This window comes from Streptomyces sp. NPDC001373, from assembly GCF_042895815.1.
Classification (GTDB): Bacteria; Actinomycetota; Actinomycetes; order Streptomycetales; family Streptomycetaceae; genus Streptomyces.
The window spans coordinates 111,601-166,301 of record NZ_JBIAWQ010000011.1; the positions used below are offsets into that span (position 1 = coordinate 111,601).

The following is a 54,701-nucleotide window of genomic DNA, read 5'->3' on the forward strand; positions in this document are numbered from 1 at the left end:
GCACGATCGACTTCGACGACGAGATCGACGCGGCGGCCGTGGCGAAGGTGCTGCGCGCCAGCGGCATCGTGGACACCGAGCCGTACCGCAAGCTCGGCCGCAACCAGCTGCGCATCGCGATGTTCCCGGCGATCGACCCGGCGGACGTGCAGGCGCTGACCGCGTGCGTCGACTACGTGATCGAGCACCTCTGATCCCCGTCCCTGCCCGCTGACATGCGTGGAGCCCCCGGTGCCGTCCCGGCGCCGGGGCTCCTCGCGTTCGGCGGCCCGGGCGCCGGAACCTTGGTCCCGGAGATCCGGGCGGAGGGAGCCGGTCACGGACGCCTTGGCGGCGGGGGCGCTCCTCCGCCCTCCGGCTGTCCACCGACTTCGGCCGCCCCCGCGACGAGGTCGTCATCACCGTGAACACCGGCCGGGCCCCCGCCCGCGCCTGGGTCCGCCCCGTCGGCGTCGTCGTGTTCACCCACCTCACGGGCGAGGCCCAGGCGCCCACGCGATACCTTCACAGCAGGACGTGGAGGCAGCACAGCGTGGAGGCAGCGGCGTGAACGTGCGAGTGACGGCGGCCCAGAGCGGCATGGACCCCTTCAGTACCGCCCGGCTGCGGCGCGCGGTGCTCGACGCGTGGGCGGCCGGGCCGGCCCGGTTCCGCGAGGACGCCAACGCCGAGGAGGACCTGGCCCTCGGCGGCTACCGCGACCGGCTCGTCGTCGAGCTGGCGCAGAACGCCTCCGACGCCGCCGCCCGCGGCCGCGTGCCCGGCCGGCTGCGGCTCACGCTGCACCCCGCCGCCCCCGGCGAGGGCGGGCACGGCGTACTGGCCGTCGCCAACACCGGCGCCCCGCTGGACGCGACGGGCGTGGAGTCGCTCAGCACCCTGCGCGCCTCCGCCAAGCGCGAGGGCGCCTCCTCCGCCGACACCGTCGGCCGATTCGGCGTCGGCTTCGCGGCCGTCCTGGCCGTCTCGGACGAGCCTGCGGTGCTCGGCCGGCACGGCGGCGTCCGCTGGTCCCTCGCCGAGGCCCGCGAAATGGCCCGGGAAGCCGCCCACTTCAGCCCCGGCCTCGGCGACGAACTGCGCCGCCGCGACGGCCACGTGCCACTGCTGCGCCTGCCCCTGCCCGCCGAGGGCACCGCCCCCGACGGCTACGACACTGTCGTCGTCCTCCCACTGCGCGACGCCGCCGCCGAGGACCTCGCCGAACGCCTCCTGCACGGCGTCGACGACGCCCTCCTGCTCACCCTCCCCGGGCTGACCGAGGTCGTCGTGGACACCCCGTCCAGCGGCACCCGCACCCTCTACCGGCACACCGACGGCCCGTACACCGTCATCGAGGACTCCGCCTCCGGCACCCACCGCTGGCGCACCGTCCGCCGCAACGGCCCCATCGCGCGCGAACTCCTCGCCGGCCGGCCCGTCGAGGAGCGGCTGCGGCCCACCTGGAGCGTCACCTGGGCCGCCCCCGTCGACGCCGACGGCGCCCCCGAACGCCCCCGCACCGCGCCCGTCGTCCACGCGCCGACCCCCACCGACGAGCCCCTCGGCATCCCGGCCCTGCTCATCGCCTCCCTGCCGATGGACACCTCCCGCCGCCACCACGCGCCCGGCCCGCTGGCCGACTTCCTGGTGGAGCGCGCCGCCGACGCCTACGCCGAACTCCTCGCCGCCTGGGACCCGGTGACCCCCGCCCTGGTGGACCTCGTCCCCGGCCCGCTCGGCAAGGGCGAGCTCGACGGCGCCCTGCGCGCCGCCGTCCTGCGGCGCCTCCCCCGCACCGGCTTCCTCGCCCCGGCCGTCCCCTCCGAGGAGCTGGCCCGGCTGCGCCCCTTCGAGGCCGAGGTCGTCGAGGGCGCCGGCGCCGACACCGTACAGGTCCTCGCGGAGGTCCTCCCGACCCTGCTGCCCGCCGGGCTGGAACGGCGGCCCGAACTGCGCACCCTGGGCGTGGGCCGGCTCCCGCTGGGGGAGGCCATCGAGCGGATCGCGGGCATCGAGCGCACCCCGCAGTGGTGGCACAGCCTCTACGACACCCTGGCCGGGGTGGACCCGGACCGGCTGTCGGGGCTGCCCGTGCCCCTCGCCGACGGCCGCACCGCGATCGGCCCGCGCCACATCCTGCTGCCGGGCCCGGACACCCCGGCCGACCTGGCCCGGCTGGGGCTGAAGGTGGCCCACCCGGACGCCGCGCACCCGCTGCTGGAGAAGCTGGGCGCCCTGCCCGCCACCGCCCGCGCCGTCCTGACGACCCCGCAGATCCGGGCCGCGGTGGCCGGCTCGCTGGACGCGGGCGAGGTCTGGGACGAGGACTCCGACGCCCCCGACGCCGAGGAGCTCGCCGAAATCGTGCTGACGCTGGTCCGCGACGCCGGCCTGGCCCCGGGCGACGAGCCCTGGCTGGGCGCGCTGGCGCTGCCCGACGAGGACGGCGAACCGACCCCGGCCGGGGAGCTGCTCCTCGCCGGGAGCCCCCTCGCGTCCGTGGTCCGCGAGGACGAGATCGCCTGCCTGGACGCCGAGCTGGCCGCCCGCTGGGACGCGGACACGCTGGCCGCCTGCGGGGTGCTGACGACCTTCCAGCTGGTCCGCGCCACCGACGTGGTCCTCGACCCGGACGAGCTGGAGCCCCGCGAGGGCGACTACGCCGAGCCGGACGACGCGGGGCTGCTGGACGCCGTCGACGTGTGGTGCGAGGACATCCTCGACCAGTTCCCCGACTCGCCCGTGCCGCCGGTGGCCACCGAGCTGATCGCCGTGCGGGACCTCGACCTCGTCGACGACGACCGCTGGCCCCAGGCCCTGGCGATGCTCGCGCAGCCCCCGCTGCGGGACGCGCTCACCCAGCCGGTGCGGGTGCTGCTCCCGGACGGCACGACCCGGTCGGTCCGCCCGTACACCGCGTGGTGGCTGCGCGACCACCCGGTGCTCGACGGCCGCCGCCCGGCGGGGCTGCGCGCCGCGGGCGGGGACCCGCTGCTGGCGGGGCTGTACACCCCGGCGGACGCGACGGGCTTTGAGGACGAGCAGGTCCTGCGGGCACTGGGCGTGCGCACCTCGGTGCGCGCCCTGCTGGAGGAGCCGGGCGGCGCGGCCGAGCTGCTGGGCCGCCTGGCGGACCCGGACCGCGAGGTGTCGGGCCGGCAGCTGCACGGGCTGTACGGGGCACTGGCCGACCTGGACCCGGAGCACGTGACGCTCCCGGACGAGCTGCGGGCGGTGGTGGACGGGGAGGTCGTCGTGGTGGACGCTGCCGACGCGGTCGTCTGCGACGCCCCCGACCTGCTGCCGCTGACGGAGGGCCTGCCGCTGCTGCCGGTGGCGCCGTCGCGGGCGGCGGACCTGGCGGAGCTGTTCCAGGTGCGGCGGCTGTCGGAGACGGTCCCGGCGGAGGTGACCACGCCGGGCGAGGTCCACGAGGTGCCGGAGGCCGTACGGGTGCTGCTGGGCGCCGCCACCCCGGAGACGTACGTGGAGCACGGGGACCTGGTGGCGGGCGGCACGGAGCTGGACTGGCGGCTCACCCCGGACGGCGTCCTGCACGCGGCGACGCTGGAGGGCGTGGCGGCGGGCCTGGCCTGGGCGGCGTCGCAGTGGCCGCGCCGCTTCGAGGTCGCGGCCCTCCTGGAGGACCCGTCCCGCACGGCGGAGCTCGCCCGGGACCGGTGGTTCGACTAGGGGCTGCCGTCAAAGTCCTGTCGTCGCCCGGAGGCGGCCCCGTCGCCGGCCGGGCGGTACGGTCCGGCCGGCGACGGGGCGTGGTCGCGGGTTACGCCGCCGGGGCCAGTTCGCGCGGCGGGGTCGCCGGGACGAAGGTGAGGCCGTGGCGGCCGAGGCGCAGGCGGAGGTTGCCGACGCGGCGCAGGATCAGGCCGACGGCCACCGCCGCGGCCAGGGAGACCGCACCGCCCGCGGCCATGCCGAGGCGGGCTCCGTAGGTGTCGGTGATCCAGCCGACCAGCGGGGCGCCCACGGGGGTGCCGCCGGTGAAGACCATCATGTAGAGGGCCATCACCCGGCCCCGCATCTCGGGGTCGGTGGCCATCTGCACGCTGGAGTTGGCCACGACGTTGACGGTCAGCCCAAACATGCCCACCGGCACCAGCAGGGCCGCGAACAGCCAGTAGCCGGGCGCGAACGCCGTCACCAACAGGAGGACGGAGAAGAGGACCGCCGCCGTCACCAGCAGCCGCAGACGGGTGTTGCCGCGCCGGGCGGCGAGCAGGGCGCCCGCCAGGGAGCCGGCGGCGATCAGGGTGTTGAACACGCCGTAGGTGCCCGCGTCCCCGTGGAAGACGTCGTCGACGAAGGCCGACAGCCAGATCGGGAAGTTGAAGCCGAAGGTGCCGATGAAGCCGACCAGGACGATCGGCCAGACCAGTTCGGGCCGGCCCGCGACGTAGCGCAGGCCCTCGCGCAGCTGTCCCTTGGCGCGCGGCTGCGGCTCGACCCGGTACAGCTCGCGGGTGCGCATCAGCAGCAGCGCGGCGATCGGCGCCGCGAAGGACAGCCCGTTCAGCAGGAAGGCCCAGCCGGAGCCGACGGCGGTGATCAGCACGCCGGCGATCGCCGGGCCGACCAGCCGTGCGGACTGGAAGTTCGCGGAGTTCAGGCTGACGGCGTTGGCGACCTGCGCGGGGCCGACCATCTCGGAGACGAAGGTCTGCCGGGCCGGGTTGTCCACGACGGTGACCAGGCCGAGCAGGAACGCGGCGAGGTAGACGTGCCACACCTGGACGTTCCCGGCCAGGGTGAGGGCGGCGAGCGCGACGCCGGTGAGGCCCATCGCGGCCTGTGTGGCGATCAGCAGCGGCCGCTTGGGCAGCCGGTCCGCGAGGACGCCTCCGTAGAGGCCGAACAGCAGCATCGGCAGGAACTGCAGGGCGATGGTCACGCCGACGGCCGACGCCGAGCCGGTCAGGGAGAGGACCAGCCAGTCCTGCGCGATGCGCTGCATCCAGGTGCCCGTGTTCGAGACGACCTGGCCCGCGGCGAAGAGCCGGTAGTTCCGGATCTTCAGTGAGCTGAACATCGAGTGCGAGCGGGTGCCCGGTCCTCTGTTCCCGCTCGGGGTCTGGGGGGTGGGTATGTGGCCGGGTGCGGAGTTCCCTCCGGTTCCCGTACTCAAAAGCGTTCGCCTCCTGGCGTCGTTCCTAGAGGTGCGCGAGCTTCTCCAGGACGGGAGCGGCCGCGCGGAGCTTGGCCCATTCGTCCTCGGTGAGCTCGGCGGCGAGCCCGGCCAGGAAGGCGTTGCGCTTGCGGCGGCTCTCTTCGAGCATCGCCTCGGCCTCCTCCGTCTGGCTGACCACCTTCTGGCGGCGGTCGTCGGGATGCGGTTCCAGCCTGACCAGTCCCTTGGCCTCCAGCAACGCGACGATGCGGGTCATCGACGGCGGCTGGACGTGCTCCTTGCGGGCGAGCTCACCGGGCGTGGCCTGGCCACAGCGGGCGAGGGTGCCGAGCACCGACATCTCGGTCGGGCTCAGCGATTCGTCGACGCGCTGGTGCTTCAGGCGCCGGCCCAGCCGCATCACGGCGGAGCGGAGGTCGTTCACGGCGGCAGCGTCGTCGCCATGGGAGAGGTCTGGCATGTACTTAGAATAACTCATTACTCTAGCTAACGAACGCAGGGGGTGACGGACGGGGCGGCGGAAGGGCCAGGAGAACCGATCCGGCCGGATCACTCGTACGGGTGAGTCCGGCGGGGAAAGGGGCGCACGCGCTCACCCCGTGGCCCGACCCTTTCGGCATGGGGACTCATGTGCTGAGCATGCGCATAGACGGGGAGCTGCTGGAGCGGCTGAGGCACCACGCCGCCAAACGCGGAATGAGCGTCCAGGACTATGTCGTCCGGACGCTCATTCGCGATGACTTCGACGAGCGGTTCAAGGCCGCCGTCGACGAGACGGAGAAGTTCTACGGGCTTACGTGAGGCCCAGGGCCGGCATCGCGTAGTAGAAGACGAAGACCGCCGAGACGGCGTACATGGCCGCCGGCACCTCGCGGCCCCGGCCCGTCGCCAGGCGCAGCACGCAGAAGCTGATGAAGCCGATGCCGATGCCGTTGGTGATCGAGTAGGTGAACGGCATCATCACCATGGCCATGAAGGCCGGGACGGCGACGGTGAAGTCGCTCCAGTCGATGTCCCTGACCGAGCCGGCCAGGATCAGGAAGCCGACCACCACGAGCGCGGGGGTGGCCGCCTGCGAGGGAACCATGGTGGCGAGCGGGGTCAGGAAGAGGGCGACCGCGAAGAGGCCGCCGGTGACGATGTTGGCCAGGCCCGTCCGGGCGCCCTCGCCGACGCCCGCCGTGGACTCGACGAAGCAGGTGGTGGCGGAGGACGAGGTGGCGCCGCCCGCGGCGACGGCGAGGCCGTCGACGAGCAGGACCCGGTTGATGCCGGGGAAGGTGCCGTCCGGCTTCGTCAGCTTGGCCTCGTCGCCGACGCCGAGGATGGTGCCCATCGCGTCGAAGAAGCAGGACAGCAGCACGGTGAAGACGAACAGGACGCCGGTGAGCACCCCGACCTTGCCGAAGCCGCCGAAAAGGCTGACCTGGCCGACGAGCCCGAAGTCGGGGGCGGCCACCGGGTTGCCCGGCCAGGCCGGCACGGTCAGGCCCCAGGCGGTGTCCGGCAGGTCGGTGGCGAGCTGCACCGCGACCGCGACGACGGTCATGGCCACGATGGAGATCAGGATCGCGCCGGGCACCTTGCGGATCAGCAGCACGAAGGTGAGGAGCACGCCGACGATGAAGATCAGGACCGGCCAGCCGTGCAGGTGGCCGTTGCCGCCCAGCTGGAGCGGGACCGTGGTGTGCGCGAGGTCCGGGATGCGGGTGACGAAGCCGGAGTCCACCAGGCCGATCAGCATGATGAACAGGCCGATGCCGATCGCGATGCCCTTGCGCAGGCCCAGCGGGACGGCGTTCATGACCCGCTCGCGCAGACCGGTGGCGACCAGCAGCATCACGACGAAGCCGGCCAGGACCACCATGCCCATGGCGTCGGGCCAGCTCATGCGCGGGGCAAGCTGGAGGGCGACGACGGTGTTGACGCCCAGGCCGGCGGCCAGCGCGATCGGGACGTTGCCGATGACACCCATGAGAAGGGTGGTGAAGGCCGCGGTCAGGACGGTGGCGGTGACGAGCTGGCCGCCGTTGAGCTGGTGCCCGTACATGTCCTTCGCGCTGCCGAGGATGATCGGGTTCAGCACGATGATGTAGGCCATCGCGAAGAAGGTCGCCAGGCCGCCCCGGACCTCGCGGCCCACGGTCGAGCCGCGTTCCGAGATCTTGAAGAAGCGGTCCAGGCCGCTGGTGGGGGCCGCGGCGGGTGCCGAGGTGCTCATGCGGTCCTCAAACTGGTCGATTTAGTGGTTCCTACGAAGGAATCCGGCCGTAGGCAAACCGTTTCAGTATGAACACACCAGCCGCGGGCAGTCCATCTCCGCGCGTAGACTCCGAAATCGGCCACCTAGACTGGGTCCCATGGCGAAGTGGACTCCTACGCACGAGGCGCCCGAGCCCCTGGAGGGGCCGGTTGTCGCCACCATCACCGGCGGCACGATCCTCTGGTTCGCCATGTTCCTCGTCCAGCTGCCCTTCTACGGCTGGTTCGCGGACCAGGACCTGCTGTGGTGGGTGTGGACCTGCGCGGCCGGCGGCGGACTCGGACTCATCGGCGTCTGGTACGTCCGCGGCCGGGACGCCGCCCTCAAGCGCCACGCCGCGGAGCGGGCGGAGCGGGCCGCGCGGGGCGAGCAGCCGCAGTAGCCGCCGTAGCCGCGGGGCGGCCGGACGGCGGACGGCGGACAGCGCACGGGGAGACCAGGGGACGATTCCGCTCATCCTGAAGTCGGATCTTCCCGGCGCTCGGCGGGTGAAGCGCAGGAACGCCCTTTACCGTCGAAAACATGACCCAGCGGGCGAGGATCGACCAGGACGGGCCCGAGCGGCCGGCGGCCGCCATCGACGCGGGGGCCGAGCTGGACCCCGTACACCCGGTGAAGCCCCCCGCCCCCCGCTTCAAGCCGGGCGGTCTGACCACTCCCGAGGTCGCCGAGCGGGTCGCGCGCGGCGACGTCAACGACGTGCCGCTGCGCTCCTCGCGCTCCACCGCCGAGATCGTCCGCGCCAACGTCTTCACCCGCTTCAACGCCATCATCGGCGTCCTCTGGGTGATCATGCTGATCGTCGCGCCCATCCAGGACAGCCTCTTCGGCTTCGTGATCGTCGCCAACACCGGCATCGGCATCATCCAGGAGATGCGCGCCAAGAAGACCCTCGACGGACTCGCCGTCATCGGCGAGGTCAGACCGAGCGTGCGCCGCGACGGCGCCACCGCCGAGATCTCCACCTCCGAGATCGTCCTCTCCGACGTCATCGAGCTCGGCCCCGGCGACAAGGTCGTCGTCGACGGCGTCGTCGGCGAGGCCGACGGGCTGGAGATCGACGAGTCCCTCCTGACCGGCGAGGCCGACCCGGTCCTGAAGAAGCCCGGCGACCCGGTCATGTCCGGCTCCTTCGTCGTCGCCGGCGGGGGCGCCTTCACCGCCACCAAGGTCGGCCGCGAGGCCTACGCCGCCCAGCTCGCCGAAGAGGCCTCCCGCTTCACCCTCGTCCACTCCGAGCTGCGCACCGGCATCTCCACCATCCTCAAGTACGTCACCTGGATGATGATCCCGACCTCCGTCGGCCTGATCATCAGCCAGCTCGTCGTCAAGGAGGACAACCTCAAGGACGCCATCGCCCGCACGGTCGGCGGCATCGTCCCGATGATCCCCGAGGGCCTCGTCCTCCTCACCTCCGTGGCCTTCGCCGTCGGTGTCATCCGGCTCGGCCGCAAGCAGTGCCTCGTCCAGGAGCTGCCGGCCATCGAGGGCCTCGCCCGCGTCGACGTCGTCTGCCTCGACAAGACCGGCACCCTCACCGAGGGCGGCATGGACGTCACCGAGCTCCGCCCGCTCGGCGGCGCGGACCCCGCCTACGTCGAGAAGGTCCTCGGCGCCCTCGGCGAGTCCGACCCCCGCCCCAACGCCAGCCTCCAGGCGATCGTCGACGCCTACCCCGACAGCGCCGAGTGGCGCTGCACCGAGTCGCTGCCCTTCTCCTCCGCCCGCAAGTACAGCGGCGCCAGCTTCAGCGAGGGCGACGGCGAGAACAACACCTGGCTGCTCGGCGCCCCCGACGTGCTCCTGCCCAGCGGGGACCCCGCGCTGGACGAGGTCGCCGGCCTCAATGAGGAGGGGCTGCGCGTGCTGCTGCTGGCCCGCTCGGCCCGCGAGCTCGACGACCCGGCCGTGGCCAGCGGGATCCGGCCCACCGCCCTCGTCGTCCTCGAACAGCGGCTGCGGCCCGACGCCGCCGACACCCTGCGCTACTTCGACGACCAGGAGGTCAGGGCCAAGGTCGTCTCCGGCGACAACGCCGTCTCCGTCGGCGCGGTCGCCGGCAAGCTCGGCCTGCCCGGCGCCGCCGACACCGTGGACGCCCGGCACCTGCCCGCCGAACGGGACGCGATGGCCGACGTCCTCGACGGCAACACCGTCTTCGGCCGGGTCACCCCGCAGCAGAAGCGCGACATGGTCGCCGCCCTCCAGTCCCGCGGCCACACGGTCGCCATGACCGGCGACGGCGTCAACGACGTGCTCGCCCTCAAGGACGCCGACATCGGCGTCTCCATGGGCTCGGGCTCCGAGGCCACCCGCGCCGTCGCCCAGATCGTCCTCCTCGACAACAGCTTCTCCACCCTGCCGTCGGTGGTCGCCGAGGGCCGGCGGGTCATCGGCAACATCACCCGCGTGGCGACCCTCTTCCTCGTCAAGACGGTCTACTCGGTGCTGCTGGCGATCCTGGTGGTCTGCTCCCAGGTCGAGTACCCCTTCCTCCCCCGCCACCTCACCCTCCTGTCCACGCTCACCATCGGCGTCCCGGCGTTCTTCCTGGCACTGGCCCCGAACACGGAACGGGCACGGCCGCACTTCGTGCGGCGGGTCATGCGCTACGCCATCCCCGGCGGGGCCGTCGCGGCGGTGGCCACCTTCGTCTCGTACCTGATCGCGCGCGCGTACTACACCGGCCCGGACGCCCTGACGTCCGAGACCAGCGCGGCGACGCTGACGCTGTTCCTGACCTCGCTGTGGGTACTGGCGATCATCGCCCGGCCGTACACCTGGTGGCGGCTGGCGCTCGTGGCCGCGATGGGGGCGGCGTTCCTGCTCGTCCTGGTGGTGCCCTGGCTCCAGCACTTCTTCCAGCTCAAGCTGGAAGGGGTGACGATGCCGTGGATCGCGGTCGCGATCGCGGCAGCGGCGGCGGCCCTGATCGAGATCGCCTTCCGCTGGGTGGACCACCGCTTCCCGGCGTAGGAACGGCACAGGGCGCAGGCCCGCCCAGCGGCTATCGTCGGAGCGTGAGGCTATTCGCAGCCGTCCTGCCGAGCAGTGACGCCGTCGCCGAGCTACGGGACGCGGTCCAGGCGGTGCCCGCCACCGAAGACCTCCGCTGGACCGGCGAAGCCGGCTGGCACTTCACCCTCGCCTTCATGGGCGAGGTGGCGGACCCCCTCCTCCCCGAACTGCACACCCGCCTCGCCCGGGCGGCCGCCCGCACCGCACCCTTCCCCCTCCGCCTCCACGGCGCCGGCCGCTTCGGCCGCCGCGCCCTGTGGATCGGCGCCGCCGGCGGGCTCGACGCGCTGCGCCTGCTCGCGGAGCGGGCCGACGCCGCCGCCCGCCGGGCCGGCATCCCCATGGAGCAGCACCGCCGGTACGCCCCGCACCTCACCCTCGCCCGGGCCCGCCACGACCACGCCGACCTGCGGCCCTGCCTCGACGCCCTCGCCGGCTTCGAGGGCACGCCCTGGCAGGTCGATGCCCTGCGCCTGGTCCGCAGCAATCCGCCCGTCCCCGGGGTCCCCGGCGAGCAGCCGCGCTACGAGGTCGTCGGGCAATGGCCCCTGACCGGCCATTAGCACTATTCGGGCACTCGTGCAGGGTTTTCGAAAAAGGTTTCACATACGGAAGCAAAGGATCCGCTGAACCCTTGCCCCACCGACGGCAGCCCGATGTGATGCGCGAGTCCTGTCGCTGAACCGGACGCGCCGCGCTCCCCCGCGCGGGCCGGGGGACGGCCGGGGGCACGGCCGGCCGGAACCAGCAGTGCATCCGAACAACGAGGTCGAACCACACCGTGCGTCAGATATCTCCCGTCGCCGCCCTCTTCGCCGTCGCGGTCCTTCCGCTCGCGCTCACGGCCTGCTCGGCCACCCCGAAGGCCGCCCCCAAGGCCGCCCCGACGACCGCCGCGCCGAAGGCACCCTCCGCCGCCGCCCCCGCCGCCGCGCCCGCCGTCGACGGCCCCAACAAGGGCCTCCTGACGGGTACGCAGCTCAAGGCCGCGCTGGCACCCGCCTCCTTCTTCGCCGCCGGCTTCACCGCCGACCCCGCCGACGAGCGCGACACCGGCCCCGCCTACCGGGCCCCGGCCACCGCCGAGGTCCCCACCCCCGACTGCACCAAGCTCGGCGGGACCGCCTGGACCGAGATCACCGGCATCACCGGCGTCTCGTTCGCGCAGAACGCGTACGTCAACAAGAACACCTCCGAGGAGTTCGCCCAGGAGGTCGACGTCTACCAGGGCACCACCGCCACGACCGTCCTGGGCGCGCTCGGCATGCTCTCCAAGGCCTGCCCGAGCTACCCCGACGAGCCCACCCACAGCACGGTGACCGTCACCGAGAAGCCCCTCGCCGGCGTCGGCGACGGCGCCTGGGCCATCACCGAGACCAGCCCCGCCTGGCAGGGCGGCACCACCCTCGTCGCCGCCCGGGTCGGCCACTCCGTGGTGACCGTCCTCGTCAGCAGCAGCACCGACAAGGGACTGGCGGGCGCGACCAAGCTGACGAACCAGCTGGTCGGCAACCTCAAGGGCAAGGCCTGACCCACGCACGCCCCGGTGCCGCTCCCGCCCCGCGGGGGCGGCACCGCCGCGCACTCCCTCAGGCCCCCTGGTGGGTGATGGTCACGTACAGGTACTCGTCCAGCAGCTTGGCCAGCGGCAACCCCGGCCGGCCCAGCTCCGCGGCCAGCGCGGCCTCGTCCAGGCCGCCGCTCTCCGCGAGCGCGGCACGCGCCCAGGCCCGGCCCGTCGCCAGGTGCCGGGCGAAGGCCGCCTCGTCCCGAGCGCCCCACAGCCGCTGCGCGATCGCCGCGTCCCAGGGCATCACCGTGTCGGGCCGGAGCGCGAACAGCGCCTTCGCGGCGGCCGTCGGACCGAGGGTCCGGCGCCCGACGGGCAGCGCGGCCAGCTCCCCGTACGCGGCGGCGAGCCGGGCGATCTCCCGGTCGCCCAGGTCCGCCAGCCGGGTCCCGGGCAGGTCCTCGTGCCGGGACCACCAACGGGCCAGCCCCTCCCCGAACACGTCCGGCTCGCCCTCCCGCGGATAGCGGATCCGGCAGCCCCAGGCGTTGAGCCAGCGGTGCAGGGCGGTGCGGTGCCCGGCGCCCGACAGGTCGAGCCCGGGCACGGTGTCCGCGCGCAGCGCCAGCCAGCTGCGGTCGACCCCGGGGAACGCCCCGAACACCTCGGCCGCCGCCCGCAGCCGGGCCAGCCCGGGCGCGGGCGGCAGGCCGCCCTCCAGGTACGCGCGGGCCACCCCGGCCGGCACGCACATCCGCCAGGCGTCGGTGACCAGCTCCTCCAGCTCCGCCACGTCGAGGGCGGCCATCCGCGCCTCGACCCAGTGGTAGCGCATGTCGCCCGGGCCGGGCAGGAAGAACTTCTCCGGCTCGGCGGCGACGAGCGCGGCCCGCTCCTCCTTGGGGAAGGCGAAGCCGAGCTCGGTCTCGTCCCGCGAGAGGGCGAGGTAGACGATCCGGCCTGTCCGGAACTTCACCCGGTCGCGGACGAGGTGCTCCTCGGTGCGCGGCAGCGCGAGCGCCAGCCGCCGTACGTCGTCGACTGTGACCATGACGGAAGTCTCGCAGCCCCTGGCACGGGGGCCGGGGGCTGCCGCGTTAGTCTCGACGGGTGGATCCGAAGACCAGAAACCGCGTCATGGCCGGTGTGCTCGTGCTGATGTTCGTCGTCGTCGCCGTGGCGGCCGCGGTGGGCCAGTAGCCCCGGGGCCGCCCCTCCCCTACCAGGCGAAGGCCTCCGGCGACGGCCCCGGCCCGGGGAAGATCCCGTCCAGCCCGGCCAGCACCTCCTGGGACAGCTCCAGCTCCACCGCCCTCAGCGCGGACGCGAGCTGCTCCCGCGTACGCGGGCCGACGATCGGTCCGGTGACGCCGGGCCGGGTCAGCAGCCAGGCCAGGGCCGTGTCGCCGGGCTCCAGGCCGTGCTTGTCGAGCAGGTCCTCGTACGCCTGCACCTGCGCCCGCACCGTGGTGTCGGCGAGCGCGTCCGCCGTCCGCCCGGAGGAGCTGCGCCCCGTCCCCCCGCCGGCGGCCTGCTTGCGGATCGCCCCGCCGAGCAGGCCCCCGTGCAACGGCGACCACGGGATGACACCGAGCCCGTACTCCTGCGCGGCCGGGATGACCTCCATCTCGGCGCGCCGCTCGGCGAGGTTGTACAGGCACTGCTCGCTGACGAGCCCGAGCCGGCCGCTGCGCGCGGCGGCCTCGTTGGCCTGGGCGATCTTCCAGCCGGGGAAGTTGGAGGATCCGGCGTAGAGGATCTTGCCCTGCTGGATCAGGACCTCGACGGCCTGCCAGATCTCCTCGAAGGGGGTCCGGCGGTCGACGTGGTGGAACTGGTAGACGTCGATGTGGTCGGTCTGCAGCCGCTTGAGGCTGGCGTCGACGGCGCGGCGGATGTTGAGGGCGGAGAGCCGGTCGAAGTTCGGCCAGGTCTCCCCCTCGCGGGACATCGAGCCGTAGACCTTGGTGGCGAGGACCGTCTTCTCGCGGCGGCCGCCGCCCTGGGCGAACCAGGTGCCGATGATCTCCTCGGTGCGGCCCTTGTTCTCACCCCAGCCGTAGACATTGGCAGTGTCGAAGAAATTTACGCCCGCGTCGAGCGCCGCGTCCATGAGGGCGTGGCTGGTGGGTTCGTCGGTCTGGGGGCCGAAGTTCATGGTGCCGAGTACGAGTCGGCTGACCTTGAGGCCGGTGCGTCCGAGCTGCGTGTACTTCATGGGGCCCAAGCCAACTGCCTGGAGTGGGCTCGAAGCAAGACCCCCGCGGCCGCGCCGCTTTACGCGTCGGCCGGTCGGCGGTAGGGGCCGCCGATGCCCCAGGCCTGGTGGAGGACGGCCGCGAACTCGCCGGCCAGGCGGTGTTCGCCGGAGGCGTTGGGGTGCGTGCCGTCGTAGGTGTCGCGGTGGATGTCGTACGCGTGCGGGCGCGCGGCCAGCAGGATCGGGGAGGCGGCGTCGGCGAGGTCGGCGACCGTCTTCGCGAGCAGTTCGTTGAAGCGGACGACCTCCTCGGCGAAGGGGGCGTCCTCCTCGGCGCGGACGTTGGGTATGACCGGCAGGAGGACCATCCGGATCCCGGGGCGGGCCTCGCGGGCGGCCTCGACGAAGGCGCGGGCGTTGGCGGCGGTCTGGTCGGCCTTGGTGTAGAAGCCGAGGTCGATCAGGCCGAGGGAGACGAGCAGGACGTCGGCCCGGGCCTCGCGGACGGCCGGTCCGATGAGCGGTGCCATGTGCTGCCAGCCCTCGCCCCAGCCGGCCAGGTGGCGGCGGGCGGGCCCGGGGAAGGCCGGGTCGGCGTAGGCGTCGCTGGAGGGGGCGTCGCAGGCGGTGTCGTAGAGCGCGCTGCGCGGGCCGACGACCTCGAAGGAGCCGTCGCCGAGGGTGGCGCCGAGGTGCTGCCACATCCGGTAGCGCCAGGTGTAGTCGCCGGCGCGTCCGATGGTCATGGAGTCGCCGACGAACATGAAACGCATCCGGTCATCATCGCGGATCATGCGGCGGGAGCCCCTGTGATGCCGGACACGCCGGGGTCCGGACGGGCCGTGCCGCCCGGCCGGGCCGGTCCTGGCAGGCTGGGGGGATGCGCCTGCTGACCGTGCCGACGACCGCCGTTCCCGCCGCTCTCGTCCTGGGCCTGCTGCTGCCGGGTGCCGCCGCGGCCTCCGGCGCCGCCCCGGCCACCGGGAGTCCGGCCCCCACCGCGTCCGGGTTCACGATCACCGATCCGCGGATCACGGAGTCGAGCGGGCTGGCGGCCAGCCGGATCCATCCGGGCGTGTACTGGACGCACAACGACAGCGACGACGGCCCGTACGTGTACGCGGTGGACTCGGCGACGGGCAAGACGGTGGCCCGGATCACGATGGCCGGCATCGGCACCCCGCGCGACGTGGAGGCCATCTCGCTCGGCCCGGACGGGAACCTCTACGTCGGGGACATCGGCGACAACCGGGACGGCACCTGGGACCACGTGTGGATCTACCGGTTCCCGGAGCCGAAGGAGCTGGCCGACGCCACCGTGAAGGCCGAGCAGTTCACGGCCGTGTACGCGGACGGGCCGCGCAACGCCGAGGCGCTGATGGTGCATCCGGTGACGGGCCGGGTGTACATCGCGAGCAAGAACGAGCAGGGCGGCGGCCTGTACGAGGGTCCGGAGAAGCTGTCGGCGGACGGGCGCAACGTCTTCCGGCGGGTGGCGGAGGTGCCGTGGGTGACGGACGGGGCGTTCTCCCCGGACGGCACCCGGCTGACGCTGCGCGGCTACTTCACGGCGCGGACGTATCCCTGGAAGGACGGGCGGCCGCAGGGTGAGGGTGAGCGGGTGGACGCGCCCTGGCAGGGGCAGGCGGAGTCGGTGACGTACTCCCCCGACGGGCGGACGCTGCTGTTCGGGGCGGAGGGGGCGGGCAGCCGGGTGGTGGCCGTTCCCGTGGCACCCGCCGCCTCCGCGGCCCCCTCCGATCCGGCGCACCCCGCGCCGGCGGCGGGGTCGTCCGGTGCGAAGGGCGCGGACGGGGCGCAGGGCGGCAGTTTCACGAAGGGCGCCCTGGTGCTCGCGGCGGGGACGGCCCTGGTCCTGGCGGCCAAGCGGGTGCTGCGGCGGCGCCGGCCGAGGGGCTGACGCCGCCCGCCCCCGGCCGGAACCGCCGGGGAGCGCGGAGGCGTCCCAGCCCTCGAACAGCGATATGGCATGCCCATGCAGGGCACGACACGGAGGGGCGGGGGCGGCATGGAGTACCTCGACCTGGGCCCCGTCCGGGTGTCCACGTCCCCCCGCACCGCCGACCCCGAGCGCTACCAACTGGCCCTGGTCACCGGCGACCTGGTGCTCTGCGACACGTCCCACCCGTACGAGGCGGGCGCCACCCCCGCTGCGGACCGCACGGTGGTGCTCCAGCTCCCGCGCACCTCGCTCCCGTTCCGGCCGGAGCGGGTGGACCGGCTGCTGGCCCAGCCGATCCCCGCCACGCGGGGCACGGGCGCGGCCCTGGCCCAGTTCCTCGGCAGCGTCGGCGCCCACGCCGACGGCTGCGGGGAACGGGAGCTGGCCCGGCTGGGCTCGGCCGCGCTGGGCCTGGCGACCGCCTGCCTCGCCGAACGCCTCGACGTGTACGACGACCTCTCCACCGAGGCCCGCGAGGAGGTGCTGCTGCGGCAGATCGACGCCTACATCGAGCACAACCTCGCGGATCCGGAGCTGACTCCGGGCGCGGTGGCCGCCCGCCACCACATCTCCCTGCGCCGCCTGCACCTCCTCTTCGAGGGCCGGCCCGCGGGCGTCGCCGCCACCATCCGCGGCCGTCGGCTGGCGGCCGCCCGCGCCGACCTGCTCCGGCCGGACCTGAGGCGCCGGCCGGTGCACTCGATCGCCGCCCGCTGGGGCTTCAGCAGCGCCACCGTCTTCAGCCGGGCGTTCCGCCAGGCGTACGGGACGAGCCCGACGGAACTGCGCCGCAAACGCGTTGCGCGCAAGGTCAACGATCCTTGCGCGCAACGCACGTGCACCGGAGCGGCACCGGCCTAGGATCGCCTTCCGGCCACCCGGCGGTGCCCGTCGCCGGTCAGGCGCGGTCCCCGTCGATCGGGACCTGCGTCCCGCCGGGGCCTCTGCCGTTCACGGGGGTGACGGCAGGGGCCGGTCCCTCCCCCTTCTGCTGGGCGGCCATCGACGCCAGCAGCTGACGGGCCACGCCGAGCCCCGTACCGCCCATCGTCAGGGCCTTGGCGAACATCTCCGACATCCCCTCGGCCCCGTTGAGCAGCACCATGTGCTCGACGCTGCCGAAGGCGCCCGCGCCCGCCTGGACGATCGCCGGCCAGTTCTCGGCGAGCTGCTGGGCGACCACGGCCTCCTGGTTCTCGGCGAGGGCCGCGGCCCGCGCCTTGATCGCCTCGGCCTCGGCCAGGCCCCTGGCCTTCGCCGCCTCCGCCTCGGCGAGGCCGTTCGCCCGCGCCGACTCGGCCGCCGCGAGGCCCTTGGCCTGGGTGGCGGCCGCCTCGGCCTCACCGCTGACCCGGGTCGCGGTGGCCGCCGCGTGTCCGCGCGCCTCGGTGGCCTGGGCCTCGGCCGCCGCGGCCGTCCTGACCCGCGTCGCCTCGGCGGCCGCCGCCAGCTCGGTCTCCTTCGCCTTCGCCTGCGCGGCCGAGATGCGGGCGTCGCGCTCCGCCTCGGCGAGCGTCCTCGTCTGGTACGCGGCCGCGTCCGCGGGCTTGCGCACGTCGGCCTGGAGCTGCTGCTCCCTGCGGTGCGCCTCCAGCTCGGCGACCCGGGTCTCCTGGACGACGACCTCCTGGCGGGCGGCGGCCTCGGACAGCGGGCCCGCCTGCCGGGCGGTGGCCGCGGCCTTGTCCCGTTCGGCCTGGTAGCCGGCCTGGAGGATCTCGCTGTCCCGGGTGGCCTCGGCCATCCGGGCGAAGGCGGTCTGCTCCGCCTCGGTCGCGAGCCGGTTCGCCTCGGCCTGCGCGATGCGGGCGTCGCGCTGGACGGCGGCGGCGTGCGGCATCGCGAGGTTCTTGATGTACCCGGTCGGGTCCTCGATCTCGTGGATCTGGAGCGAGTCCACGATGAGCCCGAGCTTCTCCATCTCGGTCCCGCAGGCCGCCCGGGTCTGGCCGGTCAGCTTCTCCCGGTCGCGGATCATGTCCTCGACCGTCAGACCGCCGACGATGGAACGCAGATGGCCGGCGAAGACGATGTGCACCCGCTCGGGCATCATCTTCTGCTGGTCGAGGAAGCGGCGGGCGGCATTGGCGATGGACACGTAGTCATCGCCGATCTTGAAGATCACGACCCCCTTGACCCGCAGCGGGATCCCCTGGTGGGTCACGCAGTCCACGTTCAGCTGCGTCTCGTTGAGGTCCAGCGAGAGCTTGCGGACCGCCTGTACGCCGGGCAGGACGAGCGTGCCGCGGCCGGTGACGATCCGGAAGCCCATGCCCTCGCCGATGCCCTCGGTCTTGTGCGTGGAGCCCGAGATGACGAGCGCCTCGTTCGGTTCGGCCACCCGCCACATGAGCTTGAACAGGCCGATCAAGGCAATGATTGCGGCGAGAACGACTCCCGCCACGACGCCGACAGCCATCGGCAACGCCCCCTTAGAACGGTGCCGTTCGGCACCGACGGGGTGAGTCTGCGCCCGTGAGGCGGTGGTGGAGAAGTGGCGGGATCGTTCTTGTCGCCATCTTGATACGCGGTCGGGTGTCAGCCCTCGTAGACGGGCATCACGTACACGGTGCGCGGGGGTTGGTACTCGACGACGGCGACCACGGTCCCGACGGCGATCCGGGTGCTCTCGCCGGGGGCGGGGTACGCGAGGAAGTGCTCGGCGCCGCCGCGGACACGGACGATGACCTCGCCCACCAGCCCCGGCCCCACCGTCCCGGTCACCCGCCCGGTCATCCCCACCATGTCCATGCCGCCGAGCGTACGGCGCCGCCGCCCTGCGGGGCAGGCCCCGGCCGGCGGCGGCACCCCGGCACCGGCGGACGGCGGGCCCGGCGGACGGCGGCGGCTACGCGTGCCCGAGGTCCTCGGACGGGACGTCCGCCGCCGGAACCGAGCCCGTGTCGGCGGCCGGCCGCAGCGGGAACTCGTCCAGGGCCATGGAGTCCAGCACCGGCTCCGCCGGCCTCGGCGGCTTCGGCATCACCGCGGCCTCCGAATGGCCGCCGCACCCGTACGAGAGCGACACCAGCCGCCCGTCGGCCGGGCCGAACTCGTTCGCGCACACCCCGAAGGCCTGTCCCAGCGAGCCGCCGATGGCCACCAGGAAGCCGCAGGACACGCACGAGGCCGGCGCGGCCTGCGCCATCGGGGTCTTCGCCCCGAAGGACTCGTCCCAGCGATCGGCGGCCGTGTGCAGCCCGTACCGGGACAGCACCCGCGCACGCCGCATGCCCAGCTCTTCCGCCACGGCCGTGATCGAGCCGCGCGCCGGGACGACCACCCGGTCGGTGACGTCGGCGTCCTCCGCCTCCACCAGCGCGGCCATCTCCGCCGAGACCACCGAGTTCGGCGGGGCCGCGTCCTCGCCGCTGTACCCGGGCTCCAGCCTCAGGTCGTCCGCGTCCGTCGGGAGCAGGTCGCCCGGGCCCATGTCGCCCGGCCGCAGCCGCTCGCTCCACGGCACCCACTCCGGCGCGAGCAGCGCGTCGTCACCCGGCAGCAGCACCGTTTCGTCCAGGGTGACGTTCTTGGCGCGCGACGCGCGGGTGACGGTGACGGCCCAGCGCCAGCCGCGGTATCCGGCTTCCTCGCACTCGAAGAAGTGAGTGACGACCCGGTCACCCTCCGCCACGGCCGAGACGTGCTCGCCCACCACACCGGGGTAGGCGGCCTCCTCGGCCGCCTCGCGGGCGAACTCCACGGCCTCGACGCACAGGCGGTCGGGGGCGGGGGTACGCGGGGTACGGCTTCGCGTCGTCGCAGCACTCACAGGTCTCGTTCTCTCCTACGCCGTCTCACGAGTGCGCCGTCCGTACTGTCGTCCACAACGACCCGTCGGTCTCGTCCGTACGTAGCGCGGGCGGAGCGGACCAGAGGGCCGCGTCGACGTCCGCGCCCCGATCGGCCTCGGGCGCACCCCATGTGATCCATTCTGCGGGATCGCGAAGAGGCGCGCGGCCAAGAGCAACCGCCGGTGGCGCGCTACGCACGCTACCTCCTCTGAAGCCTTCGGCCCACATGCGAGGTCCGATTCGCGGACATCGGAGGCACCCGGACCACCCCCCGGCGGCGGCCCGACGCGCCGGGACGGCTCCCGGCGGGCCGTCTGGGGCACTATGGCACGGTGGCTCCCGCACGGTCGTCCGCAGACGGCTCGGGACCGGCCAGGCGGGCCGGCCGGGCGGTCGGGCGCGCCCTGCACCTCCCGTTCACCGGTACGGCGCGCGGGATCCGGCGCGTCACGCATGCCCACGGGGCGGGCGAATCGGGGCTCGGGCGGCTGATCGAACTGCACGCCATCAACGGCGCCGGCGACGTCATGATCACCGTCGCGCTCGCCTCGACGGTGTTCTTCTCCGTTCCCACGGACGAGGCACGCGGAAGGGTGGCCCTGTACCTCGCCATCACCATGGCCCCCTTCACTCTCCTGGCCCCCGTGATCGGCCCCCTGCTGGACCGGCTGCCGCACGGACGGCGGGCGGCGATGGCGTGCGCGATGCTGGCGCGGGCGCTGCTGGCGGTGCTGATGTCGGGCATGGTCGCGACGGGCGGGCTGGCGCTCTACCCGGCGGCGCTGGGCGTCCTGGTCGCCTCCAAGGCGTACGGCGTCGTCCGCAGCGCCGTGGTCCCGCGCCTGCTGCCGCCGGCGTTCTCGCTCGTCAAGGCGAACTCCCGGGTCACGCTGGCGGGCCTCCTCGCGACGGGCGCGGCGGCGCCGGTGGCGGCCGGCCTGCACTCGATCGGGCCGCCGTGGCCGCTGTACGGGGCCTGCGCGATCTTCGTGTGCGGGACCTTCGCGGCGTTCCAGCTGCCGCACAAGGTGGACGAGGCCAGGGGCGAGCGCCGGGCCCGCCTGTCCACACACGAGGCGCACTCGAAGCGGCCCGGGCTGCGGACGGTCAGCCGTCCGGTGCTGTGCGGGCTGCTGGCGAACGCGTCGATGCGGGCCCTGTCCGGGTTCCTGATCTTCTTCCTGGCGTTCCTGCTGCGCGAGCACCCGCTGGGCGGCCGGAGCGCGGCGGTGTCCCTCGGCATCGTGGGCGTCGCGGCGGGCGTGGGCAACGCGTGCGGCACGGCGGTGGGGGCGTGGCTGCGGACGCGGGCCCCGGAGGCCATCATTGCCGCGGTGCTGTCCGCCACCCTGGCGGTGGCGATCCTGGCCGCGGTCTTCTTCAGCGGCCCGCTCGTGGCCGTCCTGGCCTGCACGGCCGGCTTCTGCCAGGCCCTGGCGAAGCTGTCGCTGGACGCGATGATCCAGCGCGACGTCCCGGAGGCCGTCCGCACCTCGGCCTTCGCCCGTTCGGAGACCCTCCTCCAGATGGCGTGGGTCCTGGGCGGCGGCATAGGCATCGCCCTGCCGCTGAACGGCGTCCTGGGCATGGCGGTGGCTGCCGGGCTGGTGGCCCTGGGCACCGTGATGGCCCTCCGGGGCCTCCTCACCGCCCCCCACCGCCACCGCAGCGCCCCCCACCCCCGCGTGGCCTGAGACCCCCGCCGGCGCAGGGGCGCGCCGCCGTGGGACCCCCGTGCGGCGGCGCAGCCCGGCGGCCCGATAGCCTTCGGCTCATGACCGCACCGCTTTTCCCGGGTAGGGCCCGCCGCAGCGTCGCGGCCCTCGGAGCCGTGTCCGCCGGCCTCCTCCTCCTGTCCGCCTGCGACAAGCCGACGCCGCTCGCGACCGTGACCGTCGGCAGCTCGTCGGTGTCCGCCGAGTCCGAGTGCCGCGCCGACAACGGCGAGAACGGCAAGGAGCTCTCCATGGACAAGGTCCAGGAGTGCCTCACCGCCCGCAAGGACGCCAAGACCATCGAGTACGGCCGCGGTGACACGCTGCGCCTCGGCGTCGAGCCGGCGGTCGTCGAGGACGGCAAGAAGTGGCAGGCGGTCCTCGACGGCCAGCCGATCACCGAGCCGTCCTCGAACACCTACCGCAGCTTCGCCGGCGCCGACGTCTTCGCGACCGGCGGCCAGGGCGAGGCGCCCCAGTCGAAGATGCTGAGCTTCGTCCAGGTCGGCGAGGACGGCAAGCCCCTCGCCGTCTGGTCCTTCAAGCTCAAGCTGAAGAACAGCTAGTCGGCGGCGCGGCGTGCGCGTGCTGATCGTGACCGCCGTGGCCGCGGAGGCAGACTCCGCGGCCGCCGGTCTCACCCCTCATCAGGATCCGGTCACGCCCGAGCCGCGCACCCTGCCCGGCAACTACTCCGTCACCCGCCGGGACCTGCCCGGCCTCGCCGCCGACGTGCTCGTCGGCGGTGTCGGCCCGGCCTCCGCCGCGGCCGCGACGGCCACCGCGCTCGCGCTGGCCGAGTACTCCCTCGTCATCTCCGCCGGCATCGGCGGCGGGTTCGCCCCCGCCGCCCCGCTCGGCTCGCTCGTGGTCGCCGACGCGCTCGTCGCCGCCGACCTGGGCGCGGAGACCCCCGAGGGCTTCGTCCCCGTGCAGGAGCTCGGCTTCGGCCGCAGCGTGCACCTTCCGCCCGCCGACCTGGCCGCCCGGGCCGCGGAGGCCACCGGGGCGCTCCTCGCGCCCGTCCTGACCGTCTCCACCGTCACCGGCAGCGCCGCCCGCGCCGCCGAGCTCGCCGCCCGGCACCCGCTCGCCGGGGCCGAGGCGATGGAGGGCTTCGGGGTCGCGGAGGCGGCCGCCGCGCACGGGCTGCCGGTGCTGGAGATCCGCGCCGTGTCCAACGCCGTCGGCCCGCGCGACCGGGCCGCCTGGCGGATCGGGGACGCCCTGGCCGCCCTCGCGGACGGGTTCCGCGCGCTGGGCCCCGTACTCGTCACCTGGGGAGAACGCCATGACCGCGACCGCTGACCGCACCCCGCCGATCACGCTGGACATCGCCTACTCGCCCTGCCCGAACGACACCTTCGTCTTCGACGCGTGGGCGCACGGCCGCGTCCCGGGCGCGCCCGCCCTCGACGTGACCTTCGCCGACATCGACGTCACCAACGGCATGGCCGAGCGCGGCGAGCTGGACGTGCTGAAGGTGTCGTACGCCGTGCTGCCGTGGGTGCTGGAGGAGTACGCGCTGCTGCCCTGCGGCGGGGCGCTGGGGCGCGGCTGCGGCCCGCTCGTGCTCACCCGCGAGCCTGGGCTGGACCTGACCGGCAGGACGGTCGCGGTGCCGAGCGAACGTTCCACCGCCTACCTGCTGTTCCGGCTGTGGGCGGCGGACGTGCTCCCCGGCGGGGTCGGCGAGGTGGTCGTCCTCCCGTTCCACGAGATCATGCCGGCGGTGCGCGACGGGCGCGTGGACGCCGGACTGGTCATCCACGAGGCCCGGTTCACCTATCAGGAGTACGGGCTGCACTGCCTGGCCGACATGGGCGAGCACTGGGAGTCCACCACCGGCCTGCCGATCCCGCTCGGCGCGATCATCGCCAAGCGCTCGCTGGGCGCGGACACGCTGCGGGCGCTCGCCGAGGCGGCCCGCACGTCGGTGCGGATGGCCTGGGACGACCCCGGGGCCTCCCGGCCCTACGTCCGGGCGCACGCGCAGGAGCTGGACCCGAAGGTCGCCGACCAGCACATCGGGCTGTACGTCAACGAGTTCACCGCCGACCTGGGCGACGCCGGCTACGCGGCCGTCCGCGGGCTGCTGACCCGGGCCGCCGCCGAGGGCCTGGTTCCGGCCATCGGGCCGGACGCGCTGGCCTTCCCGTAGCCGCACCCCGCACGCGCCGGTGCCCCGCCGCTCGGAGGAGCGGCGGGGCACCGGCGTACGCGCGTGGGAACGCTCAGACGTCGAGCTGGTCGGCCACCGCGCGCAGCAGGCCGGCGATCTTCGCGCCGTGCGCCTTGTCGGGGTAGCGGCCGCGTTCGAGCATCGGGGTGATGTTCTCCAGCAGGGTCGTCAGGTCCTGCACGATCGAGGCGAGCTCGTCGGGCTTGCGCCGCTGGGCGGCGGCCACCGACGGCGTCGGCTCCAGCACGACTACCGAAAGCGCCTGGTCACCGCGCTGCCCCGCGACGACGCCGAACTCGACGCGCTGCCCGGGCTTGAGCGCGTCGACCCCATCGGGGAGCACCGACGAGTGCACGAAGACGTCGCCGCCGTCGTCACGGGAGAGAAAGCCGAAGCCCTTCTCGCTGTTGAACCACTTGACCTTGCCGGTAGGCACGTCCGTCCTCTGTCCTTGTGCTCGTCGGGTCCGGTTTGCCGAGGTGAACGGCTCCGGATAGCAGTACAGCGGGTCCAGCGACCCGCCTCCTCCAGGCTAATGGTCCTGATACGGGTGACAAGACGTTCCCCGGTCCTTCCCGCTTCACCGCTTCGGCCAGGGAACTACCCTGGTGGGGTGACTGTTACTCCTCACCCCGACGAACCCCGGCCCGGCGACGGACTGGTCAAGGCCGGCGGCATCGTGTTCATCGTCGGCGCCGTGGCGACGCTCGTGACGATGGCGCCGCTGTTCCTGGGCACCGACCCGTTCCCGTCGTACGCGTGGGCGGTGTGCATGCTGATGGGCGTGGGCTTCGCGATCTCGGCGGCGGGCGTGTTCCGCTCGGCCGCGGCACAGCGCAGGGCGGCCCGGGAGTCCCAGGCCGCCTGACGCGCGCAGCGGTTCGTTCCGGCGGTTCGTTCCGGCGGTTCCTTCTCAGGCCGCGCGGGCGCGGACGAAGGCCTCCAGCCACTCCGGCAGAGCGGTGAGGTCGTCCAGCACCACGTCGGCGCCGGCCTCGCGCAGTTCGGACGCCGCGCACGGGCCGGTCGTCACCGCCACCGACAGGGCGCCGGCCGTCCGGGCACCGCGCACGTCGCCGATGTGGTCGCCGACGTACACCTGCGCCCCGTACTCGCGCAGCGCCTTGGCCTTGCCCTCGGCCCAGAGCCAGCCGATGACGGCGTCGGCCCCTATCCCGAGGTGGTCGAGGTGCCGGCGGGCGTCGGGCTCGTTCTTCGCCGTGACCACGATCGCCCGGCCGCCGAGCGCCTGGACGGCCCTGACCGCCTCGCGGGCGCCGGGCAGGGCCGGCGTCGGCTCGATGGCACAGCTCGGGTACATCTCCCGGTAGAGGTCCCGCATCTCGGGGATCCGCTCCTCCGGGAACCAGTAGGCGAGCTCCTCCTCGAGCGGGGGTCCGAGGCGGGTGACGGCCAGGTCGGCGTCGATGTGCGCCCCGGTCTTCGCCGAGAGCGCCTGCCAGGCGGCCCTGATGCCGGGGCGGGAGTCGATGAGCGTCATGTCGAGGTCGAATCCGACGGTGAGCTGTGGGGGGGTGGAGGTCATAGCGCCATTGTGCCGAGACTCCAGCGGCCCGCGGGAAGCTAAGCGGAGGTTGGCTTATCGGATAGCGGTATTTGGCGAGATGTCAGCTCTTGCACCTTTTGGGGGCACTTCCATGCCTTTTTCGCCCCGGGCATCCCGCCCCGGCTACCTCCGACGGCTGCGCCAGGCCAGGTAGGCCGCCAGGACGGCGCCCGCCGCGCGGGCCAGAGTGGGCCACATCGACTGGAAGGCCGGCCCGAGCTGCGCGTTGGGCAGGGGCTCGCCCCACCGTCCCGTGGTCCGGCCCCACAGCCACAGCACCGCCACCGTGAACACCCCCGCGGGCACGCCCAGGACCACCCACTTGCGCTCCAGCGGCCCCAGCACCCGGGAGGCGTACGCCACCAGCGCGCCCGCGCCGAGCAGCAGCCAGTACCCCGTGACCGCCCCGACGGCCAGCAGCACCGCCGCCAGCAGGAGGAAGCCGTGCGGACGGGGGCGCGGCGCCTTGGCGGCCCCCGCCTCCCCGGGGGCCTGCGCCGACGCCTCCTCCCGCCGCTCGCGGCGCTGCCGCAGGTAGCGCCGCAGCCCGCCGCCGGCCGGCGGCGGCGCGGGCGGCGCGGCGGGCGCGGCCTCCTCCTCCGGCGGCCCGAACAGCTCGGGGATCTCGATGCCGCCCGCGAACCCCTCGACCTGCGGCCCCCGCCCGGCGGCCGGCAGCCGCCACCAGTCGGGCTCGCCGCCGTCCGACGACGACGCGCCGAGCTCGTCCAGCCCGGCCAGATGCGGCGGCACGTTCCGCGGCTCCGGGGCCGCGGCCTGCTTCGCGCCCGCGCGGCGCCCGTTCCCGCGCTGCTCCGGCACCGAGACCGGCGGCACGGCGCCCGCGGCCGTCGGCCGGCCCACCGCGTCCAGGACCTCCTCCGGCGTGCCGAGCCGCTCCAGGACGGCCCGTACCGCCTCCGGCGTCTCCGGCTCGAACCGCGCGCGCCGCCGGTCGATCTCGTCGCGCAGCCCCGACACGAGCCGCATCCGGTCCGCCGACGACAACTGCCGCTGCTGCGCCAAGTCCCCGACCCGGCTCAGGTATTCGTAGACCAGATGGTCGCTCTCGATCCCCACGCCCCAGAAGGTAGCGCGTGCGGGCGTGGAGCGGCCGTCGGCGCAACGGATACCGTTGCCCGGATGGGGACCGGCCGACGACCGGCCGACGTGACCAGGAGGCGACCACCGTGCCCGAGGGAAGTCCGAAGGGAAGCACTCCGGGAAGCGCAGCAGGACGTACGCCCGCGAGCACCGGGAGCGGCTCCGCAAGCAGCGCCGCGGGCGCCGGCTCACCCGCCCCGCGCTCCCTCGCCGAGGCCCTGCGCGCCCGCGACGACGCGGCGCTCGCCGCGCTGCTGCACGCCCGCCCCGACCTGCTGAACCCGGTGCCCGCCGACATCACCCAACTGGCCACCCGCGCCGGCACCCGGGCCTCGGTGGTGCGCGCCCTGGACCGTCTGGACCGGTTCGCGCTCCAGACGGCCGAGGCCCTCGCGGTGGCCCCGGACCCCTGCCCGTACGCCGTGCTGGAGGAGCTGCTCACCGGCAGCGGCGGCGAGGACACGAGGGACGCCGCGGCCCGGGACGCCCTCCCCCGGGCCCTGGGGACGCTGCGCGACCAGGCCCTGGTGTGGGGGGACGACGACCGGCTGCGCCTGGTCCGCACCGCGCGGGAACTGCTCGCCCCCTCCGCGCAGCGGCCCTCACCGACCGGGCTCGGCCCCACCGTCGCCGAGGCCACGTCCGGGATGTCGCCGACCCGGGTCCAGGAGATCGTCGCGGCCGCCGGGCTGCCCGCCACCCACGACCCGGTGTCGGCGGTGGCCGCCCTGACGGGGCTGTTCACCGACCCGGAGCGGATGTCGGCGCTGCTGGACCAGGCCCCGGCGGAGGCGCACCAGGTGCTGGGGCGGCTCGTGTGGGGGCCGCCGTACGGGGAGGTGACCCCGGATCCGACGCCGCCGGTGCGCTGGCTGCGCGACCGGGGGCTGCTGCTGCCGGCCTCGGCGCGCACCGTCGTCCTGCCCCGCGAGGTGGCCCTGCACCTGCGCGGCGGGCTCGCACACCGGGCGACGGCGCCGGTCGCGCCGCCGGTGGGCGCGCACCGCGAGCACCGTCCCCAGCTTGTGGACGCCAACGCCGCCGGGCAGGCACTGGCCGCGCTGTCCACCGTCGAGGAACTGGTGAAGTCCTGGGAGCACACCGGGCCGCTGGTGCTGCGGGCGGGCGGGCTCGCCGTGCGCGACCTGAAGCGGACGGCCTCCGCCCTGGACACCACCGAGCAGGCGGCCGCGTTCTGGATCGAACTCGCCTACGCGGCCGGGCTGCTGGCCAGCGACGGCGAGGCCGACGAACGGTACGCGCCCACCCCGGCCTTCGACGACTGGTGCGAACGGCCGCCCGCCGAGCGGTGGTCGGCGCTGGCCTCGGCCTGGCTGGCGGCGACCCGCACCGCCGGGCTGGTCGGCGAGCAGGACGCCAAGGGCCGCACCCTCGCGGCACTCGGCCCCGAACTGGACCGCTCGCCCGCGCCGGAGGTGCGCCGCCGGGTCCTCGAACTCCTCGCCGCCCTGCCCGAGGGCGGCGCGCCCGACCCCGACACGCTCCTCGAACGGCTCGCGTGGGAGCGCCCGGAGCGCGGTACGAGCGACCTGCGCGCCCGCCTCGCGCACTGGACCCTGCACGACGCCGAGGTGCTGGGCGTCACCGGCCGGGGCGCGCTCAGCGCCTTCGGGCGGGCCCTGCTGGAGGGCCGCGACCCGGCGGCGGCGCTGGCCCCGCTGCTGCCGGAGCCGGTGGACCACGTGCTGCTCCAGGCCGACCTGACGGCGGTGGCCCCGGGGCCGCTGCGCCGCCCGCTCGGTGACGTGCTGGCCGTGCTCGCGGACGTGGAGTCCAAGGGCGGGGCGACCGTGTACCGGTTCACTCCGGGCTCGGTGCGCCGGGCGCTGGACTCCGGGCAGACCGCCTCCGACCTGCACGCCTTCCTCGCCGAGCACAGCCGCACCCCGGTGCCGCAGCCGCTGGCGTACCTGATCGACGACGTGGCGCGGCGGCACGGCCACCTGCGCGTCGGGGTGGCCTCCTCGTACGTGCGGTGCGACGACGACGCCATGCTGGGCGAGATCCTGGCCGACAGACGCTCGGCGGGCCTGGGGCTGCGCAGGCTCGCGCCGACGGTGCTGGCGGCGCAGGCGGAGCCGGGCGCACTGCTCGACGGGCTGCGGGCGATGGGCTACGCCCCGGCCGCGGAGTCCCGTACGGGCGACGTGCTGGTGGCGCGGGCCGCCGCGCACCGCACCCCGGCCCGTTCGGCGCCGGTGCCGGTCCCGGACGGGCCGCCGGTGCCGGACGCGACGCTGCTGGGCGCGGCGGTACGGGCGGTGCGCGCGGGCGACCTGGCGGCGACGGCCGTCCGCAAGGAGCCGGCCGGGCCGTCGGCCGCCCCGGCGCCGGGCGAGCTGCCGCGCACCAGCGCGGCGGAGACCCTGGCCACGGTGCAGGCGGCGGCGCTGACCGGGTCGGCGGTGTGGATCGGGTACGTCAACGCGGAGGGGGCGGCGAGCCAGCGGGTCATCGCCCCGGTGCGGGTGGAGGGCGGCTTCGTCACCGGCTACGACCACACGGCGGACGAGGTGCGCACGTACGCCCTGCACCGGATCACGGGAGTGGCGGAACTGGAGGAGGACCAGGTCTGAAGACCGGGTCTGAGGACCGGGCCCGAGGACCGGGTCCAGGGCCGCTCGGGGAGGGAAATCCGCTGGCGGGAAGGGGTGCGGGGCCCGCACCCTGACCCCATGTCGGAAACACCCCAGCAGATCCCCCAGCACCGGATCCCCCCGCACCGGATCCCCGAGCGTCAGGTCCGCGCCGCCCACACCGCCGCCACCGTGACGGTGTACCAGGCGTACTCCCCCGCCCTCGGCCTGCCGGCGGCCCGCGACGGCCGCTTCCCGGCGGCGTGGAAGCGGGAGCGGATGACGTGGATCAAGCCGTCGTTCCTGTGGATGATGTACCGCTGCGGCTGGGCCACGAAGGCCGACCAGGAGACCGTGCTGGCCGTCGAGATCAGCCGCAAGGGCTTCGACGGGGCCCTCGCGGAGGCCTGCCTGTCCCACTACGTGCCGGAGGTGCACGGGGACCGCGAGGCCTGGAAGGCGGCCCTGTCCCGCTCCCCGGTCCGTGTCCAGTGGGACCCCGAGCGCGACCCGCACCTGAACCCGCTGCCCCACCGGTCCCTCCAGCTGGGCCTGTCGGGCCCGGCGTCGCGGGCCTACGCCGACGCGTGGACGGTCTCCATCCGCGACGTCACCCCGCTGGCCCGCGAGATCCACGGCCTGCTCCGCGCCGGCGACACCGCCGCGGCCCGCGCCCTCCTGCCGGTGGAGACCCCCTACCCGACGGGCCCGCTGCCCCACCTCGGCGCGTAGGCGCCCGCGCGGGACCCGCGAACCCCCGGCGGTACGGCAGACTGGAGGTTTGGCCGCCCGCGCCCGGGCGGCCGCCACCCCGCCGGAAAGGGACATGCGTGAACGGGCCCCTCATCGTTCAAAGCGACAAAACCCTCCTTCTGGAGGTCGACCACGAGCTCGCCGGAGCCGCGCGCCGGGCCATCGCCCCCTTCGCCGAGCTGGAGCGGGCACCCGAGCACATCCACACCTACCGGATCACCCCGCTGGGCCTGTGGAACGCGCGAGCCGCCGGGCACGACGCCGAGCAGGTCGTCGACGCCCTCGTGGAGTTCTCCCGCTATCCCGTCCCGCACGCGCTGCTCGTCGACGTGGCCGAGACGATGGCCCGCTACGGGCGGCTCACCCTCTCCAAGCACCCCGTCCACGGGCTGGTGCTGACCAGCACGGACCGGCCCGTGCTGGAGGAGATCCTGCGGTCGAAGCGGATCGTCCCGCTGGTCGGGGCCCGGATCGACGCCGACACGGTGGCCGTGCACCCCTCGGAGCGGGGGCAGATCAAGCAGACGCTGCTCAAGCTGGGCTGGCCGGCCGAGGACCTCGCCGGATACGTGGACGGTGAGGCGCACCCGATCGAGCTGGAGGAGAACGGCTGGGCGCTGCGGCCGTACCAGGCGCAGGCCGTCGAGGGGTTCTGGCACGGCGGGTCGGGCGTGGTCGTGCTGCCCTGCGGCGCGGGCAAGACGCTGGTCGGCGCCGGGGCGATGGCGAAGGCCAAGGCGACGACGCTGATCCTGGTGACGAACACGGTCTCCGCGCGGCAGTGGAAGCACGAGCTGGTGAAGCGGACCTCGCTGACGGAGGAGGAGATCGGCGAGTACTCGGGTACGCGCAAGGAGATCCGGCCCGTCACGATCGCCACCTACCAGGTCCTCACCACCAAGCGGAAGGGCGTCTACCCGCACCTGGAGCTGTTCGACTCGCGTGACTGGGGGCTGATCCTCTACGACGAGGTGCACCTGCTGCCGGCGCCCGTCTTCAAGTTCACCGCGGACCTCCAGGCCCGCCGCCGCCTGGGTCTGACGGCGACTCTGGTGCGCGAGGACGGCCGGGAGTCGGACGTGTTCTCGCTGATCGGGCCGAAGCGCTTCGACGCCCCGTGGAAGGAGATCGAGGCGCAGGGCTACATCGCGCCCGCGGACTGCGTCGAGGTCCGGGTCAACCTCACCGAGTCCGAGCGGCTGGCGTACGCGACGGCCGAGACGGAGGAGAAGTACCGCTTCTGCGCGACGACCGCGACGAAGCGGAAGGTCACCGAGGCGCTGGTGCGCAAGCACCAGGGCGAGCAGACCCTGGTCATCGGGCAGTACATCGACCAGCTGGACGAGCTGGGCGAGCACCTGGACGCGCCCGTCATCAAGGGCGAGACGTCCAACGCGCAGCGCGAGAAGCTCTTCGACGCCTTCCGCGAGGGCGAGATCAGCGTGCTGGTCGTGTCGAAGGTCGCGAACTTCTCCATCGACCTGCCCGAGGCCACGGTCGCCATCCAGGTGTCGGGCACCTTCGGCTCGCGGCAGGAGGAGGCGCAGCGCCTGGGCCGGGTGCTGCGGCCGAAGGCGGACGGGCACGAGGCGCGGTTCTACTCGGTCGTGGCGCGCGACACGATCGACCAGGACTTCGCCGCCCACCGCCAGCGCTTCCTGGCGGAGCAGGGCTACGCGTACCGGATCATGGACGCCGACGAGCTGCTGGCGGGCGACTGACCCGCGCGGCTTCCTCCCTTCCCAGGGGTGGCCTCGGGGCGGGGATGCGGGCCGCCGCCGGGCGGTGGGGGCGGCAGCGGCGGAGGGCTCCCGCCGCTCTCGTTGCCAGGAGGGTGAGCGGGGGCACGGCCCACACCCACAGGTGCTGCCAGTGCAGCAGCGGGGCCCCGCCGGCCGCCGGCGGGTGGTGGGTCCAGAAGTCGGCGGAGGCCTCGGGGAGGACCAGGGCGCCGAGCAGGGCGGTACCGGCGAAGCCGGCCAGGGCGGTCAGGGCGGCCCGGACCTGTCCGGTGAGCAGCAGGTACGGGATGAACACCGCCGGGGTCAGGGTGATCCCGGCGGCGGTGCCCAGGGCGAAGCCCCGGCCGAGCGCGGCGCGCGGTCGGCCGAGGTCCCACAGGGTCAGGCAGGCCAGGGCGAGGTTGATCTGTCCGGGCAGCGGACTCTGGAACAGCGGCTCCAGCCACAGCCCGGCGATGGTGGCGGCCAGGACGGGGCCCGGCCGGGCCCGTACGCCCGCGAGGCGGCAGGAGAGCAGGATCAGCAGGGCGAGCAGGCCGCCGTTCCCGAGGACGAGGACGGCCTTGAGCACGCCGGTGGGCAGCCAGGCGGCGGGGGTGAGGAGGATCGCGGCGAACGGCGGGTAGCCGGCGGGCGGGTGCCAGTCGGCGGGGCAGAAGCCGCTGAGCAGGGCGTCGGCGGTCGGGACGCGCAGGGCGATGCAGAGGACGCCGAGGGTGAGGAGCGCCCCGGTGACCAGCATGCCGGCGAGGGGCGACGGCGAGCGGTCGGGATCGGGGCTGCGGGTCACGCGCGTGACCCTAGTGGATCGTCGGGGGGCCTCCGCCGGGATCAGGCCACCTGCCGCGTCCGCAGGTCAGCGCCGTGCGCGTCCGCCGATCGGCGGTGGCCGCCCCGGCGGGCCGGCGGCCTGCGCGGCGCCCCGACGGCCTGCGCGGCGGGGTGGTCAGCGGCGTATGACGCCCGCGTCGGAGGAGTACTCGCCGAGGACGACGACCCGTATGGCGGCCGTCACGTAGACCTTGACGGCGCGCAGCGCGTCGCCGACGCGGTGGCGGGAGTGGTGGGAGGAGGTGGCGGTGGCGCCGCTGGGGCGGCCGCCCCGGGCCGGGGTGAAGGTTGCGGTGCTCATGTCTCCATGGTGCGCGTCCGGCGCGTTCCGCACATCGGTCCGGAGAGCCAATCTCAGGGGCCTCCGGCTCCTCCTCACGTCCCATGGCTTCCCCTAGGGCTCTGCCGAAGGTCTGACACTCCCGGGTATGACGCCCGTCCGGAGGTACGGGCCGTCGGGAACCCGCCTCCCGTAAACCCGTTCGCGCCGGTCCCGTCCGCTGACTACAATCTCCGCTCTTGCCGCCTCCCGCCGCCGTACCGGGGAGAGCCGCCTGCCGGACGGCAACCGGTGGGTTTCTGTTCCGCACCGAGCCGCTGGAGGCAGTCCCGTGCCCGCGCACGCCCCCGACACCACGCCCGAAGACACCGCGCCCGGCACGGCCGCCGCATCCGACTCCGCCGGTCTCCTCGGCCGCGAGCGGGCCCACCTGGCCGCCTCCCGGGCCGCGCTGCGCGCGATGCGCGAGGACGTGGAGGCGCTCGACATCCGCGACGTCACCGCGAACTGGGTCAACGCCGTCGTCCTCCAGGCGCAGATCGACGACCGCATCAAGGCCCTGGCCGACCTCGCCCACACCCCGCTGTTCTTCGGCCGCCTCGACTACCTCCACGCCCCGGGCGCCGACCTCGCCGAGGGCGCGGGCGGCGAGCAGTTCTACATCGGCCGCCGTCACGTCCACGACGCCGACGGCGACCCGATGGTGATCGACTGGCGTGCGCCCGTCTCCCAGCCGTTCTACCGCGCCTCCAAGGCCGACCCGCAGGACGTCGGACTGCGCCGCCGCTTCGGCTACACCGGCGGCGACCTCACCGCGTACGAGGACGAGCACCTCTCCGACCCCGCCGAGGCGGCGGCCGTCAGCAAGCTGCTCCAGCAGGAGATCGAGCGCCCCCGCGTCGGCCCGATGCGCGACATCGTCGCCACGATCCAGCCCGAGCAGGACGAGATCGTCCGCTCCGGCCTGTCCGGCTCGGTCTGCGTACAGGGCGGCCCCGGCACCGGGAAGACGGCCGTCGGCCTGCACCGGGTCGCGTACCTGCTGTACGCGCACCGCGAGCGGCTCGCCCGCACCGGCACGCTCGTCATCGGGCCGAACCGTTCCTTCCTCCACTACATCGAGCAGGTCCTGCCGGCCCTGGGCGAGCTGGAGGTCCAGCAGGCCACCGTCGACGACCTCGTCGCCCGCCCGGGCCTGGAGGTCCGCGGCGCCGACGCCGCCGCGACCGCCGTGGTCAAGGGCGACGCCCGGATGGCGGAGGTGCTGCGCCGCGCGGTCCGCTCGCACGTCACCGCGCCCGCCGAGCCGCTGATGGTGGTCCGCGGCTCGCGTCGCTGGCGGGTTCCGGCGTACGAGCTGGAGGAGATCGTGGGCGAGCTCCAGAACCGCGACATCCGCTACGGCGCGGCGCGCGACGCGCTGCCGCAGCGCATCGCCCACGCCGTCCTCGTCCGCATGGAGCAGGCGGGCGAGGCACCGGACGACCGGGTGCAGGACGCGGTGGCCCGCAGCGCGGCGGTGAAGGCGGCGGTCAAGGCGGTCTGGCCGCAGGTGGAGCCGGCGAAGCTGGTGCTGCGGCTGCTGTCGGACCCGGAGTTCCTGGCGCTGCACGCCGAGGGGGTGCTCACGGAGGAGGAGCAGAAGCTGCTGCTGTGGCCGAAGCCGTTCCGCAGCGTGAAGTCGGCGAAGTGGTCGGCGGCGGACCTGGTGCTGATCGACGAGGCCGCGGACCTGGTGGAGCGGACGCACTCGCTCGGGCACGTCGTCGTCGACGAGGCGCAGGACCTGTCCCCGATGCAGTACCGGGCCGTGGGGCGGCGCTGCACGACGGGTTCGGCGACGGTCCTGGGCGATCTGGCGCAGGGCACCACCCCGTGGGCGACGCGCAGTTGGGCCGAGGCGCTGGCGCACCTGGGGAAGCCGGAGGCGGTGCTGGAGGAGCTGACGGCGGGCTTCCGCGTGCCGCGCGAGGTGATCGCGTACGCGTCGCGGCTGCTGCCGGAGATCTCGCCGGGGCTGGCCGCGGTGTCGTCGGTGCGTGAGGCGCCGGGGTCGCTGACGGTGTCCGCGTCGTCCCCGGACGGGCTGGTGGCGGACGTGATCGGCGCGTGCCGTGCCTTCCTCGCGCACGAGGGGTCGATCGGGCTGATCGCGGCCGACGCCCGGATCCCGGTGCTGGCGGAGGCGCTGCTGGCGCAGGGGCTGCCGTATCTGTCGCCGGGCGAGGAGACGACCGCCGAGTCCCGGCTGACGCTGGTGCCGGCGTCGCTCGCGAAGGGTCTGGAGTACGACTACGTGGTGCTGGACGAGCCGGCGGCGATCGTGGACGGCGAGCCGGACGAGCGGACGGGGCTGCGCCGCCTGTACGTCTGCCTCACCCGAGCCGTCTCGGGCCTCGCGGCCCACCACGCCGCCCCGCTCCCGGCGGCCCTGGCGTAGCGGAGCCCGCCGGCTGCGCGGGGCTCCCTGGGGCTCCGCCCCGGACCCCGCGCCTCGATCGCCGGCGGGACTGGAATTCCGCTGTGCGAAATCCAGCCCGCGCGGCGTTCGAGCGCACGGGCGCGCAGCGCACGTACGGGGTCAGGGGCGGAGCCCCTGGGAACGGGCGAAGGGTGGGTGGGGGACCTCGCCCCGCGCAGCGGCCCCCGCACCGGCACCCGGCCCCGCGGGCTAGGCCAGCGCCGCCCGCCACTGTGCGACCGCCGCCGCGGACACCGGCCCGTCCCACCCGGAGGGACGGGCCGCGCCTCCGATGTGGAAGCCGTCGATGCCGGCCTGCCTCAGCACCGGCACGTGCGTCAGCGTCAGCCCGCCGCCGACCAGGATCCGCGGCCCGTACCCCGGCTCGCCGCTGCGCGCGGCCTCCGCCAGCAGGACCGGGAGCCCCTCGGGGACCCCGGCCGCGGAGCCCGCCGTCAGGTACGTGTCCAGCCCGGGCAGGTCGGCCAGCGCCTTGCGCAGCCCGTCCCGGTCGGCCGCGCGGTCGATCGCGCGGTGGAAGGTCCAGCGGCAGCCGTCCAGCTCCGCCAGGACCGCCTCGACCGCCGTCAGGTCGGGGCTGCCGTCCGGGTGCAGGAACCCGAGGACGAACTCCTGCGCTCCCTCGGCCCGCAGCTCCCGCGCCGCCCCGGCCAGCGCGGCGACGTCGCCCGCCGCGAATCCGTCCGTCCCGCGGAGCATCACGCGCAGCGGGATGTCGACCGAGGACCGGATCGCCGCGAAGGTCTCACGCGAGGGGGTGAGCCCGTCGGCGGCCATGTCGGTGACCAGTTCGAGTCGGTCCGCCCCACCCGCCTGGGCGGCGACCGCGTCCTCCACGTCGAGGGCGATCACCTCCAGGAGCGCACGGTTGCTCATGTGATCCCATCCTTCGGAACATAGGGAAAATAGGTCTAGTCCAATATCCAGGGTACGGGCCCCGGCCCGCGCTCCACCAGCACCATCACGCCACCCGCACAATGTCCGCATGGAGACCGACAAGGGCACGGACGCAGGCACGGGCACGGACGCGGGAACGGACGCAGGCACGGGCACGGACGCGGGAACGGACGCAGGCACGGGCACGGACGCAGGCACGGGCGCGGGAACGCACACGGACGCCGCGCTGCGCCGCCGCTGGGCGGTCACCGCCGCGGCCGCGGGCGCCGACCGCGACCCGGCCCCCTACGCCGACCGCCTCCTCGCCGCCTGGGCCGAGCCCCAGCGCCGGTACCACACCACCGCCCACCTGGCCGACGTCCTCACCCGCGTCGACGTCCTCGCCGCGCACGCCGCCGACCCCGCCGCCGTCGAGCTCGCCGCCTGGTTCCACGACGCCGTCTACCGCCCCGACCGCTCCGAGAACGAGGAGCGCAGCGCCGCCCTCGCCGAGCGGGCCCTCCCCGAGCTCGGCATCGACGCCGCCCGCACCGCCGAGGTCGCCCGCCTCGTCCGGCTGACCGTCACCCACGACCCCGCCGCCGGGGACACCAACGGCGAGGCCCTCTGCGACGCCGACCTCGCCGTCCTCGCGGGCCGCCCCGACGATCCCGGCGCGTACGCCGCCTACGCCGCCGCCGTCCGCGCGGAGTACGCCTTCGTCCCCGACGAGGCGTTCCGCACCGGCCGCGCCGCCGTCCTGCGCCGGCTCCTCGGCCTGCCCCACCTCTTCCGCACCCCGTACGGCACCGCCCACTGGGAGGCCCCCGCCCGCCGCAACCTCGCCGCCGAGCTGGCCGCCCTGACCTGACACACACGCGCGGCACCACCGGGAATGCGGCCGCCTCCCGTCCGGTTCGTGAGAAGCATGCCCCCAGCCTCAGCGAACACCCGTTCCCGCATGCCCGTCGCCGTCTACGTCCTCGGCCTGTCCGTCTTCGCGCTCGGCACCAGCGAATTCATGCTGTCCGGGCTTCTGCCGCCCATCGCCGAGGACATGGGCGTCTCCATCCCGCGGGCGGGCCTGCTCATATCCGCCTTCGCGATCGGCATGGTCGTCGGAGCGCCGCTGCTGGCCGTCGCCACCCTGCGCCTCCCCCGCCGCACCACCCTCGTCGCCCTCATCAGCCTCTTCGGGCTCGGCCAGGTCGCGGGCGCGCTGGCCCCCTCGTACGGCTTCCTCTTCGCCTCCCGCGTGGTCTCCGCCTTCGCCTGCGCCGGCTTCTGGGCCGTCGGCGCGGCCGTCGCCATCGCCATGGTCGGCAAGGACCAGCGCGCCCGCGCCATGTCCGTCATGATCGGCGGCCTCTCCATCGCCAACGTCCTCGGCGTGCCCGCGGGCGCCTTCCTCGGCGAGCAGTTCGGCTGGCGCTCCGCGTTCTGGTCGGTCGGCGCGGCCTCGGCCGTCGCCCTCGCCGGCATCCTGGCGCTCATCCCGAAGATCCCGCTGCCCGCCGAGAAGCCCCGCCTGCGCCGCGAGCTCTCCATCTACGGCGACCGCCAGGTGTGGCTCGCCGTCGCCGTCACCGCCCTCGCCGCGGGCGGCGTGTTCTGCGCCTTCAGCTACCTGTCGCCGCTGCTCACGGACGTGGCCGGACTGGACTCGGCCTGGGTCCCGTGGGTCCTCGCCCTCTTCGGAGTCGGCGCGCTCGCCGGCACCACCGTGGGCGGCCGGATCGCCGACGGCCGCCTCTTCGCGGTCATGACCGGCGGCATCACCGCCTCCACCGTCTTCCTCGCCGCCCTGGCCCTGCTGGCCTCCGTCCAGGCGGCGGCCGTCGCGCTCGCCTTCCTGCTCGGCGTCTCGGCGTTCTTCACCGCCCCGGCCCTCAACGCCCGTGCCTTCAACGTCGCCGGCGCCGCCCCCACCCTCGCCGGCGCCACCACCACCGCCGCCTTCAACCTCGGCAACACCGGAGGCCCCTGGCTCGGCGGCGCCGTCATCGACGCCGGCCACGGCTACGCCGCCACCGCCTGGGCCGGCGCCGCCATGACCGTCACCGCGATCGCCCTGACCCTCCTGGCCCTGCGCATCGACCGCCGCACGGGAACGGGTACGACCCGCGTCGTCGCCGCGTCGGCGGACACCCCGGCGGAACGGACCCCCGCCCGCGCGTAGGAGGCCGCCGGGCCTACGCCGCCGGGGCCGGACGCCCCTTCGGGCGGCGCAGGCCCGCCTGCGTCAGCCGGCGGACCAGTTCCTTGCTGCCGATCTCCACCGCCCCCGCGCCGACCGCGTCCGCGTACCGGTGCGACGGAACGTCGTAGTGGTCCCGTTCGAAGGCCCGCGGCGGGCAGCCGATGCCCGCCGCGAAGGCGTGCAGCTCCTCGTACGAGACGTCGCTGACCATGTGCGACCACATGCGGCCGTGCCCCGGCCAGACCGGCGGATCGATGTACACCGTCACCGGCGGCTCACCCGCCCGGGTGGAAGACGGGGCCGAGACCGCCCACCGCCGCCACCTTCACACCGGCCTCCGAGCACACCCAGTGCGGATCGGGGCCCAGCTCCGGCTCCACGTCCAGCGCGTGCGGCTCCCCGTGCCCGCACACCGGGCACAGCGGCCAGCGCCCGTACTTCTCCAGCAGGGCGTCCTTCACGTCCTGGGCGACGAGTCCGGCGAGGTAGCCGACCCCCTCCGGCCACTGCTCCACCCACCACCTGCGGTGCGTGACCGAGTCCTCGACGAGAGACACGACATCGGCGTCGGCGACCTCACCTGCGGCAAGGTCGGCGAGAACCAGAGCACGGGCGACATGCAGGGCCTGTTCCAGGGGGGTCGCGTGGTCCATGGGCTCATTCTGACCCCTCACCGCCCGAAAAGGGGAGGCCGTGCCCCCGCCTGCGGCCCGGTGCACCGCCCCCCGGCCGCCACCGGTGCACCATGGCTCCCACACGGGGAAGCCCCGGCGCCCGCCGAGCCACCGCCCGCAGGAGCCCGCCATGACCGCGCACGCCGACCTCCGCGCCCAGCTCGACACCCTCACCACCGAGGCCTTCCGCCCCGAGCTGGCCGAGATCGACCGGCTACCCACCCTGGAGATCACCCGGCTGATGAACGCCGAGGACGCCACCGTCCCGGCCGCCGTCGCCGCACAGCTGGAGCGGATCGCCGCCGCCGTCGACGCCATCGCCGAGCGGATGGCCCGCGGCGGCCGCCTCGTCTACGCGGGCGCGGGCACCGCCGGCCGGCTCGGCGTCCTGGACGCCAGCGAGTGCCCGCCCACCTTCAACACCGACCCCGCCCAGGTCGTCGGCCTGATCGCGGGCGGCCCCGGCGCCCTCGTCACGGCCGTCGAGGGCGCCGAGGACTCCCGGGAACTGGCCGCCGAGGACCTCACCGCCCTCGCCCTGACCGCCGACGACACCGTCATCGGCGTCTCCGCCTCCGGCCGCACCCCCTACGCGATCGGCGCCGTCGAGTTCGCCCGCTCCCGCGGCGCCCTGACCGTCGGACTGTCCTGCAACGCCGGCTCCGCCCTCGCCGCCGCCGCCGACCACGGCATCGAGGTGGTCGTCGGCCCCGAGCTGCTCACCGGATCCACCCGGCTGAAGGCCGGCACCGCCCAGAAGCTCGTCCTGAACCTCATCTCCACGGTGACGATGATCCGCCTCGGCAAGACGTACGGGAACCTCATGGTCGACGTACGCGCCACCAACGAGAAGCTGCGCGCCCGCTCGCGCCGCATCGTCGCCCTGGCCACCGGCGCACCCGACGCGGAGATCGAGGCCGCGCTCACCGCCACCGGAGGCGAGGTCAAGGACGCGGTCCTCGTCCTCCTCGGCGGAGTCGACGGCCCCACCGCCGCCCGCCTGCTCACCGCCTCCCGGGGCCACCTCCGCGAGGCCCTCGCCGTCGTCCGCTGACCTCCGCCCGCGCAGCTCCCGCAGCTCCCGCACGCACAGCAAGGCCACCGCATGTCCACTGACACGAACCGCGCCACCGCCGCCGCGATCCTGCCCCTGGTCGGCGGCCCGGACAACATCGGCTCCGTCGCGCACTGCATGACCCGCCTGCGGATCGGCCTGCACGACCGCTCCCTCGCCGACGCCGCCGGGCTCAGGGCCCTGCCCGGCGTCCTCGGCGTGGTGGAGGACGACACCTGCCAGATCGTGCTGGGGCCCGGCGCCGTCGCCCGCGTCACCACCGCCTTCGAGGCCCTGCTCGCCGAGGCGCGTACGGCGGCGCCCGCGCGGCCCGTCACGGCGCAGGAGCTGGCCGCCCGCGGCGCGGCCCTGAAGGACGCCCGCACCGCCCGCAACGCCACCCCGTTCAAGCGGTTCCTGCGCCGGATCGCGGCGGTCTTCGTCCCGCTGATCCCCGCCCTCATCGGCTGCGGGATCATCGCGGGCCTGGGCGGCCTGCTCGCCAACCTCGGCTGGGTCCCGGCCCTGGTCCCGGCGCTGACCGCGATCGGCTCGGCGTTCATGGCCCTGATCGCCGTGTTCGTCGGGCACAACACCGCCAAGGAGTTCGGCGGCACCCCCGTCCTCGGCGGGGCGGTCGCGGCCGTCGTCGTCTTCCCCGGCGTCGCGAAGATCGAGGTCTTCGGGCGGCACCTCTCCCCCGGCCAGGGCGGGGTCCTCGGCGCCCTCGCCGCCGCCCTGCTCGCCGTCCACGTCGAACGGTGGTGCCGCCGACGGGTCCCGCAGGCCCTGGACGTGCTGGTCACCCCCACCCTCACCGTGCTGGTCCCCGGCCTGGTCACCCTCTACGGCCTGATGTTCCTCGCGGGTGCCGTCTCCGCCGGCATCGGCACCTTCGCCGACCGGCTGCTCGCCACCGGCGGCGCCGTCGCCGGGCTGGTCCTGGGCGGGCTCTTCCTCCCCCTGGTGATGCTCGGCCTGCACCAGGCCCTGATCCCCATCCACACCACCCTCATCGAACGGTCCGGCTACACCGTCCTGCTGCCCATCCTCGCCATGGCGGGCGCGGGCCAGGTCGGCGCGGCCCTCGCCGTCTACTGCCGCCTCCCGGGCAACCCCTCCCTGCGCGCCACGATCCGCTCCGCGCTCCCGGCCGGCCTCCTCGGCGTCGGCGAGCCGCTGATCTACGGCGTCTCGCTGCCGCTGGGCCGCCCGTTCGTCACCGCCTGCGTCGGCGGCGCGGCGGGCGGGGCGTTCATCGGCCTGTTCAACCAGCTGGGCGTGGCCTTCGGCTCCACCGCCATCGGCCCCTCGGGCTGGGCCCTGTTCCCCCTGCTGGAGGGCACCCGGGGCATGGCCGCGGCCCTCGCGGTCTACGCGGGCGGCCTGGCGGTCGGCTACGTGACGGGCTTCGCGGCCACGTACTTCTTCGGCTTCACCCGCCGCATGCTGGACGAACTGAACACCGCCCCGCCGGAGCCGGCGGGTCCCCCCGGCCAGACCACCGGGCAACCGGCCCTGGCCTGACCCGGCCGACTGACGGGAGGCGCGGCTACGGTACGGAGCCCTGCTCCACCACCCACTCGACCGGCTGTCCCGTGACCTGGGCGATGCCGTCGTAATCCGCGTCGTAGTGCAGGACCACCGCGCCGTGACGCTCGGCCGTGGCCGCGATCAGCAGGTACGCCAGTGAGGCCCGGCGATGGTCCCCGCTCTGCGCGAGCAGCCCCTGCACCTCGATGGCCCGCTCCCCGACCTCGTCGGTCAGGGGGAGCCAGTCGAAACCCCGGCGCACGGAACGTGCCCGCGCATGGTCCTCGGCGTTGCGCGTGCTGTAGAGGATCTCCAGGTCGACGACCGCGCACGTGGCGAGCACACCACGCTCCAGCAACGGCATCAGCCTGTCCCTGACGGGGGACAGGTGCATCCGGGCCCACGCGCTCTTGTCGACCAGGTACCTCACCGCCATGCGTCCCCCATCACCTCGGGGTCGCGCAGGTCGTCGAAGACGCCCTGGTCCATCAGTTCCACGAAGCGCCGCCGCCGCGCCGCCGCCACGAACTCCGCCAGCGCTCCGTTGATCGTCGCCCGCTTGGTCGTGGTCCCCAGTATCTCCGCCGCCTCGGCGAGCAGTGCATCATCCAGGTCCACCATGGTGCGTGACATCGCGCCCGCCAGGCATACGGATCGGGCAGATCCGTATGCCATGCTACGCCCGGACGTGTCCACCGGGCCCGCTCACTTCCGCACCGGGTCGGCGGGCACGGCCCCTGCGCCGAGGGCCCGCAGGAACCCGGCCAGGTCCTCCACCGAGTACCCCAGCCGCGGCCCCCGCTCCGCCGCCATCAGCAGCAACTGGCCCACGGATTCCGCACCCCATCCGTCACTCCCGTCCGCCGACCACTCCTCCGGCCGCGCGAGGGCCAGGTCCGCCATCAGCAGCCCGTACCCGTCCCGGATCTCCGCGCAGGTAGCGGCGACCGCGTCCAGCAGCCGCGCCCCCGGCCGCTCGCACCGCAGCGCGAAGCACCCATCGACCTCCTCCGGCACGCACCCCCCGGGCGGCCGCGCCCGCAGCGCCGCGTAGCACGGGTCGTCCGGCGCCGGCCAGTCGTCCACAGGCCTGTGGACCAGCGTGAACCGGTGCCACCCCGACGGCGGGGGCGGCTGCGGCCGCCAGGCCGTGAGCCCGAAGGCCTCGTGCACGAGCGCGGTCGCCTCGTCCGCCGACCCGGCCGTCCGCGCCTCGCGCCGCTCTCCGTCGTCCCCGACGGCGGTCCACAGGCCGGCATCCGGGTCGAGCCACGCCCGTACGGAGAGCCCCGCGCCCTTGCGCCGCCTGCCGCCCCCGCCCACGGCCGCGTCCAGCCCGCGCAGCCGCCACCCGAGCTCGAACGCGAACTGCGCCGCGTCCACCACCGGCTCGCTCACGCGCCCGCCCGCTCGTGCAGCACGGCCGCCAGCCGCAGGGCGGTGTCCAGGTTGCAGCGGCCGAGGTCCACGAGGGGCAGGCCATAGGTGCCGGCGGCGGAGACCCCGTCCACGTCGAGGGAGGGGAAGGTCACCCCGACCCCCTCCAGGGACTCCCTCAACTGCCGCACGGCCTCCTCGGCCGCCCGCATCCGCTCCTGGGGCGTGAGCACCACGACATTCCACCTTTCCACTCTGAGTATTCAGTTCTCTACACAGAGTGGCCGCACCCTCGATAGCCTTCAAGAAGGTCAACCACAGCAACCGCAGCTGTTGGAGCAGGAGTTGCCATGCCAGGAAAGCCCCTCGACCCCTCCTCACCCCGCGCCCTCCTCGGCGCCGAACTCCGCGTGGCCCGCGAACGCGCCAGCTTGAGCCAGGCCGCCCTCGGCGAGAAGCTCTTCGTCAGCGGTTCGTACGTCGGCCAGATGGAGGCGGGCACTCGGCGGATCACGCTGGAACTCGCCACGGCCATAGACCAGGTGCTGGGCACGGACGGGTTCTTCACCCGCAACTGCGGAAAGCAGGGGAAGTCCAAGTACCCGGAGCACTTCGTGGAGGCGGCTGAGGCGGAGGCGGAAGCCCGAGCCATCCGGGAGTACGCACCACTCGTCGTCCCAGGCCTCCTCCAAACGGAGGCATACGCGCGGGAAATCTTCCATGCGTACCAGCCGACTGCACCGCAGGCCGTCATCGACCAGCTGACCGAGGCTCGGCTCGACCGAGCGAAGCTTCTCTCTGACCCAACAACGCCTCTGTTTTGGTGTGTCTTCGACGAAGCGGCGCTCCGACGAGTCGTGGGAAGCCCTGCGGTGATGGCCGAGGCTATGCGTCACATCGCAGACTTCATCCGCGCGCGACGAATCATCGTGCAGGCGCTCCCGTTCAGTGCCGGTGCCCACGCCTCGGTGAGTGGCTCCCTCAAGCTTATGGACTTTGAGGACGCACCCCCACTCGCCTACATCGAAGGCAACGGAACCGGGATGCTGTTGGACGATCCGTCCCAGGTCGCGCACCACTCACTGACCTACGATCTCCTCACAGCCAGCGCGCTCTCACCGCGCGAATCCCTGGCCCTGATCGAATCCATGGCGGAGGATTACGCACATGATCAGCACGCCTGAGTACGACCTGTCCACGGCCACCTGGCACAAGTCGAGTTACAGCGACGGCAGCGGCGGCAACTGCCTGGAGATGGCCACCTGGCGCAAGTCCACCCACAGCGACGGCAGCGGCGGAAGCTGCGTCGAGGTCTGCGACGCGCACCTCGACCTCGTCCCCGTCCGGGACTCCAAGGTCCCGGACGGTCCTCACCTCGCGTTCCGCGCACCGGCCTGGGCCACCTTCGTCGCGGCGCTCTGACGGCCGGGGCCCCGCGCGCTACTGCGGGGCCGCACTGTTCGGCGGGGCGATGTTGAACGAACCGTGCCCGGCCCACGCACCACCCGCACCGCCGCCGTCCCACCACTGCGACCGCACCGACCCGTCGGAGCCGATCCAGAACACGTCCAGGTGACCGTTGTGCTGGGAGACGGCGGCAATCCCCGAACTCACGGCCGCGGCGCCGGGCGAGGCGATGTTGAACGCACCATGCGCGGCCCACGCACCACTCGCACCGCCGCCGTCCCACCACTGCGACCGCACCGAACCATCGGGCCCGACCCAGAACACGTCCAGGTGACCGTTCTGCTGGGACACGGCGGCTACGGCGGAGCCCTGTGCGGCGATCCCGGGAGGTGCGATGTTGAACGAGCCGTGCGCAGCCCACGCACCACCCGCCCCGCCGCCGTCCCACCACTGCGACCGCACCGAACCATCAGGCCCGGTCCAGAACACGTCCAGGTGACCGTTGTGCTGGGACACGGCCGCGATCCCCGAACCGAGCGCCGCCGCACCGGGCGAGGCGATGTTGAACGCACCGTGCGCGGCCCACGCACCACCCGCGCCACCGCCGTCCCACCACTGCGACCGCACCGAACCATCGGGCCCGACCCAGAACACGTCCAGGTGACCGTCCTGCTGGGACACGGCGGCTACGGCGGAGCCCTGTGCGGCGATCCCGGGAGGTGCGATGTTGAACGAGCCGTGCGCAGCCCACGCACCACCCGCCCCGCCACCGTCCCACCACTGCGACCGCACCGAACCATCAGGCCCGGTCCAGAACACGTCCAGGTGACCGTTGTGCTGGGACACGGCCGCGATCCCCGAACCGAGCGCCGCCGCACCGGGCGAGGCGATGTTGAAGGAGCTGTGCGCGGCCCACGCACCACTCGCACTACCGCCGTCCCACCACTGCGACCGCACGGACCCGTCCGGTCCGATCCAGAACACGTCGAGATGGCCGTCCCGCTGGGAGACCGCCGTGATGGCCGAGCTGACGACGGCACTGCCCGGAGCGGCGATGTTGAAGGAGCTGTGCGCGGCCCACGCACCACCCGCGCCACCGCCGTCCCACCACTGCGACCGCACCGAACCATCGGGCCCGACCCAGAACACGTCCAGGTGGCCGTTGTGCTGGACGACGGCACTGGTGCCCCGGAAGGGCTGGGTGGGCGCCGGGGGCGGTGGGACCGGGGGAACCGGGCTGCCGGACGGGATCGCCCGCTGCCCCTGGATGTTGCCCGCAGCCGCGTACCGGCAGACCAGGATCCACCCGGTGCCGCCGCCCACCGGCACGCCCTCCTTCACGCCGCAGCCGATCTGGGTGGTGGGCGACTGGGGGGACATCCACACGATCTGGGAATAGTGGCCCCAGACCTTGTAGTTGCTGCTGTCGACGACGGCGTTCTTGTCGGTGTCGAACGCGGTCTTCTCGGCCATCCAGCTGTAGCTCACCGAGGGGTCCATCGCCAGCATCGGGCGCGCCGGCCCGGGCGAGGAGTTGAGGAGGTTCTCGCCCTCGTTGCCGTTCGTGGCACGGCTGCTGTGGTGGAGCCCGCCGCCCTGGCTGGACGCCGGGTCGTCCGCCCAGGCCTGCGCGTCACAGGCGAGCTTGGGGCTCCAGGTGACGGAGGTCGGGGCGAGGCCGGGGTTGTACTTCTGGACGGCGGCCAGGCGCGCGTCGTTGTGGGCACGGACGAGGGCGTCGGCGTCGGCCGCGCCGACCTGCGAGCCCGTACCGGGCGGCGGGTCGGTCGTGGGGCAGACGGCGGACTTCGCCACGGCCGCGGGGGTGAGCGCGAAGGCGGCCGGAGTCGAGCCCATCATGACGAGGCCGCACAGCAGGGCGGCGGCCTTGGTGAAAGGTTTCGGCTTCATCGGAATACCTCGATGGGATGTCATCGAAGGCGGGATTGCCGGGCCGGGATGCCGCGCATCAACCGGAGTTGGCGATGGGACCATCATCACCCATCCGGACCGGCTCCGCCCGTCCGGCCGCCGCCGGGAGGTCCGCGCACAGGGCGGGACCCGGACGGACTACGTCCCCGGCGGGAGCAGCGCCAGCAACGCCGCACGGGCCACGGCGCCGCCCGACAGGATGCCCGTGTAGCGGCCCGCGTCGGTGAAGGCGATGAAGTCGCCCTCGTCGAGGAGGGCCGCCCGGAGCCAGGCCGCGTCGTCGTCGGTGTGCTCCAGCGCCCGCGTGTGCAGCACCGGGGTGAACAGCGCCAGCAGCCGCGGGACGTCGATCTCCTCGGGCGCGGTGTCGAACCGGTCCAGGCCGCGGGCCAGCAGCTGTTCCTCCAGGAACGGGTTGAGGGCGTCGCGCGGCGGCGGATGGGTCAGGCGGCGCATGCCCTCCAGACCGAGCTCCTTCATCAGCCGTGCCGACGGCGCCGGCCCCGACGCCTCGGCGAGCCGCACCCCGGCGGCCTGGCCGGAGGCTTCCAGGTACGCCTTGCGCAGGTCCGGGTCGCCGTCCTGGAGGCGCTGGAGGAGGTCGGCCGGGCTCGCCCAGCCGACGAACTGGCCGGGCCTGCCCTGCCGCTGGGCGGTGAAGACGACCACCGCGGGCCGGCCGAGCCGGGCGGCGGCGGCGCACAGGAGCAGCAGCCGGTGCTCCCACCAGGCGTGGCCGTCCTCCAGGTCGACGATGACGACCTCGGTGCCGCGCAGGCCGCGCAGCGAGGTGACGGCCTCGGCCCCGCCGGAGCCGGCCAGGGAGACGCCCCGCTCGGGGACCACGTTCCGGGGGACGGCCAGGCCCCTCCGGGACCCGGCCGCCGCCGTGAGGGCGATCTTGACGGTGCCCGGGTCGACGGTCCCCCCGCCGGAGGCGACCCCGCTGAGCACCACCAGCAGGACGGGCAGCAGGCTCAGGGCGACGATGGCCAGCAGCACCCACCCGGGCGACACGGACTCCATGCCCAGCCAGGTCCGCGCGGCGCCCCAGGCGACGGCCAGGACGACCAGCAGGACGGGGACCAGGAGCACGGCCGCCCGTACGCCGAACGGCCAGAACGCCAGGCCTGACCCCTTGGGCCGGGCCGTGGCCTTCGCCCGGGTCGCGCTGCGCGGGGAGTCCACGGCACCCATTATCGGCGGGCCGGCACACCGCCGCCCGGGGAGCGGGGAAGGGCCCGGCGGGACGGCGCTAGCTCCGGTACACCCGCAGCGCGGACACCTCGTACGACATCTCGGTCTGGCCCGGGCCGGGCGCCGGGTGGTAGCGGCCCGCGGAGACCGACAGGTTGACGATGAGGTACGCGCGCCAGCCGCGCGCCACACCCCGCCCGTCGGAGAAGACACGGGCACCGTTGACCCACCAGACGACCGACCACCTCCCGAACTCGGTCCTCAGGTCGACCCAGGCACCGGGCCGGATCGCCGGGTCGCGGTAGTAGCGGTGGGCGTCGCGGACGTGGTTGGAGAGTTCCAGGAGGTCGGGGTTGTCGGGGTGGTACTCGAAGACGTCGATCTCCTGGCCGCCGTCGCGCCAGGTCCAGATCGCGGGCCAGGCGCCCGTCGCCGTCGGCAGTTTGACCCGGGCCTCCAGGACGTCACCGGTGCGGACCATGAAGTCCTGGTCGCTGCCCTCGGTGGTGAGCAGCCCGGTGTCCCAGTTGCCGTCGGGGCGGCGGGTCGCCCGGAAGGTGCCGCTACGGCTGTAGGCGGGGTCGGCGGTGAGGTGGTCGAGCTTGTTGTCGCCCGGGTTGACCGGGCCGCCGTTCGGATAGGCCCAGGATCGGCCGGCGACCCATTGGGCGGGGGAGGTGAAGTCGGCGGTGAAGACGGGGGCGCTGCGCGGCGTGAACACCGGCAGGCCCCCGCCGCCTGCGGCGGGGAGGAGGCGGCCGGTCAGGCGGCGCAGCCATCCGGAGTTGTCCGATTCCATACGGATGTCCTCCCCGCCGGGCAGCCGAACACTCCAATGTTCTCACACAGAGTAATACTATGATTTCGCAGCGTTGACGAAGGCGCGGATCAGCTCGGGCGACTTCACCCCGCGCTCCCGCTCCACCCCGCTGGAGACGTCCACTCCCCAGGCGCCGGTGGTCCGGACGGCCTCGCGGACGTTGGCCGGACCGAGCCCGCCGGCGAGCAGCCAGCGGCCCTCGGGCGCCGTGAAATCCGCGGAACCCCAGTTCCAGGGCTTGCCGGAGCCGGGGTCGGGGGCGTCGATCAGCAGCAGGTCCTCGCCGTACTCCCCGCAGCGCGCGACGTGCTCGGCGGTGGCCCGCAGCAGGGTCCGGCCCGGGGCTCGGAGCCCTTCGTAGTACTCGATGCCCTCGTCCCCGTGCAGCTGCACCCCGCGTACGCCGCTCTCCTGCGCGAGCCGGCGCACCTCCTCCAGCGGCTGTCCGCGGAACACGCCGACGGTGAGCACCCCGGACGGCACCCGCGCGGCCAGCTCCCACGCCAGGTCGGCCCCGATGGTACGAGGGCTCCCAGGCGCGAGCACGAACCCGACGGCGTCGGCCCCGGCGGCCACGGCCACGTCGACGTCCTCGGGCGTCTTGAGCCCGCAGATCTTGATGAACACGCTCTTCCCGTCGCTCATGCCGGCAAGTCAACCAAACGCCGCCCTGCCGCGCCGTTTCGTCCCACCCCGCGGGCGGCCGTCGGCGCCCGGGGCTCAAGCAGCGGGAGTCCGAGCGCCCTGTCTGTGGAATGGGTGGTGGGCGGAGCCCACCACCACCCACCACCCTCCCCGACCCGCGGCCATACCAGGCGAGATGACGATCTGTGACGGGTTTGCCACCCAGGGCCATCAGGCCCTACCTTGCGGCTGGAAAAGAAATCGGCCCCCGCTGGTGCGCCAACACCACACGAGGGCCTGACCAACGAGATCGAACCCAAGAAAAGCGATCCCATGGATGACAGCCAGCTTAGTGCCGCCCCGCACCCCCTCGCCAAGCCCGGCTACGGCAAAATCGCCGCACCGGAGCAAGCGCCCCGCACCGCCCGCGACTTCGCGCACCTCCCGGCCCGGGAGGCGGCCGTCGCCGGGTACCTCGACCGCCTGCCGGACGGCGCGGACATCAGCGTGAAGACCCTCGCCGCCGTCCTGCCCCTGTGGGGCCAGTGCGCCCTGCGCACCGCCCTCAGCCGACTGGCCACCGCCGGACACCTGCACCGGGTACGGCAGCGGCTGCCGGGGGCGGAGACCCGCTGGGTGACCCGTACGTACTTCTCCCGCACCCCACGGGACGGCGTCTGGTGGGCCCGGTTCACCCGGAGGGATTCCCCCGCACCGGCCGCCCCGCCACCACCCTCACCGGCCCCGCCCCCGGCTTCGGCTTCGGCCCCAGCCCTCGTACCGGCCCTGCCGCCCCGGGCACCGGCTTCGGTCCCGGTACCGGCTCCGCCCCCGGTCCCGCACCCGGCACCAGCCGGAGGCGTGGCCCCCGCCCCGCGGCCGTCCGCGGCGCTCCCCGCACCCCCGCCACCACCCCCGGTACCGGCCCTGCCCGCCGCCGACGCGTACGGCATCCTCGCCTCGCTCGGCCGCTCCGCCCCCGCCCTCGCGCTCTCCAAGGCCGACTGCGCGGCCCTCGCCCCGCTCCTCGTGCCCTGGCTGGCCCGGGGCGTCAGCCCCGACCGCATCCGGCTCGCCCTCACCGCCGGTCTGCCCTCCCCGGTCCACCACCCGGCGGCCCTGGTCCGCAAGCGCCTGGAGTCCAAACTCCCCGCCGCACCGCCCGCCCCGGCCCCGGCAGCGGCACCCCCGGTCCGCGTCGAGTGCACCGAATGCCGCGCGCCCGGCCCGCCCGCCGCCTTCGCCGAAGGCCGCTGCCGCGCCTGCCGCCCCGGAGGCACCCGGCCGCCGGTCTTCACCCCGACCCTCACCCCGGCCGAGGTCCGCGCCCACGCGGCCCGCATCCGCGAAGGGAACCGCCGATGACCAGTCCCCCGCTCCACCGGCGCCGAACCCGGGCACCATGGTGTCGAGGAGGCGACCCCATGACCCCCAGCACCGCCGCACACGCCCAGATGTCCCTGGAGGACTTCGAGACGCTGGCCCGCCGCGCGCCCGAGACGGTCACGCTCGAATTCATCAACGGAAAGCTCGGAGTCAAGCCGTTGCCCGATCAGCGCCACGGCGCCATCGTGATGTGGCTGCTGCGCCAGTGCATGCGGCAGCGCCCGGAGCTCGCCCTCTACCCCGAGCAGGGGCTGAAGGTGGAGAGCTACCGCACCGGGCGGGCCCGCGCGGACGGCGCGCTCGCGCCGTACGACCACTACGCCGCGCAGGAAGGCGAGTGGGCGGATCCGGCCGGGACGCTGATGGTCGTGGAGGTCACGTCCTTCGACCCTGATACCGACCGGCGCGACCGGCGCGAGAAGCGCACCGCGTACGCCCAGGCGGGCATCCCGGTGTTCCTCCTCGTCGACCGGGACGAGGACGTGCTCACCGTCCACAGCGACCCCGAGGACGGGATGTACCGGCGGTCCGTCTCGTACGCCTACGGGAAGACGGTCACGCTGCCCGCCCCCGTGGGGATCACGCTGGACACCGAGAAGCTCAAGGACTACGCCCGCTGAGTCCGCCCCGGAAACGCCCGAGGGCGGCACCCCCTCCGCCGGGAAGGGGTGCCGCCCTCGTTCGAGAACAGCCGATCAGCCGGGGGCCGATCAGAAGTCCATGTCACCGCCCGGCATGCCGCCCGGAGCGGCGGCGGCCTTCTCCGGCTTGTCGGCGATGACGGCCTCGGTGGTCAGGAAGAGCGCGGCGATGGACGCGGCGTTCTGCAGCGCGGAGCGCGTCACCTTCGCCGGGTCGATGATGCCCTCGGCGATCATGTCGACGTACTCGCCCGTGGCGGCGTTCAGACCGTGGCCGACGGCCAGGTTGCGCACCTTCTCCACGACGACGCCGCCCTCGAGACCACCGTTGACGGCGATCTGCTTCAGCGGGGCCTCCAGCGCGAGCTTCACGGCGTTGGCGCCGGTCGCCTCGTCACCCGAGAGCTCCAGCTTCTCGAAGACCGAGGAGGCCTGGAGCAGGGCCACGCCACCGCCGGCGACGATGCCCTCCTCGACGGCCGCCTTCGCGTTGCGGACGGCGTCCTCGATGCGGTGCTTGCGCTCCTTGAGCTCGACCTCGGTCGCGGCACCGGCCTTGATGACGGCCACGCCGCCGGCCAGCTTCGCGAGGCGCTCCTGGAGCTTCTCGCGGTCGTAGTCCGAGTCGGAGTTCTCGATCTCGGCGCGGATCTGGTTGACGCGGCCCTGGACCTGGTCGCTGTCACCGGCACCGTCGACGATGGTGGTCTCGTCCTTGGTGATGACGACCTTGCGGGCGCGGCCGAGCAGGTCGAGACCGGCGTTCTCCAGCTTGAGGCCGACCTCCTCGGAGATGACCGTGCCGCCCGTGAGGATGGCGATGTCACCGAGCATGGCCTTGCGGCGGTCGCCGAAGCCCGGGGCCTTGACGGCGACGGACTTGAAGGTGCCGCGGATCTTGTTGACGACCAGGGTCGACAGGGCCTCGCCCTCGACGTCCTCGGCGATGATCAGCAGCGGCTTGCCGGACTGCATGACCTTCTCCAGGAGCGGCAGCAGGTCCTTGACCGAGCCGATCTTGGAGTTGACGATCAGGATGTACGGGTCGTCGAGCGACGCCTCCATACGCTCCATGTCGGTGGCGAAGTACGCCGAGATGTAGCCCTTGTCGAAGCGCATGCCCTCGGTGAGCTCCAGCTCCAGACCGAAGGTCTGGGACTCCTCGACGGTGATGACGCCTTCCTTGCCGACCTTGTCCATGGCCTCGGCGATGAGCTCGCCGATCTGGGTGTCGGCGGCGGAGATGGAGGCCGTGGAAGCGATCTGCTCCTTGGTCTCGACATCCTTGGCCTGGGCGAGCAGGGCGGCGGAGACGGCCTCGACGGCCTTCTCGATACCACGCTTGAGGGCCATCGGGTTGGCGCCGGCGGCCACGTTGCGCAGACCCTCGCGGACGAGCGCCTGAGCGAGGACGGTGGCGGTGGTCGTACCGTCGCCGGCGACGTCGTCCGTCTTCTTGGCGACTTCCTTGACCAGCTCGGCGCCGATCTTCTCGTAGGGGTCCTCGAGCTCGATCTCCTTGGCGATGGAGACGCCGTCGTTGGTGATCGTGGGCGCACCCCACTTCTTCTCAAGGACGACGTTGCGACCCTTGGGGCCAAGGGTGACCTTGACGGCGTCGGCGAGCTGGTTCATGCCACGCTCGAGACCGCGCCGGGCCTCCTCGTTGAACGAAATGATCTTGGCCATCTGAAGTGGTCCTCCAGGACTGGGGTTCCCCCCGCGCCGCCAGGCACCAGGGGAGGGTGGATTGCTCCGGACCGCGCCCGCGCCCGCGACGGACGGCCTGCCGACCCGGCGGTTCCTTCCCGCCGGACCCTGCGGGCCTCACCGGCCCGGTCCTCGTCTTGTAGCACTCTCACCCGGAGAGTGCTAACGCCAATGATTAGCACTCGGCCCCCACGAGTGCAAGCGGCTTCGAGCCATGCCGGGCCGGGACCTACGAACCCGGACATACGTGAGGGGCCCGCATCCCGTCCGGGATGTGGGCCCCTCACGTGTTGGTGCGTGCGTCGGTGGCCGATCGCGCTTCGACTCAGCCGGCCGCGAGCTTGACCATGTCCGCCTGCGGACCCTTCTGGCCCTGCGAGATCTCGAACTCGACACGCTGACCCTCTTCAAGGGTGCGGTACCCGTCCATCTGGATGGCGCTGTAGTGGACGAACACATCCGCACCACCGTCGACCGCGATGAAGCCGTAGCCCTTCTCCGCGTTGAACCACTTGACGGTGCCCTGAGCCATGCCTAACTCCCCTATTACTGGCCCTTGCGCAGGTCCGCACTTCGCGGACCCGGGTCAGAACTTGCGCCGGAACGCCTCGACCGGGGCTGAATGTATCTGCACCGCTGCTGTCTGCAACAGGTCATTCCGACGAGAAATCTGGACACGCGCAAAAGGGGAAATGGGCTGAAAATTTGGCCTATTCCTGGGCAAGTCGGGCCAGACAACCCTCACCAACGCCCCAAAAGGCACACGCATGTTGACTCAATGTCAACCCTCCCGCAGCCCGTTCATATGCGGCGGGCAAGAACAGCGGAGGGGACTTCCCCAACTCTACCGCGCCCAACCAAGCAGAATTGCCCCCTCCACTTTTAGCGGAGGGGGCAATTCAGATTCCCGGGATCAGCAGCCGCCCGCCACGGCGGGGATGATCGAGACGCCGGCGCCGTCCGGCGTCGCCGCCTGCAGGCCGCCCTCGAAGCGCACGTCGTCGTCGTTGACGTAGACGTTCACGAAGCGGCGCAGCCTGCCCTGGTCGTCCAGGACGCGCGCGGCGATCCCCGGGTGGTTCGCCTCCAGGGAGTCGATGACCTCGGCGAGGGTTGCCCCCTCGGCCGGGACCTCGGCGGCGCCGCCGGTGTAGGTGCGCAGGATGGTGGGGATGCGGACGTTGACGCTCATGGCGCTACCGCCTTTCCGTGGAGTGCTGGGGAAGGGTCAGGCCAGGCCGGCGGCGCGGAACGCGTCCAGGCTCGGGCGGATGGTGGCGGTCTGGCCGGTGCCGGACACCGCTTCCAGGGTCTTGAGGCCGTCACCGGTGTTGAGGACCACGGTGGTCAGCGAGGGGTCGAGCTGCCCGTTCTCGATGAGCTTCTTCGTCACGCCGACGGTCACGCCGCCCGCGGTCTCGGCGAAGATGCCCTCGGTCCGCGCCAGGATCCTGATGGCCTCGACGACCTGCTCGTCGGTGACGTCCTCGACGAAACCGCCGGTGCGGCGCGCGATGTCGAGCACGTACGGGCCGTCCGCCGGGTTGCCGATGGCCAGGGACTTGGCGATCGTGTTCGGCTTCTGCGGGCGGACCACGTCGTGGCCGGCCTTGAAGGCGGTCGACACCGGGGAGCAGCCCTCGGCCTGGGCGCCGAAGATCTTGTAGGGCCTGTCCTCGACCAGACCGAGCCTGATCAGCTCCTGCAGACCCTTGTCGATCTTGGTGAGCTGCGAGCCGGAGGCGATCGGGATGACGATCTGGTCGGGCAGCTGCCAGCCGAGCTGCTCGCAGATCTCGTAGGCGAGGGTCTTGGAGCCCTCGCCGTAGTAAGGGCGCAGGTTGACGTTGACGAAGCCCCAGCCCTCGCCCAGCGGGTCGCCGATGAGCTCGGAGCAGAAGCGGTTGACGTCGTCGTAGTTGCCCTCGATGCCGACCAGGTCGCCACCGTAGACACCGGCCATGACGACCTTGCCCTGCTCCAGGTCGTGCGGGATGAACACGCAGGAGCGGAAGCCGGCGCGGGCGGCCGCGGCGCCGACGGCTCCGGCCAGGTTGCCGGTGGAGGAGCAGGAGAGGGTGGTGTAGCCGAAGGCGCGGGCTGCCTCGACGGCGATCGCGACGACGCGGTCCTTGAAGGAG

At 73.8% G+C, this 54,701-nt stretch carries 55 protein-coding genes (2 of these 55 only partly in view); 26 read left to right on the forward strand and 29 right to left on the reverse strand.

Translation table 11 applies throughout. From position 1 onward, the window contains the following. Together serC and ACFY15_RS24285 are read left to right on the forward strand one after the other, a co-directional pair. Window positions 1-194, forward strand: the end of a protein-coding gene (serC, locus tag ACFY15_RS24280) for a phosphoserine transaminase (RefSeq protein ID WP_390826059.1). The gene continues 925 nt to the left of window position 1, outside the view; the window shows 194 of its 1,119 coding nt (coding positions 926-1,119); its start codon lies off the left edge, out of view; it ends in the stop codon at window positions 192-194. Window positions 195-579: 385 nt separating this feature from the next. Continuing rightward, complete coding sequence (locus ACFY15_RS24285) at window positions 580-3,675, forward strand: sacsin N-terminal ATP-binding-like domain-containing protein (RefSeq protein ID WP_390826081.1); 3,096 nt, start codon at window positions 580-582, stop codon at window positions 3,673-3,675. Between the two features lie 91 nt (window positions 3,676-3,766). Here the strand turns inward: ACFY15_RS24285 and ACFY15_RS24290 are convergent, their stop codons facing one another. Together ACFY15_RS24290 and ACFY15_RS24295 are read right to left on the reverse strand one after the other, a co-directional pair. After that, entirely contained in the window at window positions 3,767-5,125 is a 1,359-nt protein-coding gene (locus ACFY15_RS24290; protein ID WP_390687875.1) for an MFS transporter, read from the reverse strand. A gap of 25 nt (window positions 5,126-5,150) precedes the next feature. Then, entirely contained in the window at window positions 5,151-5,588 is a 438-nt protein-coding gene (locus ACFY15_RS24295; RefSeq protein ID WP_042820695.1) for a MarR family winged helix-turn-helix transcriptional regulator, read from the reverse strand. Between the two features lie 158 nt (window positions 5,589-5,746). On the opposite strand from ACFY15_RS24295, the gene ACFY15_RS24300 reads away from it, so the two are divergent. After that, window positions 5,747-5,929, forward strand: coding sequence for a hypothetical protein (locus ACFY15_RS24300; RefSeq protein WP_007265601.1), 183 nt, complete (start codon window positions 5,747-5,749; stop codon window positions 5,927-5,929). Here ACFY15_RS24300 and ACFY15_RS24305 read toward each other — a convergent pair. Continuing rightward, window positions 5,922-7,349 carry an NCS2 family permease gene (locus ACFY15_RS24305; protein WP_390687877.1) on the reverse strand — a complete coding sequence of 476 codons (1,428 nt, stop codon included), beginning with the start codon at window positions 7,347-7,349 and terminating at the stop codon, window positions 5,922-5,924. The genes ACFY15_RS24300 and ACFY15_RS24305 overlap by 8 nt on opposite strands. Before the next feature lie 139 nt (window positions 7,350-7,488). On the opposite strand from ACFY15_RS24305, the gene ACFY15_RS24310 reads away from it, so the two are divergent. The 4 genes from ACFY15_RS24310 (at window position 7,489) to ACFY15_RS24325 (ending at window position 11,940) form a co-directional block, all read left to right on the forward strand. Further along, window positions 7,489-7,773, forward strand: coding sequence for a DUF2530 domain-containing protein (locus tag ACFY15_RS24310; RefSeq protein ID WP_390687878.1), 285 nt, complete (start codon window positions 7,489-7,491; stop codon window positions 7,771-7,773). Between the two features lie 140 nt (window positions 7,774-7,913). After that, window positions 7,914-10,367: an HAD-IC family P-type ATPase gene (locus ACFY15_RS24315; RefSeq protein WP_390826060.1), complete on the forward strand. Its 2,454-nt coding sequence runs from the start codon at window positions 7,914-7,916 to the stop codon at window positions 10,365-10,367. A gap of 44 nt (window positions 10,368-10,411) precedes the next feature. Beyond that, entirely contained in the window at window positions 10,412-10,972 is a 561-nt protein-coding gene (gene thpR / locus ACFY15_RS24320; RefSeq protein WP_390826061.1) for an RNA 2',3'-cyclic phosphodiesterase, read from the forward strand. Window positions 10,973-11,190: 218 nt separating this feature from the next. Then, window positions 11,191-11,940, forward strand: coding sequence for a hypothetical protein (locus ACFY15_RS24325; protein WP_390687881.1), 750 nt, complete (start codon window positions 11,191-11,193; stop codon window positions 11,938-11,940). Between the two features lie 58 nt (window positions 11,941-11,998). Here ACFY15_RS24325 and ACFY15_RS24330 read toward each other — a convergent pair whose 3' ends face one another. The 3 genes from ACFY15_RS24330 to ACFY15_RS24340 all read right to left on the reverse strand — a co-directional run bounded on the left by ACFY15_RS24330 (window position 11,999) and on the right by ACFY15_RS24340 (window position 14,892). Beyond that, entirely contained in the window at window positions 11,999-12,970 is a 972-nt protein-coding gene (locus ACFY15_RS24330; RefSeq protein WP_390687882.1) for an MmcQ/YjbR family DNA-binding protein, read from the reverse strand. Window positions 12,971-13,138: 168 nt separating this feature from the next. Beyond that, complete coding sequence (locus ACFY15_RS24335) at window positions 13,139-14,137, reverse strand: aldo/keto reductase (RefSeq protein WP_390687883.1); 999 nt, start codon at window positions 14,135-14,137, stop codon at window positions 13,139-13,141. Between the two features lie 59 nt (window positions 14,138-14,196). Further along, the gene (locus ACFY15_RS24340) at window positions 14,197-14,892 is read right to left on the reverse strand and encodes a GDSL-type esterase/lipase family protein (RefSeq protein WP_390687992.1); all 696 of its coding nucleotides are present in this window, start codon (window positions 14,890-14,892) and stop codon (window positions 14,197-14,199) included. A 107-nt stretch (window positions 14,893-14,999) separates the two neighbouring features. On the opposite strand from ACFY15_RS24340, the gene ACFY15_RS24345 reads away from it, so the two are divergent. Continuing rightward, window positions 15,000-16,040 carry a WD40 repeat domain-containing protein gene (locus tag ACFY15_RS24345; protein ID WP_390687884.1) on the forward strand — a complete coding sequence of 347 codons (1,041 nt, stop codon included), beginning with the start codon at window positions 15,000-15,002 and terminating at the stop codon, window positions 16,038-16,040. A gap of 108 nt (window positions 16,041-16,148) precedes the next feature. Next, window positions 16,149-16,943, forward strand: a complete 795-nt coding sequence (locus ACFY15_RS24350) for a helix-turn-helix domain-containing protein (protein ID WP_390687885.1) — start codon at window positions 16,149-16,151, stop codon at window positions 16,941-16,943. A gap of 37 nt (window positions 16,944-16,980) precedes the next feature. Here the strand turns inward: ACFY15_RS24350 and ACFY15_RS24355 are convergent, their stop codons facing one another. The 3 genes from ACFY15_RS24355 to ACFY15_RS24365 form a co-directional block, all read right to left on the reverse strand. Next, complete coding sequence (locus ACFY15_RS24355) at window positions 16,981-18,501, reverse strand: SPFH domain-containing protein (protein ID WP_390687886.1); 1,521 nt, start codon at window positions 18,499-18,501, stop codon at window positions 16,981-16,983. A 119-nt stretch (window positions 18,502-18,620) separates the two neighbouring features. Beyond that, complete coding sequence (locus tag ACFY15_RS24360) at window positions 18,621-18,827, reverse strand: hypothetical protein (protein WP_390687993.1); 207 nt, start codon at window positions 18,825-18,827, stop codon at window positions 18,621-18,623. 103 nt (window positions 18,828-18,930) lie between these two features. After that, the gene (locus ACFY15_RS24365; RefSeq protein WP_390687887.1) at window positions 18,931-19,854 is read right to left on the reverse strand and encodes a DUF3027 domain-containing protein; all 924 of its coding nucleotides are present in this window, start codon (window positions 19,852-19,854) and stop codon (window positions 18,931-18,933) included. Window positions 19,855-20,190: 336 nt separating this feature from the next. On the opposite strand from ACFY15_RS24365, the gene ACFY15_RS24370 reads away from it, so the two are divergent. The 4 genes from ACFY15_RS24370 (at window position 20,191) to ACFY15_RS24385 (ending at window position 23,752) form a co-directional block, all read left to right on the forward strand. Continuing rightward, window positions 20,191-21,570, forward strand: a complete 1,380-nt coding sequence (locus ACFY15_RS24370; RefSeq protein ID WP_390687994.1) for an MFS transporter — start codon at window positions 20,191-20,193, stop codon at window positions 21,568-21,570. An 80-nt stretch (window positions 21,571-21,650) separates the two neighbouring features. Beyond that, the gene (locus ACFY15_RS24375; protein WP_390687888.1) at window positions 21,651-22,157 is read left to right on the forward strand and encodes a DUF2771 domain-containing protein; all 507 of its coding nucleotides are present in this window, start codon (window positions 21,651-21,653) and stop codon (window positions 22,155-22,157) included. A gap of 13 nt (window positions 22,158-22,170) precedes the next feature. Then, window positions 22,171-22,899, forward strand: a complete 729-nt coding sequence (locus ACFY15_RS24380; RefSeq protein ID WP_390687889.1) for a futalosine hydrolase — start codon at window positions 22,171-22,173, stop codon at window positions 22,897-22,899. Further along, window positions 22,883-23,752 (forward strand): 1,4-dihydroxy-6-naphthoate synthase, encoded by an 870-nt coding sequence (locus ACFY15_RS24385; RefSeq protein WP_390687890.1) that lies wholly within the window; start codon window positions 22,883-22,885, stop codon window positions 23,750-23,752. The genes ACFY15_RS24380 and ACFY15_RS24385 overlap by 17 nt, the downstream gene beginning before the upstream one ends. Before the next feature lie 73 nt (window positions 23,753-23,825). Here the strand turns inward: ACFY15_RS24385 and ACFY15_RS24390 are convergent, their stop codons facing one another. Further along, the gene (locus tag ACFY15_RS24390) at window positions 23,826-24,209 is read right to left on the reverse strand and encodes a cold-shock protein (RefSeq protein ID WP_042811480.1); all 384 of its coding nucleotides are present in this window, start codon (window positions 24,207-24,209) and stop codon (window positions 23,826-23,828) included. A 177-nt stretch (window positions 24,210-24,386) separates the two neighbouring features. Between ACFY15_RS24390 and ACFY15_RS24395 the strand changes: the two genes are divergently transcribed. Next, the gene (locus tag ACFY15_RS24395; RefSeq protein ID WP_390687891.1) at window positions 24,387-24,641 is read left to right on the forward strand and encodes a hypothetical protein; all 255 of its coding nucleotides are present in this window, start codon (window positions 24,387-24,389) and stop codon (window positions 24,639-24,641) included. A 45-nt stretch (window positions 24,642-24,686) separates the two neighbouring features. On the opposite strand, the gene ACFY15_RS24400 is transcribed toward ACFY15_RS24395, so the two are convergent. Continuing rightward, complete coding sequence (locus ACFY15_RS24400; RefSeq protein ID WP_390687892.1) at window positions 24,687-25,319, reverse strand: HAD family hydrolase; 633 nt, start codon at window positions 25,317-25,319, stop codon at window positions 24,687-24,689. A gap of 144 nt (window positions 25,320-25,463) precedes the next feature. Then, a complete protein-coding gene (locus tag ACFY15_RS24405; RefSeq protein ID WP_390687893.1) occupies window positions 25,464-26,420 on the reverse strand; it encodes a hypothetical protein in 957 nt (318 codons plus the stop codon). Window positions 26,421-26,662: 242 nt separating this feature from the next. On the opposite strand from ACFY15_RS24405, the gene ACFY15_RS24410 reads away from it, so the two are divergent. From ACFY15_RS24410 to ACFY15_RS24420, 3 genes are all read left to right on the forward strand, one after another. After that, window positions 26,663-29,041, forward strand: coding sequence for a helicase C-terminal domain-containing protein (locus ACFY15_RS24410; protein ID WP_390687995.1), 2,379 nt, complete (start codon window positions 26,663-26,665; stop codon window positions 29,039-29,041). A gap of 99 nt (window positions 29,042-29,140) precedes the next feature. Then, window positions 29,141-29,773: a DUF4291 domain-containing protein gene (locus ACFY15_RS24415; RefSeq protein ID WP_390687894.1), complete on the forward strand. Its 633-nt coding sequence runs from the start codon at window positions 29,141-29,143 to the stop codon at window positions 29,771-29,773. A 98-nt stretch (window positions 29,774-29,871) separates the two neighbouring features. Beyond that, a complete protein-coding gene (locus ACFY15_RS24420) occupies window positions 29,872-31,515 on the forward strand; it encodes a DNA repair helicase XPB (protein WP_390687895.1) in 1,644 nt (547 codons plus the stop codon). Here ACFY15_RS24420 and ACFY15_RS24425 read toward each other — a convergent pair. Both ACFY15_RS24425 and ACFY15_RS24430 read right to left on the reverse strand, forming a co-directional pair. Then, a complete protein-coding gene (locus tag ACFY15_RS24425; protein ID WP_390687896.1) occupies window positions 31,481-32,326 on the reverse strand; it encodes a glycosyltransferase family 87 protein in 846 nt (281 codons plus the stop codon). The two genes, ACFY15_RS24420 and ACFY15_RS24425, sit on opposite strands and share 35 nt — an antisense overlap. Window positions 32,327-32,482: 156 nt before the next feature. Further along, window positions 32,483-32,668 (reverse strand): hypothetical protein, encoded by a 186-nt coding sequence (locus tag ACFY15_RS24430; protein ID WP_390687897.1) that lies wholly within the window; start codon window positions 32,666-32,668, stop codon window positions 32,483-32,485. Between the two features lie 310 nt (window positions 32,669-32,978). Here ACFY15_RS24430 and ACFY15_RS24435 point away from each other — a divergent pair, with 310 nt between their 5' ends. Then, window positions 32,979-35,087, forward strand: coding sequence for a HelD family protein (locus ACFY15_RS24435; protein ID WP_390687898.1), 2,109 nt, complete (start codon window positions 32,979-32,981; stop codon window positions 35,085-35,087). A gap of 231 nt (window positions 35,088-35,318) precedes the next feature. On the opposite strand, the gene ACFY15_RS24440 is transcribed toward ACFY15_RS24435, so the two are convergent. Further along, window positions 35,319-36,005, reverse strand: coding sequence for a copper homeostasis protein CutC (locus ACFY15_RS24440; protein ID WP_390687899.1), 687 nt, complete (start codon window positions 36,003-36,005; stop codon window positions 35,319-35,321). A 109-nt stretch (window positions 36,006-36,114) separates the two neighbouring features. Between ACFY15_RS24440 and ACFY15_RS24445 the strand changes: the two genes are divergently transcribed. Both ACFY15_RS24445 and ACFY15_RS24450 read left to right on the forward strand, forming a co-directional pair. Further along, entirely contained in the window at window positions 36,115-36,876 is a 762-nt protein-coding gene (locus ACFY15_RS24445; protein WP_390826062.1) for a hypothetical protein, read from the forward strand. A gap of 90 nt (window positions 36,877-36,966) precedes the next feature. Further along, a complete protein-coding gene (locus ACFY15_RS24450) occupies window positions 36,967-38,184 on the forward strand; it encodes a Cmx/CmrA family chloramphenicol efflux MFS transporter (RefSeq protein ID WP_390687901.1) in 1,218 nt (405 codons plus the stop codon). Window positions 38,185-38,197: 13 nt separating this feature from the next. Here the strand turns inward: ACFY15_RS24450 and ACFY15_RS24455 are convergent, their stop codons facing one another. Both ACFY15_RS24455 and ACFY15_RS24460 read right to left on the reverse strand, forming a co-directional pair. Beyond that, a complete protein-coding gene (locus ACFY15_RS24455) occupies window positions 38,198-38,473 on the reverse strand; it encodes a DUF4031 domain-containing protein (RefSeq protein ID WP_390687902.1) in 276 nt (91 codons plus the stop codon). A 7-nt stretch (window positions 38,474-38,480) separates the two neighbouring features. Next, window positions 38,481-38,858 carry a hypothetical protein gene (locus ACFY15_RS24460; protein WP_390826063.1) on the reverse strand — a complete coding sequence of 126 codons (378 nt, stop codon included), beginning with the start codon at window positions 38,856-38,858 and terminating at the stop codon, window positions 38,481-38,483. A gap of 151 nt (window positions 38,859-39,009) precedes the next feature. On the opposite strand from ACFY15_RS24460, the gene murQ reads away from it, so the two are divergent. Both murQ and ACFY15_RS24470 read left to right on the forward strand, forming a co-directional pair. Beyond that, window positions 39,010-39,933 carry an N-acetylmuramic acid 6-phosphate etherase gene (gene murQ / locus ACFY15_RS24465; RefSeq protein ID WP_390826064.1) on the forward strand — a complete coding sequence of 308 codons (924 nt, stop codon included), beginning with the start codon at window positions 39,010-39,012 and terminating at the stop codon, window positions 39,931-39,933. Window positions 39,934-39,984: 51 nt separating this feature from the next. Beyond that, the gene (locus tag ACFY15_RS24470) at window positions 39,985-41,460 is read left to right on the forward strand and encodes a PTS transporter subunit EIIC (RefSeq protein WP_390687905.1); all 1,476 of its coding nucleotides are present in this window, start codon (window positions 39,985-39,987) and stop codon (window positions 41,458-41,460) included. Between the two features lie 25 nt (window positions 41,461-41,485). Here the strand turns inward: ACFY15_RS24470 and ACFY15_RS24475 are convergent, their stop codons facing one another. From ACFY15_RS24475 to ACFY15_RS24490, 4 genes are all read right to left on the reverse strand, one after another. Beyond that, window positions 41,486-41,902 (reverse strand): PIN domain nuclease, encoded by a 417-nt coding sequence (locus ACFY15_RS24475; RefSeq protein WP_390687906.1) that lies wholly within the window; start codon window positions 41,900-41,902, stop codon window positions 41,486-41,488. Further along, window positions 41,893-42,099 (reverse strand): type II toxin-antitoxin system VapB family antitoxin, encoded by a 207-nt coding sequence (locus ACFY15_RS24480; protein WP_390687907.1) that lies wholly within the window; start codon window positions 42,097-42,099, stop codon window positions 41,893-41,895. The genes ACFY15_RS24475 and ACFY15_RS24480 overlap by 10 nt, the downstream gene beginning before the upstream one ends. A gap of 72 nt (window positions 42,100-42,171) precedes the next feature. Beyond that, on the reverse strand, window positions 42,172-42,864 hold the full coding sequence (locus ACFY15_RS24485; RefSeq protein WP_390687908.1) for a hypothetical protein: 693 nt from the start codon (window positions 42,862-42,864) through the stop codon (window positions 42,172-42,174). After that, window positions 42,861-43,079, reverse strand: a complete 219-nt coding sequence (locus ACFY15_RS24490; RefSeq protein ID WP_384755000.1) for a hypothetical protein — start codon at window positions 43,077-43,079, stop codon at window positions 42,861-42,863. Before ACFY15_RS24490 ends, ACFY15_RS24485 begins: the two co-directional genes overlap by 4 nt. 114 nt (window positions 43,080-43,193) lie before the next feature. Between ACFY15_RS24490 and ACFY15_RS24495 the strand changes: the two genes are divergently transcribed. Together ACFY15_RS24495 and ACFY15_RS24500 are read left to right on the forward strand one after the other, a co-directional pair. Beyond that, window positions 43,194-44,027: a Scr1 family TA system antitoxin-like transcriptional regulator gene (locus ACFY15_RS24495; protein ID WP_390826065.1), complete on the forward strand. Its 834-nt coding sequence runs from the start codon at window positions 43,194-43,196 to the stop codon at window positions 44,025-44,027. Next, window positions 44,011-44,265, forward strand: a complete 255-nt coding sequence (locus tag ACFY15_RS24500) for a DUF397 domain-containing protein (RefSeq protein ID WP_390687910.1) — start codon at window positions 44,011-44,013, stop codon at window positions 44,263-44,265. The genes ACFY15_RS24495 and ACFY15_RS24500 overlap by 17 nt, the downstream gene beginning before the upstream one ends. 18 nt (window positions 44,266-44,283) lie before the next feature. On the opposite strand, the gene ACFY15_RS24505 is transcribed toward ACFY15_RS24500, so the two are convergent. The 4 genes from ACFY15_RS24505 to ACFY15_RS24520 form a co-directional block, all read right to left on the reverse strand. Continuing rightward, window positions 44,284-46,161, reverse strand: a complete 1,878-nt coding sequence (locus ACFY15_RS24505) for a CAP domain-containing protein (RefSeq protein WP_390826066.1) — start codon at window positions 46,159-46,161, stop codon at window positions 44,284-44,286. Window positions 46,162-46,320: 159 nt separating this feature from the next. After that, window positions 46,321-47,370 (reverse strand): hypothetical protein, encoded by a 1,050-nt coding sequence (locus ACFY15_RS24510; RefSeq protein WP_390687912.1) that lies wholly within the window; start codon window positions 47,368-47,370, stop codon window positions 46,321-46,323. Between the two features lie 67 nt (window positions 47,371-47,437). Further along, window positions 47,438-48,178: a beta-glucanase gene (locus ACFY15_RS24515; protein ID WP_390687913.1), complete on the reverse strand. Its 741-nt coding sequence runs from the start codon at window positions 48,176-48,178 to the stop codon at window positions 47,438-47,440. 57 nt (window positions 48,179-48,235) lie between these two features. Then, a complete protein-coding gene (locus tag ACFY15_RS24520) occupies window positions 48,236-48,844 on the reverse strand; it encodes a phosphoribosylanthranilate isomerase (protein ID WP_390687914.1) in 609 nt (202 codons plus the stop codon). A 312-nt stretch (window positions 48,845-49,156) separates the two neighbouring features. On the opposite strand from ACFY15_RS24520, the gene ACFY15_RS24525 reads away from it, so the two are divergent. Further along, window positions 49,157-50,188 carry a hypothetical protein gene (locus ACFY15_RS24525; RefSeq protein WP_390687915.1) on the forward strand — a complete coding sequence of 344 codons (1,032 nt, stop codon included), beginning with the start codon at window positions 49,157-49,159 and terminating at the stop codon, window positions 50,186-50,188. A gap of 59 nt (window positions 50,189-50,247) precedes the next feature. After that, a complete protein-coding gene (locus ACFY15_RS24530) occupies window positions 50,248-50,829 on the forward strand; it encodes a Uma2 family endonuclease (protein ID WP_390687916.1) in 582 nt (193 codons plus the stop codon). Window positions 50,830-50,919: 90 nt separating this feature from the next. On the opposite strand, the gene groL is transcribed toward ACFY15_RS24530, so the two are convergent. From groL to thrC, 4 genes are all read right to left on the reverse strand, one after another. Continuing rightward, window positions 50,920-52,539: a chaperonin GroEL gene (groL, locus tag ACFY15_RS24535; protein ID WP_042817001.1), complete on the reverse strand. Its 1,620-nt coding sequence runs from the start codon at window positions 52,537-52,539 to the stop codon at window positions 50,920-50,922. 346 nt (window positions 52,540-52,885) lie between these two features. Then, on the reverse strand, window positions 52,886-53,092 hold the full coding sequence (locus ACFY15_RS24540) for a cold-shock protein (protein WP_008743607.1): 207 nt from the start codon (window positions 53,090-53,092) through the stop codon (window positions 52,886-52,888). 381 nt (window positions 53,093-53,473) lie between these two features. Next, window positions 53,474-53,752 carry a MoaD/ThiS family protein gene (locus ACFY15_RS24545; RefSeq protein WP_390687917.1) on the reverse strand — a complete coding sequence of 93 codons (279 nt, stop codon included), beginning with the start codon at window positions 53,750-53,752 and terminating at the stop codon, window positions 53,474-53,476. 36 nt (window positions 53,753-53,788) lie between these two features. Further along, window positions 53,789-54,701, reverse strand: partial view of a threonine synthase gene (gene thrC / locus ACFY15_RS24550; RefSeq protein WP_390687918.1) — the 3' portion only. 398 nt of this gene lie beyond the right edge of the window; the window shows 913 of its 1,311 coding nt (coding positions 399-1,311); its start codon lies off the right edge, out of view; it ends in the stop codon at window positions 53,789-53,791.

What these genes read in the sequence shown, in the direction of transcription:
- ACFY15_RS24285 (WP_390826081.1), top strand. Translation starts at nt 580, where the DNA reads ATGGACCCCTTCAGTACCGCCCGGCTGCGGCGCGCGGTGCTCGACGCG.
- ACFY15_RS24295 (WP_042820695.1), bottom strand. Translation starts at nt 5,588, where the DNA reads ATGCCAGACCTCTCCCATGGCGACGACGCTGCCGCCGTGAACGACCTC.
- ACFY15_RS24300 (WP_007265601.1), top strand. Translation starts at nt 5,747, where the DNA reads ATGGGGACTCATGTGCTGAGCATGCGCATAGACGGGGAGCTGCTGGAG.
- ACFY15_RS24305 (WP_390687877.1), bottom strand. Translation starts at nt 7,349, where the DNA reads ATGAGCACCTCGGCACCCGCCGCGGCCCCCACCAGCGGCCTGGACCGC.
- ACFY15_RS24310 (WP_390687878.1), top strand. Translation starts at nt 7,489, where the DNA reads ATGGCGAAGTGGACTCCTACGCACGAGGCGCCCGAGCCCCTGGAGGGG.
- ACFY15_RS24315 (WP_390826060.1), top strand. Translation starts at nt 7,914, where the DNA reads ATGACCCAGCGGGCGAGGATCGACCAGGACGGGCCCGAGCGGCCGGCG.
- ACFY15_RS24330 (WP_390687882.1), bottom strand. Translation starts at nt 12,970, where the DNA reads ATGGTCACAGTCGACGACGTACGGCGGCTGGCGCTCGCGCTGCCGCGC.
- ACFY15_RS24335 (WP_390687883.1), bottom strand. Translation starts at nt 14,137, where the DNA reads ATGAAGTACACGCAGCTCGGACGCACCGGCCTCAAGGTCAGCCGACTC.
- ACFY15_RS24340 (WP_390687992.1), bottom strand. Translation starts at nt 14,892, where the DNA reads ATGCGTTTCATGTTCGTCGGCGACTCCATGACCATCGGACGCGCCGGC.
- ACFY15_RS24345 (WP_390687884.1), top strand. Translation starts at nt 15,000, where the DNA reads ATGCGCCTGCTGACCGTGCCGACGACCGCCGTTCCCGCCGCTCTCGTC.
- ACFY15_RS24350 (WP_390687885.1), top strand. Translation starts at nt 16,149, where the DNA reads ATGGAGTACCTCGACCTGGGCCCCGTCCGGGTGTCCACGTCCCCCCGC.
- ACFY15_RS24355 (WP_390687886.1), bottom strand. Translation starts at nt 18,501, where the DNA reads ATGGCTGTCGGCGTCGTGGCGGGAGTCGTTCTCGCCGCAATCATTGCC.
- ACFY15_RS24360 (WP_390687993.1), bottom strand. Translation starts at nt 18,827, where the DNA reads ATGGTGGGGATGACCGGGCGGGTGACCGGGACGGTGGGGCCGGGGCTG.
- ACFY15_RS24375 (WP_390687888.1), top strand. Translation starts at nt 21,651, where the DNA reads ATGACCGCACCGCTTTTCCCGGGTAGGGCCCGCCGCAGCGTCGCGGCC.
- ACFY15_RS24385 (WP_390687890.1), top strand. Translation starts at nt 22,883, where the DNA reads ATGACCGCGACCGCTGACCGCACCCCGCCGATCACGCTGGACATCGCC.
- ACFY15_RS24400 (WP_390687892.1), bottom strand. Translation starts at nt 25,319, where the DNA reads ATGACCTCCACCCCCCCACAGCTCACCGTCGGATTCGACCTCGACATG.
- ACFY15_RS24415 (WP_390687894.1), top strand. Translation starts at nt 29,141, where the DNA reads ATGTCGGAAACACCCCAGCAGATCCCCCAGCACCGGATCCCCCCGCAC.
- ACFY15_RS24430 (WP_390687897.1), bottom strand. Translation starts at nt 32,668, where the DNA reads ATGAGCACCGCAACCTTCACCCCGGCCCGGGGCGGCCGCCCCAGCGGC.
- ACFY15_RS24440 (WP_390687899.1), bottom strand. Translation starts at nt 36,005, where the DNA reads ATGAGCAACCGTGCGCTCCTGGAGGTGATCGCCCTCGACGTGGAGGAC.
- ACFY15_RS24445 (WP_390826062.1), top strand. Translation starts at nt 36,115, where the DNA reads ATGGAGACCGACAAGGGCACGGACGCAGGCACGGGCACGGACGCGGGA.
- ACFY15_RS24450 (WP_390687901.1), top strand. Translation starts at nt 36,967, where the DNA reads ATGCCCGTCGCCGTCTACGTCCTCGGCCTGTCCGTCTTCGCGCTCGGC.
- ACFY15_RS24460 (WP_390826063.1), bottom strand. Translation starts at nt 38,858, where the DNA reads ATGGACCACGCGACCCCCCTGGAACAGGCCCTGCATGTCGCCCGTGCT.
- murQ (WP_390826064.1), top strand. Translation starts at nt 39,010, where the DNA reads ATGACCGCGCACGCCGACCTCCGCGCCCAGCTCGACACCCTCACCACC.
- ACFY15_RS24470 (WP_390687905.1), top strand. Translation starts at nt 39,985, where the DNA reads ATGTCCACTGACACGAACCGCGCCACCGCCGCCGCGATCCTGCCCCTG.
- ACFY15_RS24475 (WP_390687906.1), bottom strand. Translation starts at nt 41,902, where the DNA reads ATGGCGGTGAGGTACCTGGTCGACAAGAGCGCGTGGGCCCGGATGCAC.
- ACFY15_RS24480 (WP_390687907.1), bottom strand. Translation starts at nt 42,099, where the DNA reads ATGTCACGCACCATGGTGGACCTGGATGATGCACTGCTCGCCGAGGCG.
- ACFY15_RS24495 (WP_390826065.1), top strand. Translation starts at nt 43,194, where the DNA reads ATGCCAGGAAAGCCCCTCGACCCCTCCTCACCCCGCGCCCTCCTCGGC.
- ACFY15_RS24500 (WP_390687910.1), top strand. Translation starts at nt 44,011, where the DNA reads ATGATCAGCACGCCTGAGTACGACCTGTCCACGGCCACCTGGCACAAG.
- ACFY15_RS24505 (WP_390826066.1), bottom strand. Translation starts at nt 46,161, where the DNA reads ATGAAGCCGAAACCTTTCACCAAGGCCGCCGCCCTGCTGTGCGGCCTC.
- ACFY15_RS24515 (WP_390687913.1), bottom strand. Translation starts at nt 48,178, where the DNA reads ATGGAATCGGACAACTCCGGATGGCTGCGCCGCCTGACCGGCCGCCTC.
- ACFY15_RS24520 (WP_390687914.1), bottom strand. Translation starts at nt 48,844, where the DNA reads ATGAGCGACGGGAAGAGCGTGTTCATCAAGATCTGCGGGCTCAAGACG.
- ACFY15_RS24525 (WP_390687915.1), top strand. Translation starts at nt 49,157, where the DNA reads ATGGATGACAGCCAGCTTAGTGCCGCCCCGCACCCCCTCGCCAAGCCC.
- ACFY15_RS24530 (WP_390687916.1), top strand. Translation starts at nt 50,248, where the DNA reads ATGACCCCCAGCACCGCCGCACACGCCCAGATGTCCCTGGAGGACTTC.
- groL (WP_042817001.1), bottom strand. Translation starts at nt 52,539, where the DNA reads ATGGCCAAGATCATTTCGTTCAACGAGGAGGCCCGGCGCGGTCTCGAG.
- ACFY15_RS24540 (WP_008743607.1), bottom strand. Translation starts at nt 53,092, where the DNA reads ATGGCTCAGGGCACCGTCAAGTGGTTCAACGCGGAGAAGGGCTACGGC.
- ACFY15_RS24545 (WP_390687917.1), bottom strand. Translation starts at nt 53,752, where the DNA reads ATGAGCGTCAACGTCCGCATCCCCACCATCCTGCGCACCTACACCGGC.